Raw genomic sequence first — 57,671 nt, forward strand, 5'->3', positions numbered from 1 at the left:
TGATTCATCAAAAACAGGCAATTTCTGACTGCTTCTCTCAGGAGGCATCTATTTGGGAGGTCAGAGGGGCAGAAGCATCAGCCAAGGAATTTGAATCTTTGTTCAAGGAAATTCTGAAATTACTCAAATGACTCCCAAGAAACCCCGGAAAACTTTGAATGCTGCTGCTGACAAATTTATCTTTGGCGAACCAGAGCCTGAACCAGCAGATGAAAAACCGTCTTCTTCCCCACCTGCTCCAGAACCTGGAGGGCTGCTGGAAAAATTACAAAAAGAGGAATCACCCAAAGAGCGACCCATTAGAGTTAGCCTAGACCTCTCGCCAGAAATGCACCGCCGTCTTACCAATCTTGCCAATCGCACTGGCAGGAAGAAATCTGAAGTGCTGCGAATTCTACTGGCTGAGGCTTTGGCAGAAGTTGAAGGGGGAGATTGAGTTGTGCCAATTGGCATGGGATAGCGATCGCTTCAGACAAAAGAGTAGACATCGCCGCTAACTACCGCCTGCGAGGAAAGATTGGTCAGGTCAAGACAATTGGCAGCAATTGGATCGGCGTGGAATGTGAGGGGGATTGCACGAGTTCTTCGCCACTGAACTGACCCTGGTTTCTGGAGTAGAACCATCGCAGCCGAAGACAGTCAACGCAGCATTCAAGGCGATCGCTTCTTGGAGTTCCTACCAAAAGTCGAAGTGGAGCCACTACAAGAGCAAGGTTACGCGCCTCACTGGACAGGACAGCAATTAAGAATCGCGCTTAAGAAAAGGCTGGGCAATCGATGCTGCCCAGCCTACCCTCACAGCGCTTTCCCAGAGAATCTGATTGGATTCTTTCTGAAAACTCTGTAAAAAACTCTCTAATAAACCTGTAACGGGTAGAATACCTACACAATAAAGGTTTTAACCACAATGAATAAACCCACGGGCGGCAGGACGAGAAAAGAGGATTACACTACCTCTGTGATGCGGGTGCCAGACCCAGTGAAGCCGAAAGTCATTGAAGTTATCGAAAAATTTCATCAAGCCAGACAGCCAAATCAACCTGTAACAAGTAATTCCCCGTATTGGCAAATTCCAGCTTCTTTAATTCCTGAGCTGCTGGATTTTAGCGGAAACGAACCCATTTTGGTGACAGAGTGCAGCATCAGTAATGCCGACTGGTGGAACCAAGAGGGCACACAACAGTGGGAAAAATGCTGGCGCGAAAACTTAGAACGCTTTAATGACTTAGCGGATCGAGTGAATGAATGTCTGCGGCAAGTTGACAATAGTTGGACGCTGGCATTCCCTGACGACAATGAGAAAGCCGTTAAGAAGTTATGCGAATACCACTTAATCTATCTAGATCAACCGACTACGGCTGCCACACCCCTAGAAGCTGTGCAATGGGCATTGACATCTAATTATTTTGGCTCTGGGTTGAAGGAAAAGATTGTCGATGCTTTTAGACAAAAGCAATGGGGAATTTTAAAAGCTTTAGAGGTGGGGGTTCACCCGCCGATTAACCGACGAGAATATTGGCTGAGAAACTACGCTGAACAACTGGGCAAACCTAACGTGAATTACTGGCAGTGGCGGCAGAACCCAGAATCACGAGAAATTGCCAACGAACTGACTGGGCTTCTAGAACTGCCAGAACCCTCAGCAGATACGCGGCGAGTGCTTGAGTGTTTGGCAGAAGGGAAAGATCCGTTCTACGATCCCAAGCCGAATGGAGGGGAAATATATATCGGCTTTAATACATTTCTGAGCAAAGGCGCACTTAGCAGCTACGACCCCAAAATGAAGCAGCGTTGTCGTGACGCCTTTAGAAATTGGCATCAAACAGTTCTTGCCCAGTTGGGACAGGATACTTTAGAAGGAATTTACCGAGTCTGCTATGGCTGCGACTGGATTCTGATTGAATCCATCTTGGCTCCACCGCTTGTAGGGGCATGGTGGGACGTTTTACAGGTATCGCCTAGTGCCACTCTAGAAGAAGTCAAAAGCGCGTACCGGGCAGCTGCCAAGGTTTGGCATACGGATGTCAACAGCAGTCCCATCGCCAAAGCTCGGATAACAGCAGTGAATAAAGCCTACGAAGAGGCGAAAGCAAGTTTTACCGATTACAAGTATCGAGTCTAGCGATCGCCATCCTAAGACGAAGATTGCTGTTTTCAGTAACAACATCATTATCATTGCGGTTAATCTTACTGAAAACTAAGCGTTTCTCAATGTGTAGAGGAGAAGTCTTCAGTGGAAAATAGAACAATTGAAAACATTGAAAACCTGGAAGAAAAACTGCGGCACGCCATGCTCACCAGTGATGTTTCCGCACTGGATGAACTCATTGCCGATGATCTTGTATTCACAATGCATACAGGTCTGGTGGTCAACAAGCAATTCGATCTGGAGGCGCACCGCTCTGGAATGTTTAGGTTCACTTCGTTGGATGTTAGCGATCGCCAAATCCATCCTTATGGCGATTGCATTGTAGTCACCCTCAAAGTGAAAGCTGCTGGAACCCACAGCGGTCAAGCTTTCTCAGAAACCTATCGCTTTACTCGCGTCTGGGTACAGCGACAGAACCGTTGGCAAATTGTAGCAGGTCATGTTTGCCAAGTGATTCCAGGAGCGAAAGCGTAAAAAGATAGCTACTTGACTGAGTAGTTTGTCTCAACAAAAGAACTCTCTAAATGGGACAATTAATTAGGCACTTTTCCAATGCTGGATTGAGCATTCTAGTCGCTGATTTTTTAGGGGTTTAGATGGGACAGCTAAAGCCGTATCGAGTAGCGATTTATTGTCGCGTTTCGACGGATGAGCAAAGTTGCGATCGCCCAATCGAGTCATATTGGATTTCACGCGAAACTCAGCACTATCATGCCCAGTATTTTTGATGACAAACACAGCCCTGCAAGCATGGCTTGATCATGACGATCCTGAACTCGTTGATGCCATTAAATTAGAGATTCGCGAACATGTTGCAAAACTTCATGCTCGTGCAATTCAATTTTATGGTTATGCGATATTACCTGGTGAATTTGAGGCAATTCATAGCCTTATTGTTGCCTTTAATCGAGAATCAGATATCGCTCCAGAGAATGTCACTAACGCCTATTATCGATATTCTGTTGATGAATGGTCTAACTACGAACATGGTGAGTTTCCAAAAAGCAATGCCATCATAAATTTACGCAACTCTCAGTTTCAAGAACTGCATGGCAATGACGACCCTGACAATTATGAAATGGATAGTTGGGAAGTCGCGCACGCTATCAAGTTACTTAATGCAATTCTGAGAGCGATGACGGAATTGCGTCATGACGGTCTAATTGGAGGTGATAAATCATTTGCCATCATCTGGATTGCCGATTCCGATAACAGCATAATGTCTCAGTCTGCTAAAGCACTGAACACTGATGCTGTTTATAAAATGTTTGTAGAGGAATTCGGTGACTAAGATGGCGTAATTTTTGAAAGATGCATAAAACGTGCGTTGCAACAGAATGAGTACAGCTTTTGGTGATGAGTTCGGTATTATTTGCATCTGCTGAATGCAATCGTTGAACTACTATGTATGCAACAGTCGTGCTATTGCAATGAAGAATCAAGCAGGCTTGAACATTTCAACCCTTGAGTTTTACAGCATAATCAGGCGTTTAGAGTATTAACTGCCTCAGAAATGGTCAAAGATAAGATAGTCGGTGCTGGTGAGCATTCAATCAAGGGAGCTGCTACACGATATAGCTCCCAAAGTTTTCAGCCTTAGCAATCAAAATTTCTCCAACGCTATACAAAGACGCATCGGGATACAAAGACGCATCGGATAAGATAACCAGTTGCAATCACACTATTCAAGGTTGGCGGATATAAGTCCCAATTGGAACTTGAAAACAGCGATCGCTACTTATTCCAACAAATCCAGAGCCTGTGTTAACCGCTTTTGGATTTCTTTTAATTTTGTTCGCGCTTGGGTCAACTGATTGCGCCGCTCAAACCCCAATCGAGCCTCAATATTTCGCGGGTCATCATCGTGGCTGAGGTCTTTAAAAAGGTTCGTTCTCACAGACAATGATTTTCAGTCCTAGCAGGTGCTGACTTATCATCCTCCATTAAAATCTCAAATTCTACTTGGCTAAGACATTTGAGATACATCTGTTCTAAATCGTTCAATACTTTACTCGCCTCAGTACCAAACTTGTAATATTCAGTTAAGCTGCCCAATCGATAGTTAAACGGCTGGTAGCGATGCTTGAAATATAGTTCAATGTTGCCCCTGTGTTTCCAAGTACCTAGTACCTTAAGTTCAACGTTTTTGTAGTGGCAGCGCAAATCCCGCCTAATTTCTACCATTCGTTCTTCAAGCGGTCGCTTGGTCACACCGATTTTATATAGAGTTTCACTATCAATTATTACTTCTAAATAGTACAAGCGATGCTCTAAAATCCTTCTGAGCTGAGTTCGGTAAAGCCATAAATCAATTACTCGTTCTTTCAGGTCCAGGGATTTTAGAACCTTAGCAAGTTCAACCTGCCGTTCTATATCAGCTAATTTTTTAAGGAGAAGCGGCTCTTGAATCTGACTGAATTCCTTTAAAGGCAGCGCTCCAACTGGAATCTGACCGAGCTGTGTAAACTCGTAGCCGGGAGGATTTTGATAAGGATTCTTCTGCAATAAATTTGCTTTAATTAATGGCTTGAGTTCGGCAGAGAAAGGAATACTCCAGCCATTCTGACCGCATGACTTCCACAGGGTTTTGAGCAGTTGCAGTGCCTGACCTGATAGCTCAATATTGAAGTTGTCATACAGAGGAAGGGTAGGAAACTCTCGCTTAACCGTCACGGAGCGACAGGTTTACCCGGTATGAGCGAAATGATGTTCCTTAATTTGACCCTTCTTCGCGACTAATTTGACTCCACAATAGGGGCAAACTAAATCACTTTTTCCGCTAGAGACATCAACAATATTAACCAATTTATTATCAGCGCTGACCCCAAACTTTAGCAGCCACACATAAGTCATATCGCGAATCACTAAGTATTTATAAACTTCGACGGCAGATGAAATCAGGACGGTTCCTTGGATGAGCGCGATCGCCTCCCAGTTTCTGGGAACACTAGAACTGTCCCAGATGAGAAGGTGTGATGAACAAACTTGCAACTGCCGCTGCCCTAATCCTGGTCTTAACGGGAATCCCCGCCGCTGCCCAAACCACAGCAACAGTTGTCAGCACTGGCGATGGTGATACACTCCGAGTAAAAAGCCAGGGAAAGGTGGTCACAATCCGGATGGCTTGTATTGACGCGCCAGAAACAGGACAGCGCCCTTGGGGTCAACAATCGGCTGCAAAACTCAAGCAACTTCTTCCCGCTGGCAAGGCCGTGCAGATTCGGGCAATTGAGCAAGATCGCTACGGACGAACTGTCGCTGAACTCTACCTGGGAAAACAGTCAGTAAACCTGCAAATGGTTAAGCAGGGGCAAGCTGTTGTGTATCGCCAGTACCTCAGCGGCTGTGCATCCACAAAAAATCAGTACCTTCAAGCTGAAGCCCAAGCTAAGCAGAAGAAGTTGGGATTCTGGAATCAAAGTAAACCAGTCATGCCGTGGGATTTTCGTCGAGTCGGGCAATCAGCAAGTAATCAACCATTCTCCAGCGCCAAGCCCAAGCCAGCTCCATCTGCCCAACAAAACTGTAGCTCCGCTTATCCAGGCGTATGTATTCCCCCTGGTCCACCGGATCTGAATTGCCCAGATATCTCCTATCGGAATTTCAAGGTTCTGCCGCCCGATCCGCACGGCTTCGACCGCGACAGTGACGGGGTTGGATGCGAAAAAAGGTAACAGTGCAGTGAGGAGCGATCGCTCAGTTAAGCAGGGAAGACTAAAAAAATAACCCACTTTAGCGTCAGTAAGGAGGTTTACCACGAAACGCCCTTGGATAGAAATTGCTGAATATGCTGCCCTTGTCGGCTCTGCGCTAGGAACCGTCGCGGCGGCAGTCTTGCAGCAGGCGGTCTATGCAACCGCTCCCCTGACGGTTGCTCTCTCACTCAACGCAATCAATCGCTACCGATTTCAACAACAGACGCAGCAATACACCAGAGGCGCGATCGCTGACGTGCATCACATTGTTCAATCCCTGCATCACCAACTCCATACGCTACCCCCAGCCGAAACAGTAGACCTCAACCCCATCAGCCAGTCACTCGCACATCTGACGCATCAGTTTGATAACCGACCAGAGCCGGAGCAGATTCAAGATTTGCGGGAGGAGGTCGCCTCTCTCCCTCGTGCCTTAGAACTGGAGAAAGCGATCGCTACCCAGGTTGAGGAATCTGCCCTCGCTCTTGCGCTTGATATTAACCGACAGCTTGCAGTCGTCAAACCTTATGAGTATCGGCTGGCGATTGACCGCCCTGGCAGCCGCGCTGTGTTGATGGAAGCCCTGGCTCTTGCGAGTGAGCGGCTAATTTTAGTTTGTCCGTGGCCCAACAGTTATGGTGTTGATTCGGAGGTGATTCAGAAGCTTGAGGACCTAATGAAGCGCAAGGTTCACGTCGCCATCGGCTGGGGACACCTAAAGGATATCGATAAGACCAGTTCTAGTTCTGGTTCAATCCGCCATCGGCTCAAATCCTATTCGTTTCTCTATAGCGGACTAAGCGAACTGGAAACTTTAGAGCAGAAATATCCAGACCGATTCAAGCTAAAGCTACTAGGGACGCATGAGAAGTTTATCGTGTGCGATCGCTCGTGGACGATGCTAGGAAGTCACAACTTTTTGACCTCTGGCACCAAAAGCACAGAGCGAGAGGTGGGCTTAAGAACAAATGACCCGCGTATCATTACAGATTTGATTAAGCGGTTTGACACGGCCAAGGATATGGAGAAGCAGTAGTCTGCCTGGTTCTAGGGGAAACTTGAGAAAATTACCTGCGAGACTATGCCGAAGATCCCAGAGTGCGATCGCTGTCTCAACTTCCGGCCCTCCTGACGGGTGAAGCTAGAATTCGGCGCTCCGAATTCTAAAGAGCGATCACTGTCTTGATCTCCAACTCCTTGCTGAATCGGAGGAATTGTGGACACCAGAGGGAATGAGGTTTGTTAAGGGGGGAAATATAGCCTATCTGTCATTAGAGGCAAAGTAGTGCCTAAATTTCCACCTCATGTGCCTTGTGGCATTTTTCCCTTCAACTGATTAACACTACACCCGTAGGACAAAGCGCTCAGTTAATGTTTTTGCTTTTTTCACCTTTGTTATGAGATTGTCCGCAGTAGGGACAGAAGCGACGCTGGAGAGACATAATCGGTTCATTAGACCTCTTGCAGAATTAAGATGATGCGGCTAATTTGAGTTCGTAATTACACCACATTTATTAATTGCCTCATGACACATAGATTAAAAAATGGGTGATGAGACATGTTAGAACTGGCTTTGAGGCGGATTGTGTCAAGTCGAGAAATCTGTCTTGTAAACGGTCATTTAAAAGACAAATGAACGATTGAGTTTCTAGCGGGACTTAGACAAAAACCGATCAAAAAATGGCTTCAAACCTAGATAGAGAAAGATTTTTAGCTCGAACGAGCATAAATCCAGTATTCACAAGGGTTTCAGGCATTTTTTGGTCGTTGACCTCTTTTCCTTGCTCAGAAAGGTTTTCAGCTCCTAAAGGGACTAGAAAATGTCTAAGTCCCGCTAGTGCAATTGCTGAAAGATTAAGATGCGAGGCGGTTTGTCATTTGCCTGTCTTCCGAAATGCTTTAGCTAGTCTACGAAAACTTTCAGAAATTTTTATATAACAATAATTCCAAGAGTTGAATATTACTTCGTTGTAACGAAAGCTACCTTTACTTCAATAAGTAGCCGCTATATTCGTTCTGCATCAATGAATAACCTGCTTATACGCAGTCGGAAGTCATTGTATACAACTGTGAACGCCATCCTCCGCTTTCAGATTAATTTTTGTAACACATATATTACAATTGAAGCAAGATCATTAGTTAACTTGTATAAACGTGATTTGACTCCAAATTTCTTAATTTTTGTTGCCACTTGCAACTACAAACCGTGAGCAGGAGCATTTTCGTTAGCTTTAGTTAATTTTACTGATTTTTTCCAATAGTCAACAGAGTAAGATTTAAAGAGCTAGTTTTCGATGATTTAACAATCACTACTGATAGCCCCCTAAGAATTTCGCAAGTTTTTCTTCTCCTTTATGAAAAACAATCATTTGAATCATGACTTCTAAACGGTAGATATGCATATGAACAAATCGTATTTGACTAAATGTATAGAATGTGGTGTATCTGTCAGTTCTGTTGCCTATGAATGTCCCCAGTGTGGGACAAAAAAACCTCATGGTATTCCTTGCAAAATATGTAAAAAACCAGCGCAATTATCAAAAGCTATTAAGCGTATTAAAATAAACTCTGTTTTTTACGAACCGTTGAATAGACCAGAAGAATTAGTAAAATCTGAAGAAATCTATTTTTTCCATCAAAATTGTCTAAATTTAGTACATGAGGTCTTGGCTTACTGTAGCCTTTGTGGGTATACAATAACACAGACATGTTCGTCTTGCCCAAAATGTGGAGAGTGGTGGCAAAATGATAAATGTGCTTATTGCCATGAACCTATACTAAAGGGATTTGCGTTCATAGAAAGTACAGGAGCCAAATATCATAATGTCTATGCAGAAGGAGCAAAATATCATAATGTATGTGCAGAAATTCTCAAGCCGGAGTGGGAAAAAGAAAAAATAAATAGACAAAAAGAACAAGAAAAGTTACGTCAACAAGATGAGATAAAAGCTCGTGAAGAACAAGAAAAACGCCGTCAACAGTTAAAATTAGATCGAGAAATATCAAACCAGTTAGAACAACGCAGAAGAGAACAAGAAGAAGAAAGAAAAAGAAAAGAGGACTTAAATAAGTTTATTTTATTATGTATTGTATTAATAATATTTTTTGTAGGAATCTATTTAAGAAATCAGTCTAGTTCAGTAACATATAGTTTTTTGGGTGGAATTCATATGTCTTTTTGGTATAGTTATTACCTTACAAAGTATTCAATACGGTCTGGTGGTGGCTTAAGCATATTAATCATGATATTTCTAAGTTTTCCAGCAAGTTTTCTTGCTGCATGTTTTTCAGGACCAATATTAATCGGTATATATTGTTTAATATACATTGGAACACCTATAGAAAACCTTGTAAGACCAGAATATATTAGCTCTTGGCTCAATAACGGTTGTTTAATTGGCTTAGTTGTTGGTAGTATATACTCAGTAATAACAAAAGCCTATAATGATTAATAAATCATAAAATAAATTTTAAAAACTGTTTAGAAAAACAGCGTTTCAGATGCTATTGCCAATCACCTTTTCTTAGGAGATTATTATGAGTAAATGGACAGATGATACGAAGGAGCTTTTTAACTCTATTTAGTAAGCTTTCTATTTCTTTCAATATTTGATTAATTCTATTTTTTGTATAAAAAGAAAGAAGCTAAAATTTAATTAGCTTCTGAAAACTAAATAATATAAAAGCGAGAAATCAATTTAACATTAAAGATGGGAGTTTTTTACGAATGTCTTCAATAACAGAATCTGCAACACTTGATTGAAAACGAACCCCACCACTTTTCATTTGATAACCTGCTTGATTAGTTCCTCTATCATACCAATAATGAATATGATTACCGTCGGGATCAGACTCACTAGAAAATGCTACTAAAAATCCTATAACTAAACCAGAGTGATTATCAACATTAAATTTTACTTTATACCCCGGTACTTCAGAGTAAGTATTCCAAGTTCTTGGCCATATACGATCATTGTTTTGACGAGGCATTGTTGTAAATTTCTATAAGAACAGTATTTGATCCTTCAAAAAAATACCTTAAAGTATTTTTTCTGTGTTTCCTTTTACCTATTTTAATCTAGAATACAAAAAAAGTAGACAGGAAGAAAATAAATATTTACAAATCCAACTAGATAAATGTATATAAGTTAGAAGCTACTTTTTTCGCGATAAAGAATATTAGAACCATTAAATAATCTAGAAACTTATTTATAGATTCAATAAATCCCTTGCATAAATAGTGAAACGAAGTACCAGGAATGCATTCATCAATAGCTCAATAGAAAGGGCTAGATAAACAGGTGCTTGAAAAAAGAAGTATTTTTCTACATCGTTCTGGGTGACTTGCTCAACTGGCGATTGCATTTTTAGCAGATGTATTAGAAGTCCTGCTCTATCAATCCAGAGCTGAAGTTGACTGAGATTCCTGTGACCCGACACTTCCTGAACAATTCTTAAGGGAATTAGAGTGTTGCTCATTTGGGTCAGGGCTGAATGCCGGAAGCTGTGAGTCGAGATGCCTTCTAGTCCGACTCGTTTGCAGGCTTTTCTGAGTGCCTTAAGCTGAGTCGGGTTGAAAAGGAGAACCGAAGCGACCGGGAAACAAATAGGGTTGACCTACTGCTGGGTGGTAGTTGGTGATAAGTATTTTCCAGCGAAATTATTGCTGAATGGTTGAGCCTTGAAATCCTTCGTTTTAGCTGTGAGCAAGTATATGAAGAGCTTTATTCTCATTTCCTGCATAAATTAGGGCAAGATTCTTTCCCTTCTGCGGCTAATGTATTAGATGCTTTTGTAAACTATGAAGCAGCAAAATCTTCGGCTGGGATATTGCTCTCGACTAATGACTTTAATAAGTTAAATCCGTTTTTAAGTAAACAGTGGGAAGAGATTTGTAATAAGCTTGACATAAAAGAAAAATTAAGCTAATTTCTTTTTAATCTTTACTTGAGTTTAATTAATGTCAATTATTGTTTGGGAGGCCGAAAATACTTCCGATGATAATGAAAGCAACTTTGACAAGATTAGTTATTGGTGGGAGCAGTTGAAAGATCAAGTAGTAATACACCGTACTTCTTCCGGTAGTCGTAATGGTGGATTTTTTGAGAGAGAGGCTTCTTTAACTATTCATAATCCAAGATTAGCTAATAAAATACTTAGTTTTAATGGTTGCAATATGCCCGTTAAAAAGCTTGAGTTAACTTTACAGGAAAGAAGCTTAGAAGTTCATACTGCTGACAGCTCAACAATTCAAGTTTTTGAATTAGGCATGTTCGCTTACTTTTAAGAAGTGCTTTAGCCTTTGCTCGTTATAGCCTGTTGTATAGAGCTGTCATGCGACTTGTCGCGCTGTCGCACAATCTTGTCATGTGACCTGTCGCGTGAGGCTGTCATGCTTGTCGCGCCGTACATGACAGCCTTCGCGACCGCTAGTTAGCCAGGAACGCGACAGAGGAGTGAGCCTTGTCTTCTTCGTCAATCTGCCCATATCCCATGTCTGCCAGTAGCCCTAAATATTGATGAATTTATTCGCTACTTTTTTCTTTCAAACAGGCAAAGTTTTTATGTTCTAAAATGACTTGCCATCACCAGACCTAGATCCCTCATGTGCTGAAGAATCCAATTCTTCCTCTAATCCGGAATAAGTATATTTCCCGCAGTGCGATCGCCCTGGTGTCCGATCCAGCTCTACATCGTCATATCCAGGTTTTACTACCAGGAAAGGCGATCGCTCACTTCAGCGGGCAAGACTAAATCAGAGAGCGTCGATCTTCAGCACATTAGGTTTACAGGCGGAATTAAGCTGCTGTGCCGAGAACAGTTCAAGCTGATTGGGTTGTAGGGCATCTGTTGAGGATATCAAACAGATGACAGGGGTGAGGACAGCGCTGGATAGGTTTATCAGTGAGGTTTGGGCTAAAGTTTTTAGGCGGTTGGTGTTGGTTATGAGATAAATGCCAACCCGTTAGCGAGGAGAGGGGACAGAGACACGAGCAATTGGAGTGTGTTCAACACCTTACGGCATCTCTCGGTATAGTGACTAAGTTGGCAACAATTTCGGTGCGCCGAAATCTCGTGTTTAACCCCTTACGGCATCTCTGGCTGAGTCACCGGCTTGCTTGCACTTCCTACAAGGTTCAACGCCTTACAGCATCAGTGGAGGATAAATGACAACTTCAGGAAAGCTTGAAATCACCATAAAAATCAGCGAATTTCCAGCCGATGTAAAAACCGTTGAGAATGGCTGGAAGTCATTTGAAATTGACTGTGATGGGCAGCTTGTCAGCGTTACTGTTAAACCGAAGGTCTTTAAGAAGCTAGAACAGGCACAAGCCGAGTACCCCATGTGGGTGGCGGCGATCGCTGGAAAGATGGGAGAAACGAGTGAAAACGGCTTTGTGCTAGTAGAGTCAAATATACAAGTTTTTGAGAAAAAGCCAAAGGAGCCAAAAGAGGCACCAATCGTGGAGTAAGGCGCGATCGCGCTTCCTCAGCAAGAGTGATCGCGTTTGTCACCGCGAGGGCGATCGCTCATGGACTGCCCAGAAGTCCAACTTTTTGCCTTCAGATACCACAAGCACAGAGCCAGAGGTGGGCTTAAGGACTAATCACCCGCGTATCATTACAGATTTGATTAAACGGTTTGACACCGCCAAGGATCTGGAGAAGCAGTAATTTGCCAAATTCTGGGGGATTCGCTAGAGCGCGATCGCTGCCAGCTAAATCTTTACAATCCTTCGATAGGGTGTACCGTGCATCCCGCAGGACCAGATAGCGATCGCTGTCTCGACTTCCGACCCTCCTGCCTAGTGAAGCTAGAATTCGGAGCGCCGAATTCTAGCTTCACTGGTTATCTGGACTTTCAACCCTCTGTTGAACCTCCTGAAATGTCGGTACAAAAGGGAATGAGGTTTGTTAATGAGGATCTGGTACTGGATCAACCAACTTATGACGGCAGACCAGTGCCCACGCCTCGGCAACGATTCACACCAGAGGCAAAGCTAGAGCTGCTGGATTATCACCCCATGTTTACAGGCAGATGTCCCTCCTGTGAGATGCCCTTTGAGAGGAAGACCCCACCCTTAGTGCATTGGGATTGCTCTCAGTGCGAGTGGGTAGATGATCGTGTGTGAGCGATCGCGCGCTTCGATCAACAACAATACCAGCACAACGGTTTAAGTGCAGTGTACTCAATATGCCTTGCTGGTATAAGAGCCTGCCACAATCGTGCGCTCGTTCACAAATGGTAGTCTAACCCTCTCCTGCCAAACTGGGGTGAAAGCTTGATTTTTCGTAGGTTGTAACCGGATAAATTCATCAAATTTTCCCAAAGTGCCACAAAAGGGCATCTGTCAGCTTCTGAGAATTTAAAGTTCTCAATCCTTTCTCAATCTGGCGCTCCAGATTGAGATTTCCTGAAATTAGTTCTTTGGAAAATTTTAGAGTTGTCAAACCCCTTGCCGCACGCGATCGCGCAAAACTCCTTTATTACGACTCTATTACGACCTCTCGCTCTCTTCGCGGCTAATCCGGTATGGGTTCTTTCTTGAATAATTTATTGCTCAAACGAGAGCGAAGCGCAAGCGCGACGACCAGTCGTTTGCTCTCGTTGATGCTGAAGACCAACTTGCCGCCACCCGTTGTGGTATCTATGCTTTTAGTCAGGCTAACAAATCCGGTGCCAGAGGTCTTAAAGTCTTCGATCAACGTTAGCAAATACTTAAGGCTTCTACCCTGCCGGTCAAGTCGCCACACAACGGGGCTATCTCTGTTACAGAGAGGTTCAAGACACTTATCTACTTCCTTGATACCATTCTCTGTACAAATTGTTACTGACGTGCGCGTTACCTTTCTAACCGTCTCCAAATTCTAATCTTTCCTTCTAAGATTAATAAACCTCGTTCTGGATGCAGAACTATAAAATTTGGATGCTGTTGTTTACGTCCAATCGGAACGTCGTACCACAAAAGGGTGTTTGACTCTAACTTATGAATTAACCTGTTGGCAAGCCGTCTTTCTCGAAGAGTCGTGCTTCACCGACAACTATTGTTGGGTGGAATTAAAGTAGCCATTTAACCCTCATTGCAAATGCGTTGCCGTTGACGCTCAGAATGTGTGTATTTTCGGAAGTTGTGGCTAGGAGATACTTCATGGGTAAAATGGTACGCCTCCTAAATCTCTTTCTTATAATTCCCAATTTGGTTGGATTTATAACGCTAAAGATACCTAGCGACTTCTTTAGCAGATATATAGGTTTACTTCTCAGAACGGTGTTGCTAGTAATGGTAAACCTGACTATCTAGCTGACTTCCTCAACGGTCGTAATGACGGTAAGATTTCCTATGTTTTCTCTAAAGAAGTAGAGGGTTGAATGTCAGCACTCACTTGAAATTCTTCAAGAGCTACGCTTCGAGCAAACTCTTCAATCAGTGTTGAAATGCTGCATCGCTCAGCTTTAGCTTTAGCTTCAAGCTTAGCTTTCCCGGTTGGAGTAATCGTCAGATTTAACCTTTCTTTTATCTCATCGTAAATTAATCCTTTACCCCGCTGACACTGCTTTCCTTTGTGGCTTGGTTTTCTCCGATGTTCTGCTCTAACTTTACTCTTACTAGCCTTTACCATCTGGTACTCCTGTTTATCCGCATGAACCAATTTCCTGAATTTATTTTCTAATACGAGGGCGGAAGGGCGTTCTATAAGAATACCTTAAAAGCTTCTATTTGTTCTATTGCTTGCTATACATAATTTTTGTTTATACGCATAAATTAGGAAATTATGGCGTTCTATAACTATAGAAGGGCTTTATAGAAGACATAGTAGCAAAATTGAAGTTTAATAACTTCAGTTTTGCGATGTCTTGTTGTTAAATTATTGGTTTTAATTAAGACAATTAATTTACAAATGTCTTTAGGCAGTTGCTCGAAACCGTTGCCATGCAAGGTTTTTGAATAAATATAGGTATTCAAACTATTAGTAAAACCACGTTAAATTAGACAACTTTAAGTAGAAAAGTAATGTAGCGCAACATCAATTCGGACAATCCATTATTCCGCAAACACGGGGTGCCGTATATGCTATTGACTCTTTTTTGTTCTATAATGAGCAGGGGATAAGGGAGAGTGTTTATTAGCAAACCTGATGATTACAGATTTTTTTGTTAATACGCATGAACCAAAATAGCTAAAACGATGAAAAATATGAACAGCAAAACACCAATTTTTGGTATTCCGGCGAATGTATTGGAGGTAGTTGATGCATATAAACATCATAACAACGCCAATGATTTTTCCTTCGTTCAGAGTGCCTTGTTTCGCTTTACGATCCCAGGGCTTTCTGGGGTACTACCCCAAGGAAAACGGCTCACGGTAGATGAGATTTCAACCATTCGTCAATTTCTCGCGACTCTGCCTCTTTCAAAACTCTCTGAGTTTCGGGAGGCGCAGGAAAAAACCTTTAAACTTCTCCAAACCCCAGCGGACAAACAGTCTCAGCCAAGAAGCTACCTGAACAAGTTGTTGAATTGGGTTGATGAGCAAAACTGGCTAGTTACTGGGTCACTAAATGAAAGCAGTGAAACACAAGGCTACAGGTTTTACTTAAAAGGTAAAGGGGTGATGCAGCGAAAAAAATTAACTAATCGACCAGCCAATACTCTAGATAAGTTTGCTTTGAGCTTTGATGTAGAAGATTACTTCCCCGAATCTAGTGAGGAAGAGGAGAGCATTAAGCAAGAACTTGCCAGAATAGCTGGAGAAATACAAGTCTTTGAAGATTGGATGAAAGTGCGTGGCTACAAGGAATCTAGCCGAAAAATCCGCCGCGAACACGCCAAAAGATTTTTAGGGTGGCTATACCAGGCTAAACAAATTCCTTTGAAAAATTTATCTTTAAGCTCGCTAATTCCAGTAATTCGATTGAAGTATCTCGTGGGTGAGTTCGATAGTTATGAAAAGTTTATCTATGCCAAAGGATTGGCAATAGAAAAAGTTAAAGAAGTCGCTACAGAAACTGTAGAAAAGTTGGAAGACTTCTTTAAATGGTTAAATAATCCGCCAAGCCCTGGTACAAAGGCAATGTATGTTGAGGGAGTAATATCCCTAGCGAAATTCCTTTATCGCGATGAGACAGAGGAGGATTATCATAGGGAGTGCATGGATGTTCCTGTTGTCAGACGATTGAGAGTTTTCTGCAATAACCTGGAGAAGGAAAAACGTAGCTCCCGTCCGTCGGTACCTTATCACGAGAAAGCTATTACCTGGGAACAAACTTTATTAGCTTTAGAAAAACTCAGGATAGAAGCCAATCTTACCCATATTGACTCGAAGTTAAAAAGCGGAGTTATTCAACTAAAAAAGCGCCCTATGCAGGCTAGAGCTAACTCCTTGATGCGATTCCTGATTTTTGCTTTCTTTGTACTGGTTCCTCCGGATCGAGGCCGAACATTCCGCGAACTCCGAATAGGCGAAACCTTTAAACACGGGAGTTTCCACGGGGATCTTTTTATTCCAAAAGACCGGATGCTTAATCCTTTGGAAGCCCGCTATTACATTCATCTTCTACCCGACGATTACAAAACTGGCGATGCGTATGGGGAGTGGATTGGCGAGGTTCCCAATACTCAATTTCCCGATGGTTCGTACTTTTACGATTATTTGAATCGGTGGCTTTACGATGAAATCGTAAGCGTCCATCGACGCCATCAAATTACTTACCAAGGGATGAGAAGCGTTCTCAAGCCAAAAGATCATAATTATCTTTTCTTTGGCCCTATCAATAAGGAGCCACTGGATGACGCTTCAGATATGACTTCAAAAGTTAGGTATCCAATGGAACGCCTAACGGGAGTCCCGTTGGCTCCACACACTTTAAGGAAAATATTCCGTACCTTTATTAAGGATAAGCAGGCAACTCATGCAGAGGAGGAGTCAATCGCATTCTGGATGAAGCATGACCTACGAACGGCTAACAAAGATTACACTTTTCAAACCTGCCGTAACAAGTTGAACCCAGGCATTCAGCTAGCTAATCGTCTGAATGCAGAACTCCTTCAACAAATCGCCGACCATCTAGAAAACTAGGGTCGCGATCGCTGTGGTTCGCTTCGTCACTTCTTCCATCTAAGACAGTCTTAGTATTTCTCAGAAGGTGCCAGTTAGGATTCAGGAAAACCTTTGCGGCTTCACCCCATTAACTGGCACCTTTCCAGATGCACTAGGCACCAAAGTAAAAATTTGGTAGTTGTCTCCAACCCCCCCTTTTTCGATGCTTTACCCACGCAGTTAATAAATTTTCCACCAGATGGCTAACATCCTTCGCCCGACACTGCCGTTTGATCTTCCGCTCATTGAGCAGTTCGGCTTGCACATCCAAAAGTAAATCCAGCGAGATGTAAGCGGATATTTGACTAATTTATTGCATCTCTACTCCCTTACCATGACAGATTCATCCACGACCTCGGCACGATGGACACTGAATCTGCGATCTTCACAGCCGAAAGCTACAACCTAGCACTCGAACAGCTGCTTATAGAAGCAGGCGAAGACTCAGACCTGTACTGGTCTTTGTAATGATGCCACTCAGTGGTGATTGAGTGGCTGGACATCTAACCAACCCAAGCAAAACCAACGCGATCGCTAACACTCGAACGCGACGATGAGTGAATAAATTTTTGAAAGTTTTTGTACAGTGACTTTTATTTGACGTGGAGACGTATTAGTGTCGTTTAAGAGGCAAAGCTAAACATGGCTTGCTTTTTCAGCTCAATCTAGCTTGGTAATGCTGATAGTCAAATACTAGATAATTGAGCAAACGTTAATCCTGCTATAGGGCTTGATATTAGCAGCGGACAAATTTTGGTCGTTAGTGAAGCACTAAAGGTAACTGTCCCATTTTGGGTGACTGCCTAATTGAACAGTAGAAGACTGAAATGCCGCAAAGTCGCTCTTGGCAATTTAGGCTGTCCCATTAATGGCTCAAAATGGGACAGTTTGAGGCAACAAGTATCTAAACTATCTGCTCAGTAGAACCTTTACCTACCAGGCTTTTCAGCCTTAACGACCATTTTTTGTCTGTTTGCTAAAACCAAGCCTAATAGCTTAGAAGCTAATTCGGCATTTTTTGGCTTGATTTCTTCTGGTATCAGTAATTTTTAATTATTTAAAAACTTTTTAAGTTAAGTTTATTTAGAGTAAACTTTTATCTATTTCAATGTGAAAAAAGAAGTTTCAGTAATTTCCTGGATTTCATTCAAATTTTGTAATGTTAGGGTTTGAGAGATTCAAAGAGTTACAAACAGATGAAAGTAGCTGGGATATTAGGTCTAGCAATTGGTAGCTGGTCTGTTTTGTTTAGTCAACCAGTCAAGGCCGAGATGTTGACGTTGGGTACTGCTTCTGGTGGACAAACGGTGAGACTCGACACAACATCGATTCCACGCAGCAGACAATCAGTGAGTTCGGGATCGATATTTGTGTATTACCTTGGCAACAGACGAATTGCGGCTGAAGCAAACTGTAGCACAGGGACTTGGGCGGCAGACGGCACGGATCATCGGCCCCAGTCCAAAGCAACTCGCAATATGCTTAGTATTGTATGTTCTGGAAGATATGCAGAACCCATAGAAGATATGGGTAACGTCCTAGTCTTTGATCCGCCCTCTAAAGTCCGGTCTTCACCCGGAGGTTCTGTCAAATGTACTCTCAGTGAAATGGTTGTAATTTCTGTGTATGTTGAACCTGACAATGGTTGGTACTCTACCGATGCTTGTGACGGTGGATGGATTCACTCTAGCCAAATCCGTCCTTTTGATTAACTTAAAGTAATATTTGAGATCGCCTGCGGAACTGAACGCAAAAATTTTACCTTTCTCCCTTGACTTTCCGAAGCCAAGGGAATTTTTTTAAGAGCGCGTCGCTGGATCTAGCAGCGCAGACAGTGGGACGACATGTGCTTTCCGTGAAGCTATATTTCTATACTGACTCTTTGCGATCGCGCTCTAGAGTGCGATCGCCTCCTGCTTCTTGATCAGGCGAGTTGCACTGCAATAGCAATCTCAGCCTCGACCGTAGCCTAGACGCGATCGCCTCCTGCTTCTGGTTCTTGATCAGGCGAGTTGCTTTGCAATAGCGACCTCAGCCTCGACCGAAACCTAGGCGCGATCGCCTCCTGCTTCTGGTTCTTAATCAGGTGAGTTGCACTGCAATAGCAACCTCAAGCCCGACCGTAGCCTAGGCGCGATCGCCTCCTGTTCCTGCTTCTTGATCGGGTGAGTTGCACAGCATCTTAAATATGCGGCTCCCTTAAAGCAGTTGGCAACCAATTCGGAGCGCCGAATTCTTGAGCGATTGCACGGCATTTTAAACGTGCAGCTTCAATGAAGCCGTTCAGGGATATTACGAAAAGCTTACTCCGGTGGTGTTACAACACACCTTCAAGGGGTAAGTGTGTCTTCATCTTTGTCGGGCAAGGACGGCCAATATATATACGGGAAGAATGGAGTGGGTGTGAATCACACTCATATCGTTGAAGCTTGCGATCTGTAGTGGGAAGACCAGAAGAGAGGATTCTGAACAAGACAGTGGAAGTCATCTGGAAAAAACATCCATAAAATCTTTGTCTTCGCGGGGTTGAGTCCCCTGTACAGAGCAGCAGGGAAAAACTTTAGTTAGCTTCAAACAGCCCCAACTCGTTGATGTTGCAGGTTTGCGCCTGTGGGCAGAGCTCCCACAGTGTCATCGCTTAAGAGCTAGTTCACCGCTTCGCGCTTGTAGGAGCTAAACCAGGGAATAAAAATGGTCGGTCTTGCAGTCAGTCTCAACCGAATAAATAAAGCGCTGTAGTATCAACATCGAAATCTACAAGAAGCTCGGAAAATTGCTTCTAGTTTGGGAGGCAGCAGTCCCCAAGTAATTAGCCACTTTATCAACTTCTTTTTCAAATTGGTAAAGCCTGCCTTGAAAAAGGAGTTGTGGATATAGCAATGGTTCGGCGCGGGATAATCGAGCGAGCCAGCAAGCTCTTCTCATTTTTAAAGAAGAGTCGCAGCCAAACTTCACAGTGTAAAAGCCAGTAACCGCCGCTCCTGTAGCTCCCGACTTCGCCGAGAAAGTGGCCCCTGCTCCCCCTGAACCAGTAGCAGCGGTAAATACTTGGGGATACATCAAACCCGACTACGACGCGGATATATGGGAAAACGACTAGCCACCCGCTGACATAGGCTGACAGCAACTGACATTGGAAGACATTGGGTGTCATTGGAAGACATTGGGTGTACAGCAACTGACATTGGATGACATTGGGTGTCATTGGAAAACTATCAATTATCTGCATTTACCAGGAGTTCGATCGTGAGAAAGCAAAAAGTATGGCACGGTGAGTGGGTCGGAGCTGATATCAACCTTGTTAGTCAGCGCCCCAATCGATTCCAACGTATGGTTTCCGAGGCTAATCGCTGTTGGGGACTCTGCCGCCAGCGATTGCTTCCTCAACTCTCGAATCCCTGGCGACAGATTCTGCAATTTCCAATACACCGCCATTCCTGGTCGCTTGCTGCTCCAATTTCCAATTTCCAATTTCCAATACCCAATACCCAATACCCAATTTCCAATTTCCAATTTCCAATACCCAATACCCAATTTCCAATTTCCAATTTCCAATACCCAATCCCAATACCTAAAAACCTCGTTCGCATCCAAGGATGGATTATGTCTGGATGTCTGGATTTCTTAAATTTCTCGGTTTTCTAGCTATCGACGGCACTTTGGCTAGTGCGAACCGACTCTCTCGGCACAACGCGCGATCACCCTGGCTACGATCTCTCCCACGGTCAATGAGTGCGAACCGACAGATCGTCGCAACGCTATCGACCTCAGTGAAACAGCACCCGAAGATGCTGAAGGTTCCCTGGAAGTCGAGCTGGATGAGGAGACACAACCTACGCTCTCACCGTCAGCCTCACCTTCCCCCAACCCGGATCACAGAGATGAATCCGGCTTGGGGGAAGTCGGAGGCTCGTTTGGCTTTACCGCGTTCGCGCTCGCTCCTACTTCTTGATCAGGCGAGTTGCTTTGCAATAGCAACCTCAACCTCGACCGCAACCAAGACGCGATCGCCTCCTGCTCTTGCTTTTTGATCAGGCGAGTTGCACAGCATCTTAAATATGCGGCTACCTTGAAGCAGTTGGCAACGAATTCGGTACACCGAATTCTTAATTCCGTTGCACCGGATCTTCAACGTGTGGTTCTATTGAAGCCATTCAAGGAGATTACGAAATGCTTACTCCGGTGGGGTTACAACACACCTTCAAGGGGGAAGTGTGCCTGAGTACGCTGTCTGCGGGTTTGATATCGCGGCAGCTAAGCCTCAAATATATCCGCCGAAATTCACACAAGCTTTGTGCCACCAAATCTACTGATAATTTGCTTGATTCAAATTCAGATGATGGCACCGCCGACGGTAGCGATCGCGGCTTACTAGGAGTCGGCGACCATGTGCCAATCAAATCTGCTGACAATTTGCTTGATTCAGATGATGGGGTAAAGATACTTTAGAGGCAATCGTCAATTCATGCCAGACGCCATTTCAGGCAGCGATCGCCTTCCCGCGATCGCTGAGTGCGCCCCTAGATTTGCTGCCATTGAATTCAACTCGGTTCGGGTGAGCCGCTCATCAAATTTCCTCATGTACATGGATGTGGGTCATGTGATTGGCTTGAGTTCCCAGTTAGCGATCGCGCTCTCGACTCCTTCGAGTTGGCTGTGTGTTGACCCGGGTATGGTCACGCTGTATCGGATGCCTTCATACATCACTGACTGCCCCACAACAAAAAGCGATTCAGGCTGCTGGTACGGTGTTCTTTTATTGATCCGCAGGGCTTCAGCTTGCCAGTTTCGCTGTGGCTGTGGTTTTGGAATGGGCACGAGCGCTTTCTGGGAAACTTCCGGCTGACGCTCCTGGGGTGGTTCCCCGTCGGAATTCTTCAGCCGCAGAATCCGCTGTCTGTCTTCTGGAGGCAGCCCTAACCATGTAGCCGACTTGATTCGGTTCACCTCTTGTTGCGAAAATTGCCCCTCATAAGCCGTCGCCAAAATCTCAAACACCGCAGCGATCGCCTCACCATCCTCACAATCCGAAAGCATCTGTTGTGCGTCAGTTATTTGCCTAGTGATTACATCCTCTATTGACGGGTTGGGCGCGATTGCATCCTCTATTGACGGATTGGGCGCGATTACATCCTCTATTGACGGGTTGGGCGAGATCGCTTCCTGTTCTTCGGTGAGTGTGACGGATGTGACGGGTGTGACGGATGCTGTGATGGATGCTGGGATTAGCTGGAATCCATCTCCTGCCTTGGTTTGTGGTACTTCTTGTGATGGATAAAAGGCTAGTTTCAACTCCTCAACAAAATCTAAATCTTGATCTTGCCCAAAGCCACTTTCATTTTTAATCAGTAAAGCTTTTTGCGAGGTTTCAAATAATCCATCACATCCATCACATTCATCACCAGCAAGGGTTTGAGCCATCACACTATCCATCACATTTTGGGTTTTATCCATCACAGATGGATCGCTTCCTTTTGGAGAAGTTGGGTGATGTGGCGGTGGGGGCGGCGGCGGCGGATCGCTATCTGGCGGATCTGTTGGGTCTAAACCTGTGATGAGTAACGGATCTGTATCGTTGCCTGTCCGAATCTTCAGCCCTGTAAAGTGTGAGCCATATCGATCTTTGCCTCGCGACACTCCCTGTAACTTCAGCTGCGACCCGCACAGATCGTCAAGCAAAGAGACAAACCGCCTGACCGCGACTGGCTTACTGCCGGTAGCGGTGCTGTACTCGCAGTAGCTTGCGTAAAGCCAGGTATTCACGAACGAATAGGTGTTCTGACTCTCAGATGCCTTATCTCGCTTGGCGATACCGACCTGAGTCCGTTCTCCCAGCCGGTGAATCAGACAGTGATCCGCCCAGTCGGCGATTGGGTTGGTTTCGCAGAGGGTCTCCGCTTTCATCTGAGTCAGGCTTGGTACGTGTTGGGCAGTACGCTTCACCAGATTGGTGACGGCCTCGTCAGACATCGCCAATGCCCAGTTGAGCAGTCCCGGAAGATAACCAACAAACTCCCCTAGAAGTTGCTCGCCACGCATCTCAATCAAGTTGCGCTGCTGCTCAGAAGCAATTTGATTTTTAAGTGGCACGGTGAGCCGTCGTCGTTCTAAGCCGGAAGTGTAATCAGCAGACTGGACAACTTCATTCGCCGCCACAACCACCATTGTCGTCGGAGTGAAGCCGCCCGTACTTTGTTGGAACTTCGCTTCATAGGGCAGCGAATCTCCCCCAGTAATTGCCTTCAGGACAGATACGTTTCCGGCGTATCGCTCGGAATCGGTGATGACGACCAGCCGCTTCCCACGGATACTAGCCGTCTCAAAGCGGTTGCCCTCTAGTCTTTGCAATGTCGTGGTGTGAGTGTTTCGCAGCCCCACCAGCGCCATTGCTAATCGGATATAAGTTGATTTTCCGGTTCCTCCCGGTCCCACCAATTCCAGATACCGCTGGAGGTCTGACCGACCTTTGACGATCGCGTTGAGATAACCCCGTAAAAGTTCGACTAAGGCGCGATCGCCGCCGACTGTCGCGAGCAACCATTCCTGAATCGGGCCACAGGTAGCCACGATGTTGTATTCGTAGGGCAGGCACCAAGTTAGCCGATGCGCCGGGGCATGAGGGAGCAGCTCCATTGTTTCCAGGTTCAATACCCCATTCTGGCAAGGTAACAACCCCGCCGCCTCATTCCACTCGCTAACGGCTAGGTGAGCCTTGAGGAGCCGGACAATTCCGCTAATGAAATCCGCCTTGTAACCGTGTTGTTCGGAGCGGCCAGAGCAGACCTCTGCGATGACAGCTTGCCAAACGAATTCGTCTGCCTGCTGGCTCCAAATTCCATCTTGCGTAGCCCCGTAGCGATACCAGCGCTTAATTTCCGTGTGCCAAGCGAGTTGAGCACGGTATTTCTCTGCCAAGAGAGCGGCTACACTGCCCTGATCGCCGCCTGGTACCTTGTCTTCTTTTCCTTGGGAGCGAGAGCGATCGCGCTTACCACTGAATTGCCGCTCTAATTTTTGGAGCCATTCTTTGTAAGGGATGCTCTCATTTACCTTCCGTTGAAATTCCTCTTGCCCGTGCGCCACGATGTAATCGTCCAATCCTTTGCCATCTGCTTCATCCCACAGGGTGACATATAACAAGCACCCTTGGCGCTTTAGCACGGTTGCTAATCGCTTCAGGGCATCTGCGACTTCGGGTTTGCGTACTAAGTCCGCATCGAATCCGAGATACACCGGACGCCCTGGAACTGCAAACTTTGCCAGAGTGGGAACTAACCGGCCTTTGGATAATCCCATCTCTACACCCACCAAAGCGAGCGCCGCTAGTCCCATACTTAATGCTGCCCCACTTTTTTTCCCCCCCTCAGTCACCAAGATGGGGATACTGGGGTCGTCTAATACCGCAGCCCAATAGTGAGGATCGGGATGGGCAAGGCAGAGTGCGTCGTAGGGTACTTCTTTCGGGGTCAGGTACTTTGCGGGTTTATCCTGATCTGGAAATGAGATAGGAGTGTCGGGCTTGAACTGCCCAAATTTAGAGCGTTCCCCAGTTCGAGGATTGATTCCCGATGCCCACCATCCGGGCGTATGTCGGTATGCTTTCCATCCCAAGCGTCGGGCGATTTCTTGGGAGTCGTCCAGAGATTCGATTGCTAGGTTGGTGATTTCCTCGGATACGCCACTGCCAATTATCCATTCTTCCTGATGCCTTGCCCTGCATACCTTTACTGTGACTGGTAAGGCTTCTAAAGAATCTACACTCACCGGATCAAGATTGGGCAACAATGATGCCGAGGAAGAATCTTTTACAAAAACTACTGATGCGAATTGTCTGGTGTCTGACATAGAATGATATCAACGTTACCCGATCCATATCTGTCGGGTAGATTGCTCCGTAGTCCACGCATCGGGTCTAAGTTCCTAGGCCGAGAGCCGGTCGCAGTGGGTTGACAAAAAAATGGAACGCCAGCGGTTTTAAGCCGCTGGCGTTCTGCTTTGGAAACTGAGTGAATCTAGTGCATCTAGATATTTTTCTAAGGCAGTGCCTAAGGCAGTGCGAGTCATTTCTGATTTAGACACATTCAAACCGTTAGCTGCGTTTTGCAGGCGATTAAATTGCCAAACATCCAAACGTTGGGTAAATCGAATGGGTTGTTCTTGCGCCACCTTGTTCGCCTCCAGTCTGATTGTCAAACCTGAGCTAATTATAGGAAACTGTGTGGCGCATTCGTTGCAGTTGTTGGTTTTGGGGTGTCGATGTCACTAGCGCGACCGCTCTTCTCCCAAGAAGCGAAGCGAATTCAGTTCAATCTACTCCTGGGAGGAACTGGCGCTAAGAAAAGCTGTGATTCAATCAGAGGTAGCACTGCAAGCTTTTAGATTGTGTCGCCAAAAGGCTGAATGGTCAGGCGAGAAAACTGAACACCTCATCCTTTGTTGGTCGTGTCTACTCCATGTGTGGCAAAGTCCCTAGCATTACCCTTAGCGGCGGTTTTCAGCACTTAGCGCGATCGCTTCTGTTGTCGTCTCTGTTTCAAATCCTCCGCCAGTCGAATATCCACCCGTTCCCCTTCCTCTCAAGCAACGCCATCCGGTTTAACTAGACGTTGTGCGAGTTTTTGGAGTTCTAGATCACAAGCGAGATCGCTTTCTGGCAAGGTCCGTATCAGAGTCCGTTTCTTTTATTGACCATTCCGATCCACCTTGAGCGATCGCTCAAGGTGAGTAAAGCTGCTGTGCAAAGTGCGGCGGCACGCTATAACCCAGAAGCGAGCCTGCCACATCGATTGATTCGGGTAAGTAATACCAGTTAGGGAAACCTTGAAGCCGCGCTGCTGCTTCCACCGTTAATCTCTTAACCATGCCATTTGAACACCACAAATCAATAAACCGGCTGCGAACATTTTGCCTCTGGTCTGTAAAGATGGCTCTCTTAATCGTCCAGATTGGCTCCGTGGGTTCCCTCAGTTTTGGTAAAGCGTTCCTAAACCCAATGCGCTCAATCAGCAGAGCTGGAACCTCTGGACAAATCGCTAGCTTCTCCTCAAGTACCTTCTGTTGATTTGGGAGAAGTTGAGATGAGGGCAGCGATGGGATTAAATCTTTAACAAACTCATACCAGCCCACCCGGCCTTGCTTGGGCGGTAGCCCAGGCGCTTTTCCTCTTGCGGCTTTGACAATTAATCGCTTTCGAGACTGAGGAACCCCATAATCTGCCGCATCCAGCACCGCGGCGGTTATCTCATATCCCAACGCTACAAGCTCATCCTGAATAATCTGCCATGATTTGGATTGTCTATATCCTGATACGTTCTCCAGCGTGAAACATTTGGGCTGCAATACCCGTATCGCAGTGGCTACAGCAGTCGCCGCTTCCAAATCCACTGGTTGCTCCGTACCCTTTCCCAGCGCCTTACTAAAGTTTGAGCAGACCGGAGAAGCGTGCAAATAATCCGGCTGGGGGAATCCGGGAAAACTACCATCAGCGAGTTCTTGAACCGTTTGTTGAACGACCTTCGTGCCATAGGGTTTGAAGTTCAGCGATAACGAGGCAGCAAGTGCAGCAGAGAGTTCGGTTCGACTGGGGTCGCATTCCACACTCAAGACAGGTCTAACGCCAGCCATGACCATTCCAGCTTCTACACCACCGCCTCCGGCAAACAGTACAACAGCCGTTGGAGCATCATTCGGTAGGGTGGGAGCATGACCTAAATATTTGAGTACCTTTTGGCGTTTTTGGCCGGCAGCGGTTTTATAAGTTTCGACTAGGTAACGGTAAGGTTGACCTTTAATAATTTTAGTTCGGATAAACATGAACGGAGTGCCTAACTATAGGGCTATGTTAGGCATTCTACTCATCAGTTGGGTTCGGGTCAATCAACTGGAGTGCCTAACTCTAGGATTATATTAGGCACTCTATACGACGGATGCCGATTCAACTGAAACATCGTTCCAGCTCTTCGGTGGGATCTGAAGGTCGTGAAACTAGAATTCGGTTCACCGGACTGAAATATGCAACGCCTGAGAAGCGAAACCTAATCAAACTACACGAGGCAACGAAGCCAGTGAAAGCGCGATCGCTCACCCGCCAACAACACTCAACTGCACCAAACTCAGCAGCCAACGACTCAACGAACGAGAAAGGAATAGACAAGCGAGACTCAGATCCGACAAAACCTCAGCAACTAGACGATGACCGAGGCCGCTGGAGCTGCCTCCAAGCGGGCGGGGAATGCCGAGCTGCAAGCAATGGCGAGTCACGAGACCGCAGGCCTTGCAGGTGTTGAATGGAGTAGCGATCACATCCTTGACGAATATGCCTGCAATCCCTAGAACTACGTGACAGCAAGACGAGCTGAAGTTATCTGTAATCTTAAAAAATATTGAAGATCAATAGAGTAAAGCATTTAATTAAGCTAAGTTGGACGCTCAATTTTTGAACTTATTGATATTGTTGCAACCGAAAGATACTTATTATTATTTGGAGAAAAATCTATTTTCCTTAAAATTTTTAGTAGGAGTAATCGACCTTTATACAAATTTATGGCGTGCGAAACTTGGAGGTTCAGTTGCCTTTGTCGGATCTAGCGCTTAGCCTTCAATACCGTAGCGACCAAAACGTTCTTTCCCGCGATTTGTATGAACGGTGTTTACAACACAGCTCAGTTTTTATGCGTGCTGTTGGATTCTTCTCGTCAAGTGTTTTTACTACTTGTCCTCAGGCATTTCACTCATTCTTCAAGTCAAATGGTCGAATGCAGGTTGTCTGCTCTCCAATCCTTAGTAGAAAAGATATCGATGCTCTCCAGCGTGGGTACCGAGACCGACCGGCTCTGGTGCGTAAGCCTCGCTTAGATATACTGCTTGGTTCTCCCAAGGAAGTGAAGAATGAGCTGGGTGAACTGCTTGCTTGGCTTGTTGCCTCTCGCCACTTTGATTTGAAGGTTGCTGTAGTTCAAGATGGCTTTGGTCAAGCAATCTACCATGAGAAACTAGGAATTTTTGAAGACAATAAGGGGCACCGTGTTGCTTTTACTGGCTCCGTTAATGAGTCTAAAGCAGCACTTCAAGACAACTTTGAAGTGGCAGATATCTTTCGTTCTTGGCAACCTGCTGATGAGCGCCGCGTTGCTCGTAAGGTTGCAGACTTTCAGGCTCTTTGGAACTCTGAAACTTCTGGCCTAACAGTATACTCTTTTCCCGAAGCTGCACGTCTCGGTTTACTCCGCCCTCGTAATTCCTCTGAATCTATCGAGTATTTAAATTCAGAAGATAGCCATCAACTTCCTCCTGTGATTGGTCAACTGCCCGGTCTGGAGGAAACACTTGGCATTCCTATTGAACTGAATTTGCGATCGCACCAAAGCAGAGCTATCCGAGAATGGTTTGAGAAGTCGGGGCGTGGAATTTTTGAAATGGCAACTGGTAGTGGTAAAACGATAACTGCTCTGGCTACTGCTGCCAAGCTTTATGAGTCCATCGGAGCGCCACTGCTAATTGTCATTGTCTGCCCTTATCTCCACCTCGTCACTCAATGGATTGAACAAGCTAGACGATTCGGACTCGATCCGCTTCCCTGTGCAGTAGCCCGATCGCGATGGCAGGAAGAGTTCTCTGTCCGCTTATACAATATGGCAGTTGGAAATCGGCTCCTTTCAAGCGTCATCACGTCAAATGCTACCTTCTCCTCTGAAGCATTTCAGAGCCTATTACGCAGATTCCCAATTCGACTGCTTTTAATTGCTGATGAGGTTCACAATCTTGGTGCAGAGCAGACAAAGGCTAGCCTGCCTCCAAACGCTGCTTACCGTTTGGGTCTTTCTGCTACCCCTGAGCGTTGGTTTGATCCAGATGGAACACAAGCACTGATTGACTATTTTGGCTCAACACTCGTTCACTACACGCTAAAGGAAGCTCTAATAGATGGGGTTCTCTGCCCGTACCGCTACTATCCGCAACTCGTTCAATTGACTGATGAGGAATTCGATGAATATTACGAACTAACTGTGAGTATTGCTCGCTTATCTGGGAAAGATAAGAACATAGAGCTATCCTCTCGGCAACTTGAGGCTTTACTGATACGACGAGCACGTTTGATTGCTACAGCGAGTGGAAAGCTACAGGCACTGGAGTTGCTCCTTACTCCCCGGCGACAAAGTACACACAACCTTGTCTATTGCGGTGATGGCACTGTTGAAGTACCCAGTGAGCAATCTGTAGAACGTCAAATTAATGCCGTTACACGTCTTCTGGGAGCAGGCTTAGGCATGACTGTTTCAAAGTACACAGCTGAGACACCATTAAGCCGTCGAGAGGTGCTACATAGTCAGTTTGCATCGGGAGAGGTTCAATGCCTCGTTGCTATTCGCTGTCTGGATGAGGGAGTTGATATTCCTGAAATACAGCGAGCCTTTATTCTTGCTAGCAGCTCAAATCCACGCCAGTTTATCCAGCGTCGCGGTCGTCTACTACGAACTTCTCCAGGTAAGCAGATAGCAGAGGTATTTGACTTTGTTGTGGAGCCACCACTAGAACTATCTATGCCTGGAACACCTTATTATCCTATTATTCGTCAGTTGGTTGGTAAGGAATTATTGCGAGTGATTGAATTTGCTAAGCTCGCAGTTAATGGACCTGAAGCCCTCCATCAGCTATTAGATTTAAGGAACCGATTAAACTTATTAGATTTAGGAATCGAGGAACATGACATCTGAAGCAGGGCAAAAGCCAATTACAGAGCAAGTACGCGCTATTATCGAAGAATTAAGCAGTGAAGAAAAACAGTTTCTCAGTAGGGTTGTAAAAGCTGAAAGAGCAAAACTTCACATGAGAAACCCAAGACACATAAATGATGATATTTGGTCGGCTATTACTGAGGTTATTAAATGATTTTTGAAGAACTTAGAGTTGAAAACTTTCGTCAGTTTTGCGGAATACAAACAGTTTATTTTGCGACTGAAAAAATCAAAAATGTCACCGTATTTCATGGATTCAATGGTGCAGGAAAAACAACACTACTCAATGCTTTTATCTGGTTATTGTATGGGGAATTTTCTCCAGATTTTGAGTGTACGGAACATCTAGAGAATGAGGTCGTTTTTTCTCAACTTCCTATCGGTGGAGAGATACCAGTTTCAATTAAAATTACATTTCAAGACCGAGGAAAGCGCTATAGTGCTGAACGACGGCTCGTAGTTGGGAAAGATGATTCAGGTAATCGTAATATTCGTTCCCCCGAAACTTTGAAATTGAAATTTATTGATGAAACAGGTGAAGTTCGAGAACAAGATAATCCACAAACTACTTTAGAGCAGCTACTACCAAAGCCACTTTACCCATTCTTTTTGTTCAACGGTGAAGGTATTGAGAGACTTGCTAGCCCAGAGGCATACAATCAAGTAGAAGAAGGAGTGAAAGTCCTTCTTGATATTGAACTTTTTGATAGAGCAATTAATCATCTTGATGGTGAAGCTGCTCGCAGACTTCGTCAAGAGATAACTAATCATTCTGGAGAGGAAGGACAACAAGCTCGTGAAGAACGCGACCAGATTGAGGCTAATAAGATAAAAGCTGAACAGGAGTTAGAGCAGCTAATTAATAATCAAAATGCTCTCCTGCAAGAGAAAGAGGTAATTGATTCAAAGCTAGCTGCGATGCCAGAGTTAGCTAAATGGCAGGCTGAGCGTGAGGCAGTAGAAAGGGAAACCAAGTCGGTTGAGCAACAGCTGAAACAGCATCGGGATGATATCGCTCGCATTCTCTCTCGTCATGGCTATCTTGTTCTGGCACCAGATGTTGTGAAGAAAGCTCAAGAAGTTCTAAAAACAGCTCATGACAATGAGGTTTTACCTATCCGCATTAAACGTCAGTTTGTGGATGAACTTCTGGAAAATCAGACTTGTATCTGTGGCAGGAACCTAAAACCTGAAGAAGAGCCATATAACTCCGTTATGGCTTGGCGTAATCGTGCTGGTTGTGCATCTGAAGAGTTAGATACTGCTGTGAAAGTGACAAGTTCAGATTTGCCACCACTACTCAACCGTCGGGAACAGGCATTGTCAGAGATTGATACTCGTCAAAAATCGCGAGACGAACTTCGGCAACGTCGGCGTCAACTAGAAGAACAAGCAGATGAACTGTCATCAAAAATAGGAAACCGCGAACACGGTGAAGACCCTGCTAAACTTGAATCTCGTCGGAGACATATCGATACAGAGTTAGGCAAACTTAAACTCAGCATTCATGAAAAAGAAAAGCAAGTGGCTGTTCTAGACGAGCAGATTCATCAGAAAGATATTGAAATCAAGAATTTAGATAAGGCTGATGCTCAGGGAAGGTTGGCTCAGCGCCGTTTTGCAGCTTTATCTAATGTAAGCTCTGCACTACAGAGAATCAGAGCATTACGGTATGAAGAACTACGAACTGACCTATCACAGCGACTGGGTGAAGTATGGAGCAATATTGCCATTAAGGACTATCAAGCAGAACTGAATGAGCAATTTCATCTCCAGCTAACAAAAGATATTGGTGGCACTATAGAGCCAGTACGTGGTGCTTCCACTGGTGAAAAACAAGTTCTCAGTTTAGCTTTTATCGGTAGTTTGGTGGATAAGGCTCGTGCCACCTATGAAGAAGCAGGTAAAAGAGGAAGAGAAGCAGCTCTCTTTCAAGGTGGACTCTATCCATTAGTGATAGACTCGGCATTCGGTAAACTTGAATCGGAATATCGCCGGGATGTAGCCAAGTGGATGCCTACACTCTCACCGCAGATAATCGTTATTGTCTCTGAGTCACAGTGGCGACGGGAAGTTGAAGAAGAACTACAGCAGCGAATTGGTCGTCAATGGGTATTAAAGTGTGTAACTCCAAAAGAGCGGTCTGAAGAAAACATCACTTTGCGTGGGCGTGAATATCCATATGTAGTTAAGTCTGATGATGGTTTTGAAAAAACAATTTTCGTTGAAGTTGAATTATGAACGAAACAAGACGTATTCGACCTCCTGCAAGGTTTGATGATCTGATTGATAAGTTAGTGTTTCAGAAAGATAACTCTTTTGAAACGAAGCAGGCATTAATGATGTTTGCTGCTGCCATTGGGTACTCTATAGTTGGGAAGCGTGAGCCTATTGAGAAGGCTGGAGAAGGAATTGACTGGGGTATTTTTGAACGAAGACAGGATACATCATTCATCTACGCCCTAGCTCTAGCCGATAAAGAGTCTATCGCAATACTTGGTCAGGAAAATCAGGATGAAGATGATCTCATCACAATCTTTGAAGAGTATGCGGCGGCTGGACTTCAGTACATCAAAGAACACTGCGTTGATGTCCCTGGAAACGCGCTTGACAACCTTTTATCCCTTTTAGCCGACGCACGTATGAGGCACTCCGATCCGCCACCTGGTTTGGAGGGTCTCACAACAGTAGAGCTTGAATTACTTGGTGGGATTTGAGGTATAATCTAAACGGTTTGTAACTGACGGGTACTGGTATTAGGCTTCGCAGACCATTAAGGGTATTTTGTGCGTTAAAAATTTTGGTTGCGAGTTAAAGCGCTTCATTTTTGAGCAATCACGTGTCTGCATTGACGATTTGCCGTCCTAGGTGCTTTTTAACTCGTGACGAAAAGAATATTCCGTTACCAGTTTTCTGAAGTCGGTTAGCTTAGGGTACGTTAACTTCGGTATCCATTGCCTAAGCCTACTGACAGGGCTTTCAGGCTATTTGCAGTTAATTTGAGTCACGATTAATGATTGCAAGCTGGTTGCAAATAATGTGAGCCAGAGCACGGTTTCAGTTGCAATTAATCTGAGCCAAATGGGCTTGGAAAGCGAGTTGGAGTGTTCTTGTTTACAAGCCACTACATATATAAGCACAGAGAGCGATCGCACCCTCACCCCCGCCGAGTATAGGGAATCTCCAACCGCTCCACAGCTTTACGCTTCGTCTCTTCTCCGCGTCGGTCATACTTCGCCGTCGTCACTGGTGATGCGTGTCCCGCGAGTTTCTGCACCGTGACAATATCAGTGCCAGCATCGAGGAGGTCTGAGCAGAACGTCCTTCTAAAATCGTGGGGCGAGAACGCCGCTACAAGAGCTTCAGTAGCGCGTTTTTGCACAATCAATAACACAGCCTGGGGAGTCATCCGCCGCAGTTCCACCCGTCCGCCTTTCCTGATAGGACACAAAAGCGGACCCGGTAATTTACCTCTGACGACAAGCCAATCTTCCACGAGAGCGATCGCTACGTTCGGCAGATACACCGTCCGGTCTTTCCCGCCCTTCCCGTCGCGCACTTCCAGCTTAGAGCTGTTGGCGTTAAAGTCTTTCAAGTCCAAGTTGACTGCCTCAGCCCGACGCAATCCAGCGCCGCGCAGAATGGCAATTAACGCTGCATCTCTGGCACCCGTGGCAGCCGGGTCATCCATACACATCTTAAAGAGCGCTGCAATCTCATCTTGAGAAAGCGCACGTCCTCTGAGTCCCTTTCTTACCCCTACGCTAGGGAAATCCACAGCTTTTGCATAATCAGCCGCATCCATCAAATCCAATCTCAGCGCTTCTTTGAGCACTCTTCTCAACGCACACAGCATCTTATTCGCTGTCGCTGGGGCGTATCGTTTCATCAGTGCCGTGCGGATAGCCGCAGTGTTTTGATACCGCAGCGCTGCCCAATTCAGTGTCATCGCATCGCACTGATTGTTCGTCAGGAGAGATGCGATCGCATCGAGTGCGTGCTGCATTGTCGGTCTGGAACCATCTGCCAGCCCATCCAAATACACCGCTGCTGGGTGTTGAGTCAGTGGCAGCGGTGCTGTTAACACCAGAGTTTTCGCGGCTAGGCGACTCATTTACTTATCAGAAGTAGAATTCTAAAAAGCTATTTTCTCACCTTCGTTACCCGAAGCGAACTAAAGAAAGGGGAGCAAGCGCAATCTTATACTATCCCCTAGAACTCAGAGACACGTTTGTTGTAAGGGAAGTGCTAATCCGTTGAAAACTCTCAAAAATCTATTCGCTCATCATCGCGTTCGAGTGTTAGCGATCGCGTTGGTCTTGCTTGGGTTGGTTGGATGTCCAGCCACTCAGTCACCACAAACACCAGTACAGCAGCCCACACCCAAAGTTAGTACACCCAGTTCTAGCTTAAAGAGCGTTCACTTGATGCTAGGAAATCCCAGCGGTGCGACAGAGAGTGTTGCTACTCCCGATAACTACCTAATGGTGAAGCCTCAATATGTACTCTCCTACAACCGAAGCAAGGGAACTGCAAACTGGGCTAGTTGGCAACTTAATAAATCTTGGCTTGGTAGTGCTGACCGACAGGATAACTTTCGCCCTGACCCTTCACTCCCTCCTGGTTGGGAACGAGTAACGCCCACTTTTTACTCTGGCTCTGGGTATGACAGGGGGCATATCGTACCTTCAGCCGACCGCACGCGGACAGTAGCGGATAACGCGGCAACCTTTTTAATGACAAACATGATGCCCCAGACACCCGATAACAACCGCAACACCTGGGGGAACCTAGAGGACTATAGCCGGGAACTGGTGAGCCAAGGCAAGGGACTTTATATCATTGCAGGAACCGCTGGCAGTCAAAAGCAGCCGCTCAAGGGTAAGGTGACGATTCCAGCAACAACTTGGAAGATTGTTGTCGTTTTAGACAGCCCTGGTGCTTTGTGGGGCGATGTGATAGCTGATACTCGCGTCATTGCTGTAAATATTCCTAACCAGGATGCAGTTGACAACGATTGGAGAACTTATAGAGTCAGTGTTGACCAACTAGAAAAGTTGACGGGTTATGACTTTCTCTCCAATGTTGACCCGCGTGTTCAAAGGGTGATTGAAAGTAAGGTGGATGACCAGTGAGCGCATTATGTTTCCACTACTTTAGTTGAAAGACCTACTAAATCACCTGTTGAATTTTGACCAACAATATAGACATTAATTTCAATTTCACCAATTCGGTAAACCTTTAGTTTACTGAGATTTTTATTAAGTGTTTCTACCAAGTTTTGGTAGTTTTTGAGCGTGGCGAGTTCTTCTTCTCCATACCAATCCTGCTCAGTCGTTGCCACCCTAAAGAAATCATCAACTGTTACAACTTCGACGGGCGTATCTTGAGGCTGTCCTGTTAGTTCCAGAATCTTTTGTGTTGTGAGATTTTCTCTTGTAAGAGATGTTTTATCTGGTGATTCCCATAAAAAAACCTCAAACGGATATTCTGACTCGCTCATACATAGCAAGCCGTCGGATGCTGATTTTAGTTGGTCAACTATTTCTGAATTGTTCATTGAATTGCCAAGTGCGATCGCTCACACACTATCATCCATCCACCCGCACTGTTTGCAGTCCCAATGCACCGGGGGCGTTTCATATTTGGGGAAAGGCATCTCGCAACTAGGACAGCGCCCCGTAAACATCGGGTGATAGTCCAATCGCTCCAGCTGTTCTTCTGGTGTCCAACGCTGCTTAGGTTGCTTCATCAGTTCGCCATTGTAATAACTGGCTCCTTCCGGCTCCCACAGTTCTTCAGGTTCGGCGTTGGGGTCTGGGGTGAAGTCTGGGCAGAAGTTATCCTCTGACCCGGTGGGGTGGTCTGCACAGACTAGATGTGGACTACGGGCATTATTGAGGCAGCGATCGCACTTTGGAATTTTCGGCATAGTCTCGCAGTTGGTTTATTTAAGTTTCCTCTAGAACTAAGAGCGATCGCATCATTAAAAATCGCTTTTAGTTAAGCGGGGATCTATCATTAGCTGGTCGAAGTTCAAAAAACTCTATTGGAACCAAATCAACTGGAACTGTTTTCGGCAGCACAGCTCCCTTCCAGCCGTAGTAGACCTGAAGTGCTGCTAATGGATGCTGATGCACTGATGAAGTGGAAAGCTCAAATTGCTACTCACCAACAACGCGCTAGAGAGAGTCAACCAGTGCAGCAGGTGACATTATTCGACCTGGCACCAGTGCATTGTGACCCAGATGCGATAGATCCACTTCGGTTGAATTTAAAGCCAATGTCGTTCCATCGGGTGCCAGTGGATGGAGTGGGCGAGGCGTGTATATACTTCGTGTTGGACACTGCTGCTGACCTCATCCTCTACATCGGTGAGACGTGCCGCTCGAATAAGCGCTGGAAAGGCGTGCATGATTGTAAGCGCTACATTGAAAAATATCAAGATTTGCATTATCGACATGGGGTAAAGACAGTAGTGAATATGGCGTTTTGGTGGGATGCGCCATCTGAAACTAAACCTCGGCAGCAGCTGGAGCAAGCGCTTATTCAAAAATGGAAATCGCCTTTCAACAAAGAAAACTGGGAACGCTGGGGGCAACCGTTTGGGTAGGTGCAATCGCACAAAGGATGGCTATGAAGATTTATCTACATCTAGTCTTCATAAACTTCTAATTTGTGTAAATTTCAGATAAATTTATCAGCCTCTAAATAATTAATTGTTAGTGGCTTTCTTTTGGCGGGAACCCTAGCCTTAGTTGCACTGCTAACAACGCCATGCTCAAATTTACACGCTTAACTCTAGTTTTAACTACAGCTTGCGCTTTCTTTCCTATCAAATCAACTTTTGCTCAATTTGTTACTTATCCGGTTACATCTAACTCAAGAATTAGTAATTTGTATTGCTACATGGAAACTCAAGCTGGTACAACCCTAGATTTAAGCAGCTTGTGCGCTACTAATAAAACAACTTCTAGTAACAATATTGCTGCTAGTGCTAGTGCTGGAAGTGCTACTAGAATCAACCCTATTGGAGGTAGTAGCGCCGGAAGCAGTGGTATTAGTGGGGGTGGAAGAGCTGCTAGCGAACGTGCAGGCGGGCGGACTGGTAACGGGAGTTCATCTGATGTAAATCCAAATAATGCGGTAGAAAGAGCTGCACAGGATGGAAAGAACGCTGTAGATAGAGTGGCACAGCAAGCACAAGAGGAAGTACGTCGAATACTTGAAGGCGGTGGTGGCAGTTCTTCTGGTGGCGGTAATTGTAATAATCCGAATGACCTTGCCGCCGATGGTAGCCGATGCGGTGGAAGAGCTGCTAGCGAACGTGCAGGGGGACGGACTGGTAATTGAAGTTCATCTGATGTAAATCTAAATAATGCGATAGAAAGAGCGATCGCTCTCGTTGCTTCTACTGCTACAGCTGCTGCCTGACCACACCCGGAACTTCCAGCATCACCGTGGTAATCGGTACCAACCGACCCACGGTGGTGTAGTGACTGTTTCCTACGGGCGTTGTAGTAGAGCGTTCGCGGAAGCGATTCATTGTGATGCCAAACCAGTCCCGCGTTTTTGGCATTGGCAACTTATACAGAAGTCGAGTGTTGACGAAGTAGTAGAACAGCCAGTCTGCCTCGGTGTATATGAAACAGCCAGGAGTTCCCTTTTCTAGATTGCTGTGGGTTTCAAAGAAGAAGTTGTTGGTTCGGTTCCAGCGATCGCCCTTGACCTCCACCAAAACTTCACCCTTGTGCGTTGTCCAGATTAGGTCAATATCTCGACTTTGGAAAGCTGGGTTATTCTCAACGTTGATGACACTGATAGTTTCTGGTTTAGAGCTTAGCCAAGCAACGATATCAGCAGCAGCAAGTTTTGCTACCTCCAGCCCATCACTCATGCTGTAGCTCATCGCTTTATCTCTGATACCAGGCAACGCATATTGAGTTACTACTGTACTTTAACTGCTGTATGCGGCATACGGCATATTCGGTGTCGCTCATGCCGAGATTGTGGATGAGTGAGTCGGTCATGGTGAGGGAGCTTTATTTATGTAAGACATCCTTTGACTGTACCCAAACTCCCCGATGCTCAGAACGGGCAATTTCTTCAGCTTGAATGATTCCCTCTCGATTTAAACAACCCGATGAATATTGGCTGTAGTGGTAAGCCAATCCAGCCATCACCATTTCTTCATTCAGAAACGTCTCCTCATTTGGGTTATTTGAATTAGCGCTAACGAATACCTCACCAATAATTCGGTTTGAGCGATCGCGTCCAGTTGGCAATACAATTATTTTTCCTTTGGCTTGGTCAATGAGCTGCTTGAGGTAATTGCGGGATTCGTCGGCTAAGGATTCCGGGACATCAATCCCACACAAGCGTACTTTCTCCTTCTTCCACCCAGCGGTGACAATCATACTCTCGCCACTTAAAACCTGCTCTACTTGCCAATTCTCAGATTGAGGTAAGGATGGGTGGCGATTCGCTGTAACCTTGACAGGATAATCAGGTGGGGCTGCATCAGCACTGTCATAATTAGGTCGCGTTTGTTGCCATTGCTGCCATTGCTGAGAAATGATAAAACCAATCATGGCGGCGATCGCCATAAAAGGTAGAGCATTAATCAGGTGTTGAGCTTTTAGCGATCGCATAGCTTTACTATATCCATCGTGCCTTCTTTCTTTAGGCATCACCTACTTTCTTCCCACAAGATTGAGGGAGTTACTGTCCTTTGCGGTTGCGCTCCACAAACCGAGTTTCGGCACTATTCCACCACAATTGTCTTGCAGATGTCTCCCCTTGATAACAAGCTGGCTCACTTTCCCTTAGTTTTGCATAAGCCGCTCTTCTTCCAAAAATGCTGCCCCCGAAAGCTACATCATAAGGACATGGGCAGTTGGGATTTGCTGAAGTGCTGCTAACTTTGTTCATAGCGTCCAAGAAATAAGTTATTACTATTTTTCTGCATTCAGGTAAAATTATATAGAGAAAAACTACTTAACGGGACTTAAACAGATATCAAGCCCAAATAAAGCCCAAAGCAGCTTTATACGCGAAGAATACATCGCGATTGTGGTTCAGCCACTCCACAAAACGGAAAGACATCGCTGTGCGAAACGCCTATAATGCCTCAGTAAAGGTGTTTAAAGGTTTGTTAGTCCACCGCCTTCTTAATCCTCCAGTTTTGGTGTGCCATAAAATAAATGTATATGCACAAAACACAAGAATAAAATGTCTTAGGAGGCTTCTAAAATCTCCGACTTGATATTCAGATAGCCCTAACCATCCTTTGGCCTCCCGATAGAAAACCTCTACCCAATTCCTTTGAGCATAGGTAGTTACTATCCACTCGGCTGTGGCTTTGGTTGAGTCAACATTAGTAATAAAATAGTCAACATCACTAGCTTCATTGAAGGTCGAGGCATTCATAACGATAGCAATAGTTCGAGTTCCTTCAAGCTGTGATAGTTCAACGGCAACCGTTGCCACCCAAATATTTTTGGGTTTATCTAAATTGAGTTGGATAGCGGTAAAAGCTTCAACAGGCAATGACTGGGCTAATTTATCTAAGCGAAATTCTTGTCGTTGATTGTCTGATGTTTCAATAATAACTTTGCGGTTTTTTGCAAGTCCTCCTAAATACTTGAGTTTCTTTTTTTCCAATTCCAGCAGAAACGTTGTGTTATTGCCATAACCTGCATCAATAACTACGATACCCGGTCGATATCCTCTTTCCAGGCTGCGTTCAATTAACCCTAAGGCTAACTCTGGCTTTTTCTGGAATTTAATGTCTTTTTTCCCTGACGGTAAAGAACTGGCGTGCTGATATAACTCTAAATCTAACGGTAGGCTTTTTTTGCCATCATACAGATGAGTTGTTACCACTACTATCCCGTTATCGGTCTTCCCGATTTCTCCTATGTACTGCCGTCCTACTCCGGCTGTGAAATTCCCACTTTTTCTATGTCCTGAGTCATCCACAATTAACGTGAATCCTCTACTGATTCGGGTTTGACTGCACTGATTCATCACCACCAGGCGGCGCTCATTAACCTCTTGGACTGACCAGGGTGCTTCTGTCAAGAAATGGTGTAATCGGTGGTAATTCACTCCTACTGCGTTATCCGCCATTTGAGACAGGTTTTTTCTTTCACTTTCTCCTAATAATCCCCCGATATAGTGCCTAAACTCCCTTTTTTGCGCTTGATGTGTCCAAATATCATCAAAGCGTTTACACCATCTATCAAAGCATGGGGGCATCGCAGCGGGAGTTGTCTCCTTCATGACTCAAGCTTTAACGTAAAGAAACTTTCATGACTGGATTATAGCTTTATTATCTCTTGATTTTCGTTTGATTCCCGTTAATTTACTTGTTGTTTATCTGAGACAACAGGTACAATTACGCTGAACAATTTACCCTTCATCACGCTAAACATTGCCACTATCAGAAATTACTCCAGAATCGCAAAATAAAAGACGGCGGATCTGTAAGAGTAGATTCAAAGCTAATCCTTAAAAAAGGAGAACAACTCAAAGCCTGGTATATGTCGGACTTTTTCAAGAGATAGATTCGTGTGGAAATTGACCTTTTGACATGAAAGAACCGAACCTGGCGCATTTTGGTTGCGCTAGATTCGGGTCAGTTAATGATAGCGTGTGATTGATTGCTCACGGCCACGCTAGGAATGCTAATCCTAGTGTGTAAGCAATTACTTTGCCTTATAAGTATCTCTGTTCAGCGGTTTACTTCTAGCTTCACACCCAATTCCATCTTGGTCTCTGTCAAAACCCTGTGGATCAGGGGCTTTAACAGTAAGATTTTTCAAGGGAATGTCTGGACAATTTAGCGAGTTCCCAATCCCTTTGGGAATGCAAATGTTTTTGTCAGGATAAGCCGGGTCACAATTAGCAGCTTTTGGCTTACTCGGATTAACTACATAGCGATTCTGCTGAGCTTGTGCTACTTGAGAACTGTTAGTCACACCAAATACTAACAGTACGAAAAGTTTAGACACGTTTTTCTGGTTCACAGTCATCGTTATTAAATTGGAACTATAAATATAGTGTTCCCGTGCCAAGTCTCTTTTTGCTAATTAACTCAAAATAACGGGACTGAAACAAATTTCAAGTCCTAAAAAGGCTTAAAAACTTTCTGGACGAGGGAAAGAGGTCGATGAGCTAAAACGCCTAAAACCCTTGTGAATACTAGATTTATGCATATTTAACCTGAAAATATTTCTCTGTCTAAGTTTGAAGCCATTTTTGCCTTATTTTTTTGTATAAGTTCCACTAATTATTAAGTTCATGTTTACCACCCCCGCTCCTTACTCCACAGGAAGCAGCAAAAAGCCCCTAGCGCATCACTAGGGGCTTTTTAATTGGTCATAGGTCATGAGCTATTTAGAGCGTTCGCAGTTGAACAGCTTCTATTGCAACTGTTACAGCGCCATCGCTGAGAGCTGCTGCTATCCATGTCTGTACCCCAAATTGCGTCATGGCAATTGCGTTCAACTAAAGATTATCGGCTGCTGGTTGCAGATAATATTGTTCGCGGACACTTTTTAATATTTTGGTCTTAGAACCATTTTGTTTTAATTCTTCCGCCACCTGCCAAAGCTCTCGCTCGTGCTTGAGGTTGACTACCCGACGAATTTCCTTCACCTCGTCACGAGAAATACCCAGCTTATCCGCCATCCGATTATGCAATTGCAATTCTGACCATTCGATTTTGTCATCAGCGATCGCCATCTCCCAAGCTGTACACAATAGTAGGCGATGCTTCAATCGCTCGTTATTGCTTTGACTACAAGTCTTTTTCCGATGTTCATCATCAAAAAGAATACTTGTCCGCATAATTTCGTCAAAAGTTTGACGTTCTTTTATAGCTTTCCAAATCAGCTCTCGCTCTTCCTTTCTAATACCGGAAGTAGTCATTAACCTCTCAACAGTATCTTGCTCCTGGTCGGCTAATTCACCATCTATCCAAGCCATTGGTAAAGCAGCAATGAAAATTTCTGATAAAAACTTACTCATCTTGGCGGCTTCTTCTTTATTTTTCCTGTCCTTCAAGCCGCTGTAAATTCCGACAGTTGCTAATACTCCTAGTCCAACAGGTGCAGCAAGCGTCAGTAATGAATAAGTTGACGCACTGACAACAACACCCGTTGATACCCCAAACAAGCCTTGGACACTTGTCCAAATACTAGCTTGTACAAATACTGATGAGGCAACGGTTGAAGTCCCGACACCCGCTAATGTCCCAACAGTAGCACCTGTACCAAAAGAAAGCGCCTCTTTTGTCCAAGCCGTGTCTTTATTTTGATTTAAAAAATCTAGGTTTAAACCTTGATACTCATTTACTGAAGCTTGACCCAAATATACATTTAAACCCTCCAGTTCGTGATTGAGATAATTCTGAAAAGATTTATCCTGGAAGTTAACTCCTTTGTTACTACCCTCTTCATAGATTTTCTGAGTGGACTCATTAATAGTCGTTGCAACTTTTTGCCATGACTTACCAAAAATATTTTTCAAACTGTTAATGTCAGTTTCTATGTCATCCAGCCCAGCAAAACCTTTTTTTCTCAGTTGCTGAAGGTAATAACCTTTATTCATAGTAAAAATACTATCTAATATGGCCAGGGCAACTACAAGAGCTATAGCACCTGCAATTGGACTGGTAACAGCACCAATTAAAGGGACACCCGTCCAAGGTATTAGGGAATAAGCCATAAAAGACAAAATACTGCCAATTAGCAAGAGTCCTCCAGTAATAATTTTGCGTTCTTTGGCAGATGAATCAATATCAGAATACAAAACTTTTATGAGGAGAATATACGAAGGAATTTTAGGAATACGAGTTAATGTAAATTTAATAACAGCAGCTAATACGGGAACCAAAAGAGCAAAAATAATGGTGATAACGGGCAAAACAGCTTGAAGTATGAAGGGAAGAATAATTGGCATGACAAGTTATTGCAGATAATTTATGAAAGTAAGTTTGAGCCTATTTGCAACTAATCTGATTCATCTGTCTGATCTTTCCATTTTTTTACTAGCATTGTGGTTAATATCGATTTTAACCTGTAGCTAAAATTGTAATTACTAGGATTCATCCTAGTAATCTTAAAGCTGCTACTTTTTTGACGATTTCATCCATTGGTGATTCACCTCAGTTCTTGTTTTGAAAACACGTACTCTGGGAAATACTGACCCAACACATCGATACCGTGCTCGCCCATCTGTCTTAATACCTCTTCAATGTGCTTATGCACTATCGGCAGAGGCTTTGTCCGCTTATTTTCCCAACGGTTCACCGATTGGAATGAAACCCCCAGCTTTTCTGCAAACTGCGCTTGAGTCAACCCCAATCGAAATCTGGTTTCGCGTACCAATGCAGCGATTTCTAGCGGATGGGACACGGGCATGGCAGGATGTCTCCCAAGCTTTCTCAATCGAGCCTAAGCGATGAGACGCTGTATCGCACATGGTACATTTACTGAGTTTTCATTCAGCGTGCTGTTAATCAAGCTTTGAGAGGACGCCTAATGAGGTAGATTGCACTCCAGTTTGTCCCAGTTGTCACCCATTCATTGAAAAGCCTCTGCTGTTTTTGAGCAAGGGCTTAGTTATCATCGCCGACCCATTCTTTGCAGATAACTCTCTAATTACGCCTCCTGGCAAGGACATCTGGCTCAATTTCCTCTCGGAGTCTTTGACCTGAAACTCAGATCGTAGAAACTAAGAGGCTTGTAAGGGCATACCATTTCGGCGCTCCGAAACGTTTTTTCCAGAAGCATCTGTAGATGACATCTGTTGATGTTGCAAGGGCATACCATTTCGGCGCTCCGAAACGTTTTTTCTAGAAGCATCTGTAGATGACATCTGTTGATGTTGCAAGGGCATACCATTTCGGCGCTCCGAAACGTTTACTTTTGCTAGAACTCAATTCCTAAAGACTAAGACGGTTGCAAAGCTAATAATCTGTAGCAATTCAGCAGTCTGTATAGGTTTCGTAGTCAATATTTTTAGGAGATTGGTTGCTATGGGGAACTCGCACCAGTAGGGATACCCCAATGCTAGGAGGAAGGTATCACAGTAGCGATCGCGTGTTTTATCTCAAGTAAAATCTCTTCTAATTCTGGCCTTCGCTTGATTTAATCCTTCACTATGAATCCAACCCACATAACCGCCGTAAATCATTCGATCATTGCTATCGGCTAAGAAAACGTGGTCAACCCCTGCTAAGTTCTTCCACGTTCTCACTGCTGTCCCGTCCCTCAGCCGCATAATTGGATTAGCGCTTTTGAAATCCCTATGGTGTGCGGGAGTAATTCCAGGGACACTTTGTAAGATAGCGATCGCTTGTTTAGTAATCTCTGTAATGTAAGCATCTGCTACCGTTGCACAACCACACCCATCTGTTATGGTGCTTTTGAGTCTATCCTTGATGTCACCGTCAAAAAGGGATAAAGAATTAATCTCTTCGAGAAGCTTTCCATGTGGCTCCTGAAGTCGTCTAGTGCAATAAACCGCTGTTAAAAAATCTTCAAGTCCTACCTTTGCTAAGGCATCGGTAATCAATCCGGTGAGTCCTAAGACTGCAATCCCACCCAACATTCCTGCCGGACCACCTAAGAAAGCTAAAGCAGCTGTAATGGCCGCGGCACCTGTTAAACCTGTAGCTGCCATCGTCATCACCAGGATGACTCCCGGTAATCCTAAAGCTGCTACTTTTTTGACGACTTCATCCATTGGTGATTTACCTCAATTCCTTGCTCAAAAGGCAGTTACTTTGGGAAATACTGACTCAACAAGTCAATACCGCGATCGCCCATCTCCCGCAGTTGCGCCTCAAGCTGCTTCAACACTATCGGCAGAGGACGCGATCGCCCATTTTCCCAACGGTTCACCGATTGAAACCACACCCCCAGCTTTTGTGCAAACTGCAATTGAGCCAGCCCCAAATGATATCTAGTTTCGCGTACCAATGCAGCGATTTCTAGGGGATTTACTGAGTTTTCATTCAGTGTGCTTTTTAATTCAGTGTGTTTTTTATCAGTTAGGGAAAGCAGGAAGCTGCCACTCACCAGCTTTCTGACAAACAGAAGTCAGCACCCAAACACCTGAAAATTTGTTTTCAGGTTTTCGTATCAATTTGTAGATTTTCGCTAGACAGAATCTACTCAAATGCGGTACATCATGGGCATTACCGGGGAATGCCCATGAAAATAGATCGGCACGGTCAAGCGAAGATTTTATCTGTGGCAGAAATTCAGTCGCTGTTCAATTCGGGTTTGCAAACCGAACGAGATCGCGCCTTATTCGGCATCTGCCTCTACACCGGCTGTCGCATCCGGGAAGCCTGTACCCTGAAGACATCTGATGTCTACGATCGCAAAGGTATCGTGCGACCCGATCTAATTATTCGCAAAGGAAACACCAAAGGCAAGCTAGCAACTCGCTGCATCCCCGTCATCGAAGAATTGCGATCGCTATTAGTTGACTACTACCCCACACCCCGAACAAAGTTCTTATTCCCCGGTCGCCACGGTCAAGGACACCTCAACCCAGACTCCGCCGCCAGAATTTTAAGAGACGCTTGCCTGCACCTAGGGATAGAGGGAGTCAGCACTCACAGCTTTCGACGCACCGCCTTGACCCAGATGAGCGATGCAGGCATTCCGCTGCGAGTCATTCAAGAAGTGTCCGGGCACCGGAACTTAGAAGAATTGCAAAAATACTTGGAAGTACGCCCAGAACAAGTCAGAGGAGCCGTATCCGCCTTATCAATGCTCTCCTACGCCGGGAAATACCAGTATGACGATGTAGAAACGGGTCGGACACCAGTGCGATCGCCGGTCGAGAAATGTACCTATTCCGGATTGGAAGAAAGATTAGATCAAGCAGCACATGAGGAATCTAGGTCTCCTGATGGCAAGTTATTTTAGCTCGATCCGTTAGATGCGTCGGTATTGTCATTTGTTACGATGTTGAAGAACCTGACCGGGGCTAACAAACGAAATTCCCTGTCCCGATGATGTGCTAATCATTACTGCTTCGATCACTGGCTTAGATACTGTCTTCTGTGCAACCCACTCTACAATAAAATTTGCACCTGACCCGCCACTGGTATCATCTGCTGCTACAAAGAAGCTAGTAGAAGCAAGTGGGTTCAGAGCTACTGGACGCTCAATATCTTGCCGGAGTAGTTGACCATTGGTATCGTAGTAGCGCACGGAAGTGATAATAATTGAATTTGTCAAATCCGTATTACGAACACTGAGCGTAGCTGATAAATCTATTACGTGTTCTTGGTTATTGTAATGATAGATATGTGAGTAGATGGGCACGTATACAGTTTGTCCCATCACAATGTTTGCCTTATCCAGAGTAACTGTTTGCAGTGGAGCCTCGCGTTTTTGAACAGGTGATTGATCGGACAGGCTGGTTTGGGCTGAACAGGAGGTAAGACCAATCCCCACAGTTACCCAATAAACCCACAGATGCCGTTTCAGCTTCATTAATATTCATCCCATTACACTGTATCCAGCACTTATGTTTCAAGCATAGTTAGAACCTCCTGGAAACTCAAACAGAGGTTAAACCTCTTAATCCTTGAGGGGAGTGCGCTATGGGAGAAAGGGCGATGGGATGGATTGGCGTGCAACAAGCCTCATTGGACAGCAATACTGTAGGTAGTCAGACAGCAGGAAACATTCCTGAAATGGTTATTATCTTAATTGTCCTGCTCATGATTGCAACGGTTGTTGCACAAGTGACTCAGCAGTTGCGAATTCCGTATGTGACGGGTTTAGTTGTCGAATAACGGGACTTTCCCGACAATAAGGAAAATCCTGTCTCAACTCCAATCGAGGGTTCTGGTTTTATTGATCGGGATTCCTGAACCGCTGCTAAAAATGCGATTGCCAATCGGGATGTCGAATAACAGATTATTGGTCGTCTTAACAAAATGTTGTCGTTGGGCACTTCTATCACTACCAAACTTTTAATCTATTTGGATGAAAAAAAGCGGAAGTCAAAACAATTTATAGTTTACAAAGGGATTCCTACCAAAATGTTAATTGACCCAAAGCCATTATCGTAAAAAATTTGAAAGGTTTTTGGATTAACGACACTAATTCATTAACAGCGACAAATAATTTATTATCTGATAAAAGGGCAAGAGCGTATGTTGCTAGTTCTAGATGAAGGCGAATCACCGGTCTTGCCACCAAAAAATAGCGTGTAAACTGATGTAATAAACCACTTTCCTCAGTACCGATTTCAAACACCGGGACTTTTGAAAATCGATAATTCTCATGAACATTTTTTACTTAAATAAGTAAGTTATCCATTACTGCACCCAAAGCTACTAAAGAGTTTCGTTGAGCTTCCGTAACTCCAGTAATACCTGTAATATTCATACCTTCATACAGTCTAGGTGACTGCAACATCTTGAGGCATTCACCAGTTTTAGGATTCCAAATCCTAGTTGACGAATAATAACTGCCACTTGCGAGTAAGCTGCTATCAGTATTGAAACTAACTGACCAGATCCAATCGGTATGCCCAAGCAAAATACTTATTAAATCACCTGTCTTTATATTCCATATTCTTACAGTATTATCATCACCTCCACTGGCAAGCATAGCCCCATCAGGACTAAATTCAACAGATCTAACTCGACCCTTGTGACCCTCAAATATCTTAACTAGTTGATAATTATGAGTATTCCATAACCTTACAGCCATATCGCCACTAGCAGTAGCAAAAAATTTACCATCAGGGCTGAATTTAACGGACCAGACCCAATCTGTATGCTCCTGTATAGTATGAAGACATTCCCCTGAGTTAATGTTCCACAATCTTACAGTTTTATCGCTGCTTGCACTTGCTATAATCGAGCCTTCCGGGTTAAAAGCTATACACCAAATGCGATCGCTGTGCCTTTGTAGAGTTTTTAGGCACTCACCTCTGCTTATATCCCATAACTTTATACAACCATCACCACTAGCACTAGCTAAAATCTGACCTTTAGAATCAAACTCAACTGCTCCCACCCAATTCCTATGTCCCTCTAATATGCATAAGCATTCGCCTGTGTCAGTGTTCCATATTCTAATGTGTTGGTCGTCACTACCGCTAGCAATGATACTTTTATCGATAGGATTGAAACTCAAACAAGTTACACAGTCTTGATGTCCTTCTAAAGATTTTAGAAGCCTCCAAGTATTGGCATCCCAAATCTGAATCGTTCTGTCTTCACTACTAGTAGCTAATACGTTATTGATTGAACTAAATTTAACATACCTAACTCTGTTCAGGTAACCGCGTATAGTTCTATAACTATTGCCGCTACTAATTTCCCACATTCGAATTGTTTGATCATCTCCTCCACTAATTAGAATTGTTCCAGACTTGTTATAAATCAGATCTCTTATACGACTAGAATGACCTGCTAGAGTTTGAGTACAACGGCCTGTCTCGACATCCAATAGACGGATCAAACAGTCGTCTCCTCCAACCGCGAGAACTTTACCATCAGGACTAAAAGCCAATGTTCTCAATCGATAAGAATGCTCTTTAAACTCTTTTACACATTCACCAGAGAGAGGATTCCATATTCTGACCACACCATGATCTCCGACACTGACTAGAGAGTTATTGTCTGGACTATAGATAATTGCCATAACCCAGCCAGAGGGATTTTTCATTAAGGTCAAACACTGCCCATTGTCAACTCTCCATAGCCTTATGCTTTGATCCTCACTTCCACTTGCTAAAAATCTTCCACAAGAACTGAAGGTAAGAGATGTTATTGAACCAGTATGCCCCTCTAAAAGGTTAAGCTCCTTTTCTGTAAAAATGTCCCATATTCGAATGGTTTTATCGCCACCGGCGCTAGCAAGTTGAAGACCATTAGGGCTAAAGGCTATTGAGCCTATCCAGTTTGTATGGACAAATAGAGGCTTTGGTAATTGATTACTCGAAATATCCCAAAGCTTAAGCGTTTGGTCATCTCCTCCACTCGCTATTAGAGCTTGATTTGGATGAAATACAACTGAACGAACCCAGCCTGTATGGCATTTATGAGCCATAATCTGATTTCCATCAACTATATTCCATAATCGGACTTCCCCGTTTGAAGTAGCTGCTGCAAGCACTTGTCCATCCGAACTTAGATCAAGAGAGAGAATACTTCCAAAAGTATCAGCAAAAATAGAACTTTTTAAGTCAGAATGTGAAAAATTTACGTTCTGCAAATTAGTGTTCTGCAAGTCCGTTTCCCAAAGGGTCATGCTAGAAAAATCAAATTCGCTTAACTCAAAACTGAGGTGTGCCAGGAGCGTAATAATATTTCCGCCTGCATATCCCGATACATTGATAGGCTGTCCTTTCAAAGTCTCTAGTATGTATACCAACAACTCCTTCGTTCTCTCTCGTCCCAGAAAAGACACTAATCTTTCAGCTAAAGAACCAAGAATTATATCTTTCTGAAGTTTTTTTATATAATCTTTAGAAGTTGCTTTGACGATAGAATGTTTATAGAACAGTTCTATTTTTCCAGCTTCAATTTCACTGAAAACTTCTTCAATAAATTTATTTGTAACAAACTCTAAAATGAGGCTTTGCAGATAAAATCCATCCGGACTTTTTTCTATTAAAAATCGTCTTAGTAATGACTTGATTGTTTCGCCTAATTTACGACTTAGTGTTAAGGATATAGTGGCATGTTTCAGATCAGCAAATGAAGTATAATCACGTCCAATAGCAAGCCAGTAAATGACTTCTTTTTCTAGCTTTGATAAACGATTAAATTGTTTGCTTATCAATCCTTCTATATCATCAAATATTCTATTAGCCTGCTGATTAAACGCATCAACCCTATTGTCAAATAATTCTTCTATAGTGATAACCGCTAATTGTAAAGCTAAAGGATTTCCTTGATAAGTTTCGACCAATGTTTTCCATTGTTCGTCCAAGGAAAAGGATTTTCCCCTACCCTGGATAATCTCTAGCATTTCTTCACTTTGAAAACCGTGCAAATCGAGGGATCTAGTTGGTGAAGTATCCCCCTCTAAAAAAGTGATTTCTCTTGGCTTCTCTCGGCTTGTTAATAGCAAACAGCTAAGATGCTGCTCTGCTGACAGGCGATGAAAAAGCTCTCCATAAACTTCGCAACCTTTAAAATATTTTCCAACATATTCACCATCACAAAAAATTGTTTCAATATTATCAAACACTAACAAACATCTAAATTTTCTTAAATAATTGATTAAAAGTGAAACCTTATCTACCGAGTTTTCGAGCGAAACGTTATACTCTTGTTTCGCGATAAATCGAATTATATCTGCAAGTAATAGTTCAGGTTGGGGAGAATTTTTGAACGAACGCCAAATTATGTATTCAAAATCATTTTGAATATGTTCAATCAACTTGGATGCCAGCGTAGTTTTGCCAATTCCACCAGTTCCCAAAATAGCTATTAATCGGCATCTATCAGTTAAAATCCACTTTTTTAAAACCTTTATCTCCTCTTTTCGTCCTTTGAAGTTAGAAATGTCCAGCAATTCTTCAAAAGAGTAACGGGCCTTATGTTGAGAAGGATCTAATGAGGGCAAATCTTGATATTCCAGCCCTTCTAAATTTTCTGTAATCAAATCAGATCGAAACTGAGTAAATAGGTCTATTAACCTCTGGCGCATTGATAAGCGGTCACCTTCAAAGTCGCTTTGAATACCAAATAATTCATAAATTCTTTCAATGTGCTTTCTAACTGTACCTGGATGAATTTTCAAAACCTGAGCAGCTTCAAAAGATGTATGGTCTGTCAAGACCAACTTTAATACTTCCTCTCGGCGAGGAGCACGCTTTAGTTTCGCGAGTGCTTGTTCAAACTGCTGACGATTCATACTTTCCCCAAAATAGCTGAGCTTTGATCTGTGCGTACACTGCGTACACCTTCTAAAGGAATTATGCCCAGAAGTGTCCATTGTGGTGCGTACACTTTTTTATCTACAGTGTTTTCAAAGCTGAGTGAGCGGACTTACCACTAATTCTTCTGGTGCAATGAAAGAAAAAGTAGCTTATGCTACTTGATTCCTTTATAGTAGCCAGAGAATTATATGGTTTCCTATAAGCAAACCTTATAGGAAAAGAAGGAGGGAGCCAGCTACTCAGTCTGCAAAGCTGAGCAACCTGCAAGGAGATGCAATATGAGCGCTAACAAGATCGGTGAGGTGACGACACCTACTAACGCAACTTTCTACGTTTATTGGGATAAGAGTGCTGGTCGAGTACAAGTTGGGAGTGAATATGCTGGTCAAGCGTCAACAGAGTCTGAGGCCATGATAAAAGCCAATTATTACGCTACTACAAGGCAAATCATGAAGTGATGGAATCTGGCAGTGCGGAGCTTCATATATTCAACCCATGTTGGATTATTGCCCAAATGTCTTTTGGCTATCTTTTTCTACAACAAACAAATAGGGTCAGAACCCCTATTTTCAAGGGTTGTTATTTGAATCCGTACTGCCCATTGAGCTAGGTAGATTTCAAAAATCTAAAATATTTAAGCTTAACTTTTCATGCTGAACGCAACAAAGAATTGTACTCAAATAGCTAATCCAAAAAGTGTATTTATAAAAGGTACTCATTCTTTTATTTCAAGCAATGCTTAGCAGTTAAAGCACAAAAGGATGAAAACTATGCGTCCCAAATTCATTTTCCTTACAGCTTTTCTACTAGCTTCTTTTTGGTTCGCGAGTAGATTTACTCAGTCATCAATCGTTAGGTCGGCACCGCAAGCACAGGTTGAGCCGACTAAAGCAGGTTCAAGCCTTGTGCAATTTGTTTTTCAGCCCAACACTCCTGAAATTGTATCAACCACTGAGGACATACTTTATTACACATCTGAAAAAGTCAGATCTCATCAATTAGTTGAGGTTAGCTTTATCTCAGATTCAGGAATTAATGTCGTTTTTTCTAAACGCCCAACACGACGTGCAATTCAAGAGCTACGTAATGTTATTGATGGTGATCAATCTACTTCTAAAATTGATCCAATTTCATCCAATGAAACTCAATTAATAGCTAGCGTTCAAAGATTTAGGGATCGTGTTCTTACCAGCAATGGTGAGCAGCCTATTCATTTCTATATTGTTACGAATGGTACTTCTGATCCTCAAATAATTGAGCGTGTTCGGGAGATATGTAGCTCGCTTTCCAAACAGAACCTACAAAATGCTCATCTTTATCTCCTAGGATTAAGTTCTAACAATCGCCTTCCTATTTCACAAGGATTTACTCCAATTAGCGATCACGTGGAATTTGCTAGCGCAGATTACAACGAATGGATTCAATTGCTTAGGAAATTTTAGGAGACATCGGAATGAGCAAGTTTTTACGTTGGTTAATTTCGTTGACTGGAAGGTTTTTCTGGGATGCTCCTTATGTTCACTGGTCTCTCGGTACATTTGATAAAGAATCTCTCTTCGCTGATTCACATACCCATCCACTTGCCAAGCTTCTAGAGTACAGTCAGCAGGAGCTATTCCAACGACTTTACTGGGTGGTGTTAGCAGCCACACATCGAGTTCGCCGTGAAGAGGAAGAGTTAGCAAAACTCCGTATTGAGCAAGAAAACTTGGCGGAGAAGGTAGGAGAACTGGAGGAAGCGATCGCCACCATTCCCGAAGTAGACTCGGATTCTGAAAGCGATTTGATTGCAATTGAGCTACCTCCTAAGCCAGTACCACCGGAATGGCATGAATGGTTAACTGTTGGACTTTCTCTCATGTTGTTTCTAGGAATTACTGAATTTCTGGGACTTGATATTCAAAGTCTTACATATGAGCAAACTCCGTTATTGATTCTTGGATTAGCAGGTGCAATCTGCATAAACTTAGGAGAATATAACGGTCTCTTTGGAATGGTCATAGGAGTACGCCGTAGCGACCCACCAAGAAGTTTTCAAGATGACCAAAAGCTTGCGAATACGATTCCATTTTGGGTACGTATTCGTACAGGAGACGCAGCTACATGGATTTCAATTGCGATCGTCTTACTGGAGACATTTTTTGCAGCACCAGGTTTAATTAGCTTATTACCTCCTAAAGCGGCAGCAAATCCAGTATGGCAGATGACAGTCTTTGCAGCAGCAGGATTAGCGGCTCTGGTCAACGTAGTAATGGCGTGGGGAGATGCTTTAAAGGAAATTCACTGGGAACAAGTTGTTGCAGAACTCAAAGAACGGCAACGTCATGAAATCAAAGCATTACAGCAAGATTCCGTTTATCAGGAACGAAGGGAATTAATTAAACAACGACAGCCCGAACGGCCAAAGGAACAACAAATGCTTCACCGAGACTTAGGAGCAACAAGAGCACGTTTGAAGCTCAAAACGGATGAGATTTTACGTCAAGAGCAGATTACTGCTGATATGAGGGAGCGCGCAAGGTGTGAATATGAACGTTGGGAATTTGCTGTGAGGCGATGGATGCAAGCAAATCCAGAAGTTGTTGAACGATTTGCGGAACTCTATCCTCAGTTGCAGAAGGACTTTTTAACCAATGGCTATCGTGTTGAAGTGAAGGGAAAGGTGGGTGATACTGCGATTTCACCACTAGATCAGTAATGATTTCGGGTTGCAGTGTATTTTTACAAAAAACTTACTCAGTAATTATACTGCATTAAAAATCACATGAACGCAACATGAACGAAGCTGATCTATGGACATATATGCACGTGGATAGCACTTAGGTTTTGCTTCGGGTTCAATTACTAATTGCCGTTTAGGAAATGATTCATAGAGAAGCAAGGGCACAATCGTATTGTCAAGCTTCCATAACATAGGTGTTTATTTCTGCACCATTTTGGGAACTCTTATTTTAGCTGGTTCACATTCCAGTCCAAGCAACGACAATTCAGGTACAAAGGTATGACAGCCACAATCCCCTCCTCTGACTTTATTGACTACTACCGAGTTTTAGACCTTCAATCTAGTTTGGGTATTGACGAAATCCGTAAATCACTCCTTAAGGCTTTTGCAAGTACTAAAGCTCGCGTCAATGCTGCAACTGGGAAAAAGCTTGAAGATATCAACTTGCGACTTGATTGGATTACCCAGGCCAGAAAAATTCTTTTGGATCCTGACGCTCGTGCTAAGTATGACCAGGAATTAGCTGAGTGGAAGAGAACAGCTACTCCAGAGCAGCAAGCTACAGCAGTTGCAATACCAACATTAGAGGAGCTATGGCAGTTAATTGACTCAGGACGTTTTTTAGATGCAATTCAGGCTGGTAAACGCCTAATTGAAAATTCTCCTGAAAACGAGCGAGCATGGGAAGTCTATGGACGTGCAAACTACTATTGGAATGACTTTCAAACAGCGATCTATGCAGCTAGTCAAGCAGTCCGCTGCAATCCTCAGAAAGCCGAGTATTATGCCGATGCGGGCCAGTACTTAGCTGCCGCCGAGCAATGGGGTGATGCTGTACTCCAAATCAATCGAGCTATTCAGCTTGAACCTAATAATTCAGGCTACAAATTGACTCTTGCTGATATTTATATCCAACATTCAATTTGGGGAGATGCTGAGGCAGTATTGCGAGGAGTTTTAAGCCAAGAACCCTCAAATCAAACAGCTCGTTCTTTTATGGCAATTGTTGTCAGTTCTCAAGCAGAGGAGAGGTTTCCAGAAATTACTGCACTTCTAGAAGCGAACAAAAAGAGGGAAGCTCGGAAGATCCTGAAAGAGGTTCAGCAAAAGTTTGAAGAAGCCCAGAAATTTGCTGAGAATGATCCAGAGCTGAGAGATTTGTTGAACTCTGAATCTATTTTGGTAAGACGGGTACTAGGTGTCAACTTCTACCGCCGCATCTTAGGTGTAGTAATTGACTGTATTTTAGTCCTACCCGCTATGCTATTGATGCTTATTGATAATGGAAATAACCCAGTTGCCATGACTTTTGGGATACTACTTATGGTAGGCATTTGGGGTTATTCTTGGGTTTGGTTAGCATTCAAAAATTGTGGGCAGGATCTAACAAAACGTCTTTTAGGTATGCAAATTGTTAGCGACAGTGATACTTTACCCAGTTTAGGGCAGCTTGTTGGACGAGCAATTGCGAAGCCTCTAGCAATTGGACTAGGTGGGCTATTTCCATTTTTAGTCCTAATGTTTTCCATGTTCAGTGCCATTTCACAAGACAGCAGTGCAGCTGGCGCAATTGGTATGGCTATTGGCTTCACAATAGGTATAGTTGTTATGTTCTTCAAGCTTGGCTTTGATCTATTTTTTGTGACCAGTAAAGACTTATTGCCCAACTTTTTTGGACTTTTGCTATTTATGCATGAGCATCTAACGAAGACAACGGTAATCAATTCCACCCAAGATGATTTGATGAATTTTAGCGAATATCACTGGTATTAGTATATCTTGTTTGAGCAACGAGTATTTATTCGGTCAAAGACTCTATGGCAAGCCTAATCTATCGAGTTACTCATTTACCTGATTTAGAAAAGACTGAATACCATGCTCGGTATGGAGCTGATCCTGCATCTCGACTTTTTGAGATGCAGGACAATTTTTTACATACGCTCCACACTATTGCCAAACAATATCCACTGGTATGTAGCTTAATCTATAGTTTTGATCCTAATGAGCCTAATCAAGACAGTAGACTACAGATATTTGTTCGAGTCAACTTTCTGGTGGAGTTGAACTCAGAGTATTTAGATAAGGTAAGAAATGTTTTTAGAGGCTCATTTTGGCAAGACTTTTATGCACTTGAAGAAGTTTTTGAGGCTAATAGCCTCGATACAATGAACTTTAGCTGGGTCAAACATATTAGCTTTGCTGTAAAGAAAGAGGAAAAGGTTTTACCAACTGTTCGTCGTGACAAAAGTCCTTCCCACTACTACCTAGTACAGCCTTTCAATCCGAAAGACAATGTTGACAGGGTTAGCTTGTGTTCAAAAATAGAAGCCTATAAGAGCAGGGTTTTCATAGAAGTCACCATTCAGCCGACTACACTTTCTTCAATAGAACAATCGGCTCTTGAGAATTTGCTAAGAGTTCTTAGCGACCAAGCTTCTTATGAAGTTGAGACATCACCTCTTACGGGTAAAGTTAAAGAACAACCAATTGACCCAGTTGCGGAAAGAACGCTACGTCTGTTTGAAGATTTAAGGGAAGCAATCCAAAGTCAACAACTTTATGAAACGTCAATTAAAGTCTTAGCAGAAGATCAATTTATTTCTAGCCTTTTGCTAAATGAGTTTTGGGTGGAATCTAGCGACACCCCTTTGTATCGAGAGATCGGATTTGGGTGCGGGGAAAGCCTCTTTGATGAAGCACTAAAATCTGTACAAGACGGAAGGCTATTTCCTAAAGCTATTTGGGCAGAGTACTGGGAAAGTCTTCCAGAAAATAGCCCCCTTCTAAAACTACAGAGACTACATCGATTAATGACTGTCGAGGAGGTGAGTGCTTGCTTTCGGGTCGTAGTACCTGATCCTGTTGTAGTTTTCAATGGCATTGCAAAGGAGACTGATCTGAGAGCTAGTAATGAGAAGGCTAATATTCTGCTTGGTTGGCAGTCTGGTAAATCCGAGAACAAGGCATTAGTTCCTCTAAACAACCTAAATAAACACGTTTTTATATGTGGTGTCCCTGGTTCTGGTAAGACAACTGCTGTACTAAATATCCTCTTTCAATTGTGGACAGAGCATAATATTCCATTTCTGGTAATTGAGCCAGCAAAGACAGAATACCGTTCTATGCTTAAGTGCACCTATAGTGAATCGGCTTTGCATAAGGATAAAGATTCAACAACGCAGTCTTATATAGAGGCTCGTAATGTTCCTGCTGCGATCGATAAAATCCAAGCAGATCTTCAAATCTTTAGCTTGGGTAATGAACGGGTCTGTCCTTTCAGATTCAACCCCTTTGCTTTCTATGGAAAAACAACACTAGATGAACATATATCAACGCTTGAAGCTTGCTTCAAAGGAGCAATGCCACTTTTTGGACCTCTGCCAGCTCTGCTAGCAGAAGCAATCGAGCAAGTCTACGCCACTTTTGGTTGGCAACCGCAAGATACATCCGATTATGGACTCAGCCAAAATCGAGAGTTTCCGAATATGCAGGATCTCTATGAGGCTGTTACCGCTATTTTAGAAACTAAGCAGTATTCCTCGGATATCATGGGCGATATCAAAACTGCTCTTGAGGTCAGAATTGGTGGTTTACTTCGACGTAGTGTTGGCAGCATGCTGAACACTCGTCAATCAGTGCCAGATATTGCTCAGTTGCTGCAACAGCCAGTTATCCTAGAAATGGATTCTCTTAATGAGGAGCAGGCAAATTTGATGACAATGTTCATTCTGGCAACTCTAAGGGAATATACTCGCGTAACTCGTAAATCTGGAAGTTCTCTAAAACATATTGTCGTGATTGAGGAAGCGCATAATATTGTTGGTACAGATGCCAACCATCAGGGAGAAGAAGGTGCTTCCAATCCCAAGGCAGAAGCGACAAAATATATTGTGCGGATGCTGGCTGAGATGCGAGCTTTAGGGCAAGGAATTATAATTGCCGATCAACTTCCTAGTGCCGTATCTCCAGAAGTAGTTAAAAACACTAATGTTAAGTTAGCCCATAGAACTGTCTCCGGCGATGATCGAGAAATTCTTCAGCAGTCTATGCTACTCACTAGTACACAATCTGAAGAGTTAGCACGAGCTAACCCTGGAGATGCTTATCTCTTCATGGAAGGGACTTATAAGCCAGTAAGAATTAAAGAGCCTAATACCAAGTTGATTTATGGGATTGAGGAGCCTCCTTCGAACGAGGAACTAGTTGAGTGTATAGAGCACAAAGCCTTTTATCAAAATTCACTTGCCACAAAACACTCCCTGTTTCAGCAAAAATTTGAACAAAAACACAGAATTGTTAAAGCACAGTTCGATTTACTAATCGAGAGTTTCT

The 57,671-nt window shown here is 44.0% G+C and carries 53 protein-coding genes and 2 pseudogenes (1 of these 55 running past the window's edge); 30 read left to right on the forward strand and 25 right to left on the reverse strand.

The genetic code is table 11. The features are described from left to right. Window positions 1–127: 127 nt before the first annotated feature. From NC996_RS12195 to NC996_RS12210, 4 genes are all read left to right on the forward strand, one after another. A complete protein-coding gene (locus tag NC996_RS12195) occupies window positions 128–436 on the forward strand; it encodes a ribbon-helix-helix domain-containing protein (RefSeq protein WP_190690425.1) in 309 nt (102 codons plus the stop codon). Next, window positions 433–600, forward strand: a complete 168-nt coding sequence (locus NC996_RS12200) for a hypothetical protein (protein ID WP_339380560.1) — start codon at window positions 433–435, stop codon at window positions 598–600. Before NC996_RS12195 ends, NC996_RS12200 begins: the two co-directional genes overlap by 4 nt. Before the next feature lie 307 nt (window positions 601–907). Then, window positions 908–2,122, forward strand: coding sequence for a J domain-containing protein (locus NC996_RS12205; protein ID WP_190690431.1), 1,215 nt, complete (start codon window positions 908–910; stop codon window positions 2,120–2,122). A gap of 111 nt (window positions 2,123–2,233) precedes the next feature. Beyond that, the gene (locus NC996_RS12210) at window positions 2,234–2,623 is read left to right on the forward strand and encodes a nuclear transport factor 2 family protein (protein WP_190690435.1); all 390 of its coding nucleotides are present in this window, start codon (window positions 2,234–2,236) and stop codon (window positions 2,621–2,623) included. 63 nt (window positions 2,624–2,686) lie between these two features. Here NC996_RS12210 and NC996_RS12215 read toward each other — a convergent pair whose 3' ends face one another. Next, on the reverse strand, window positions 2,687–2,887 hold the full coding sequence (locus NC996_RS12215; RefSeq protein WP_190690439.1) for a hypothetical protein: 201 nt from the start codon (window positions 2,885–2,887) through the stop codon (window positions 2,687–2,689). Here NC996_RS12215 and NC996_RS12220 point away from each other — a divergent pair. Beyond that, a complete protein-coding gene (locus NC996_RS12220; protein WP_190690442.1) occupies window positions 2,877–3,440 on the forward strand; it encodes a DUF4303 domain-containing protein in 564 nt (187 codons plus the stop codon). The genes NC996_RS12215 and NC996_RS12220 overlap by 11 nt on opposite strands. Window positions 3,441–3,887: 447 nt before the next feature. Here the strand turns inward: NC996_RS12220 and NC996_RS12225 are convergent, their stop codons facing one another. Genes NC996_RS12225 through NC996_RS12235 form a run of 3 tightly spaced genes read right to left on the reverse strand, consistent with a single transcriptional unit; the run spans window position 3,888 to window position 5,140 of the window. Continuing rightward, window positions 3,888–4,046 carry a hypothetical protein gene (locus NC996_RS12225; protein ID WP_190690445.1) on the reverse strand — a complete coding sequence of 53 codons (159 nt, stop codon included), beginning with the start codon at window positions 4,044–4,046 and terminating at the stop codon, window positions 3,888–3,890. Continuing rightward, a complete protein-coding gene (locus NC996_RS12230) occupies window positions 4,043–4,822 on the reverse strand; it encodes a GIY-YIG nuclease family protein (protein ID WP_242037736.1) in 780 nt (259 codons plus the stop codon). The genes NC996_RS12225 and NC996_RS12230 overlap by 4 nt, the downstream gene beginning before the upstream one ends. A gap of 12 nt (window positions 4,823–4,834) precedes the next feature. Continuing rightward, entirely contained in the window at window positions 4,835–5,140 is a 306-nt protein-coding gene (locus NC996_RS12235; protein WP_242037737.1) for a competence protein CoiA family protein, read from the reverse strand. Here NC996_RS12235 and NC996_RS12240 point away from each other — a divergent pair. From NC996_RS12240 to NC996_RS12250, 3 genes are all read left to right on the forward strand, one after another. Beyond that, window positions 5,125–5,823, forward strand: coding sequence for a thermonuclease family protein (locus tag NC996_RS12240; RefSeq protein ID WP_190690448.1), 699 nt, complete (start codon window positions 5,125–5,127; stop codon window positions 5,821–5,823). The two genes, NC996_RS12235 and NC996_RS12240, sit on opposite strands and share 16 nt — an antisense overlap. A 160-nt stretch (window positions 5,824–5,983) precedes the next feature. Continuing rightward, a complete protein-coding gene (locus NC996_RS12245) occupies window positions 5,984–6,880 on the forward strand; it encodes a phospholipase D-like domain-containing protein (protein ID WP_190690452.1) in 897 nt (298 codons plus the stop codon). A 1,366-nt stretch (window positions 6,881–8,246) separates the two neighbouring features. Continuing rightward, window positions 8,247–9,296 (forward strand): hypothetical protein, encoded by a 1,050-nt coding sequence (locus NC996_RS12250; protein WP_190690455.1) that lies wholly within the window; start codon window positions 8,247–8,249, stop codon window positions 9,294–9,296. A 241-nt stretch (window positions 9,297–9,537) separates the two neighbouring features. Here the strand turns inward: NC996_RS12250 and NC996_RS12255 are convergent, their stop codons facing one another. Together NC996_RS12255 and NC996_RS12260 are read right to left on the reverse strand one after the other, a co-directional pair. After that, window positions 9,538–9,834, reverse strand: a complete 297-nt coding sequence (locus tag NC996_RS12255; RefSeq protein ID WP_190690458.1) for a hypothetical protein — start codon at window positions 9,832–9,834, stop codon at window positions 9,538–9,540. A 219-nt stretch (window positions 9,835–10,053) separates the two neighbouring features. Beyond that, window positions 10,054–10,452 carry a tyrosine-type recombinase/integrase gene (locus NC996_RS12260; RefSeq protein ID WP_339380565.1) on the reverse strand — a complete coding sequence of 133 codons (399 nt, stop codon included), beginning with the start codon at window positions 10,450–10,452 and terminating at the stop codon, window positions 10,054–10,056. A gap of 66 nt (window positions 10,453–10,518) precedes the next feature. Here NC996_RS12260 and NC996_RS12265 point away from each other — a divergent pair, with 66 nt between their 5' ends. The 5 genes from NC996_RS12265 (at window position 10,519) to NC996_RS12285 (ending at window position 12,977) form a co-directional block, all read left to right on the forward strand. Beyond that, complete coding sequence (locus NC996_RS12265) at window positions 10,519–10,773, forward strand: hypothetical protein (RefSeq protein WP_190690460.1); 255 nt, start codon at window positions 10,519–10,521, stop codon at window positions 10,771–10,773. 31 nt (window positions 10,774–10,804) lie between these two features. After that, complete coding sequence (locus NC996_RS12270; RefSeq protein WP_190690464.1) at window positions 10,805–11,131, forward strand: hypothetical protein; 327 nt, start codon at window positions 10,805–10,807, stop codon at window positions 11,129–11,131. A 320-nt stretch (window positions 11,132–11,451) separates the two neighbouring features. Next, window positions 11,452–11,598, forward strand: a complete 147-nt coding sequence (locus tag NC996_RS12275; RefSeq protein ID WP_190690466.1) for a hypothetical protein — start codon at window positions 11,452–11,454, stop codon at window positions 11,596–11,598. Between the two features lie 413 nt (window positions 11,599–12,011). After that, window positions 12,012–12,317: a fertility inhibition FinO-like protein gene (locus NC996_RS12280; protein ID WP_190690467.1), complete on the forward strand. Its 306-nt coding sequence runs from the start codon at window positions 12,012–12,014 to the stop codon at window positions 12,315–12,317. Between the two features lie 279 nt (window positions 12,318–12,596). Further along, window positions 12,597–12,977: a hypothetical protein gene (locus NC996_RS12285; RefSeq protein ID WP_199303390.1), complete on the forward strand. Its 381-nt coding sequence runs from the start codon at window positions 12,597–12,599 to the stop codon at window positions 12,975–12,977. A 391-nt stretch (window positions 12,978–13,368) separates the two neighbouring features. Here the strand turns inward: NC996_RS12285 and NC996_RS12290 are convergent, their stop codons facing one another. Together NC996_RS12290 and NC996_RS12295 are read right to left on the reverse strand one after the other, a co-directional pair. Beyond that, window positions 13,369–13,710, reverse strand: coding sequence for a recombinase family protein (locus tag NC996_RS12290; RefSeq protein WP_199303391.1), 342 nt, complete (start codon window positions 13,708–13,710; stop codon window positions 13,369–13,371). Window positions 13,711–14,184: 474 nt separating this feature from the next. Beyond that, entirely contained in the window at window positions 14,185–14,466 is a 282-nt protein-coding gene (locus NC996_RS12295; protein ID WP_190690469.1) for a hypothetical protein, read from the reverse strand. A 575-nt stretch (window positions 14,467–15,041) separates the two neighbouring features. Here NC996_RS12295 and NC996_RS12300 point away from each other — a divergent pair. Together NC996_RS12300 and NC996_RS12305 are read left to right on the forward strand one after the other, a co-directional pair. Then, window positions 15,042–16,922 (forward strand): hypothetical protein, encoded by a 1,881-nt coding sequence (locus tag NC996_RS12300; RefSeq protein ID WP_190690471.1) that lies wholly within the window; start codon window positions 15,042–15,044, stop codon window positions 16,920–16,922. Between the two features lie 1,217 nt (window positions 16,923–18,139). Then, on the forward strand, window positions 18,140–18,655 hold the full coding sequence (locus tag NC996_RS12305) for a hypothetical protein (protein WP_190690472.1): 516 nt from the start codon (window positions 18,140–18,142) through the stop codon (window positions 18,653–18,655). 1,507 nt (window positions 18,656–20,162) lie between these two features. On the opposite strand, the gene NC996_RS12310 is transcribed toward NC996_RS12305, so the two are convergent. Beyond that, on the reverse strand, window positions 20,163–20,477 hold the full coding sequence (locus tag NC996_RS12310; protein WP_348259994.1) for a hypothetical protein: 315 nt from the start codon (window positions 20,475–20,477) through the stop codon (window positions 20,163–20,165). Window positions 20,478–21,113: 636 nt separating this feature from the next. Between NC996_RS12310 and NC996_RS12315 the strand changes: the two genes are divergently transcribed. Next, window positions 21,114–21,392 carry a hypothetical protein gene (locus NC996_RS12315; RefSeq protein WP_190690475.1) on the forward strand — a complete coding sequence of 93 codons (279 nt, stop codon included), beginning with the start codon at window positions 21,114–21,116 and terminating at the stop codon, window positions 21,390–21,392. A gap of 9 nt (window positions 21,393–21,401) precedes the next feature. On the opposite strand, the gene NC996_RS12320 is transcribed toward NC996_RS12315, so the two are convergent. The 4 genes from NC996_RS12320 to NC996_RS12335 all read right to left on the reverse strand — a co-directional run bounded on the left by NC996_RS12320 (window position 21,402) and on the right by NC996_RS12335 (window position 26,756). Beyond that, window positions 21,402–21,530 (reverse strand): hypothetical protein, encoded by a 129-nt coding sequence (locus NC996_RS12320; protein WP_277879780.1) that lies wholly within the window; start codon window positions 21,528–21,530, stop codon window positions 21,402–21,404. A 9-nt stretch (window positions 21,531–21,539) separates the two neighbouring features. After that, complete coding sequence (locus NC996_RS12325; RefSeq protein ID WP_190690481.1) at window positions 21,540–24,788, reverse strand: phage/plasmid primase, P4 family; 3,249 nt, start codon at window positions 24,786–24,788, stop codon at window positions 21,540–21,542. Window positions 24,789–24,917: 129 nt separating this feature from the next. Then, entirely contained in the window at window positions 24,918–25,109 is a 192-nt protein-coding gene (locus NC996_RS12330) for a hypothetical protein (RefSeq protein WP_190690484.1), read from the reverse strand. Between the two features lie 549 nt (window positions 25,110–25,658). Continuing rightward, window positions 25,659–26,756 (reverse strand): DNA cytosine methyltransferase, encoded by a 1,098-nt coding sequence (locus tag NC996_RS12335; RefSeq protein ID WP_190690486.1) that lies wholly within the window; start codon window positions 26,754–26,756, stop codon window positions 25,659–25,661. A gap of 378 nt (window positions 26,757–27,134) precedes the next feature. Between NC996_RS12335 and NC996_RS12340 the strand changes: the two genes are divergently transcribed. The 5 genes from NC996_RS12340 to NC996_RS12360 all read left to right on the forward strand — a co-directional run bounded on the left by NC996_RS12340 (window position 27,135) and on the right by NC996_RS12360 (window position 32,394). Next, window positions 27,135–27,275, forward strand: coding sequence for a hypothetical protein (locus NC996_RS12340; protein ID WP_190690488.1), 141 nt, complete (start codon window positions 27,135–27,137; stop codon window positions 27,273–27,275). A 422-nt stretch (window positions 27,276–27,697) separates the two neighbouring features. Then, window positions 27,698–29,656: a DEAD/DEAH box helicase family protein gene (locus NC996_RS12345; protein WP_348259995.1), complete on the forward strand. Its 1,959-nt coding sequence runs from the start codon at window positions 27,698–27,700 to the stop codon at window positions 29,654–29,656. Then, window positions 29,646–29,831, forward strand: a complete 186-nt coding sequence (locus tag NC996_RS12350; RefSeq protein WP_190690574.1) for a hypothetical protein — start codon at window positions 29,646–29,648, stop codon at window positions 29,829–29,831. The genes NC996_RS12345 and NC996_RS12350 overlap by 11 nt, the downstream gene beginning before the upstream one ends. Then, a complete protein-coding gene (locus NC996_RS12355; RefSeq protein ID WP_190690501.1) occupies window positions 29,828–31,918 on the forward strand; it encodes an AAA family ATPase in 2,091 nt (696 codons plus the stop codon). Before NC996_RS12350 ends, NC996_RS12355 begins: the two co-directional genes overlap by 4 nt. Continuing rightward, the gene (locus NC996_RS12360) at window positions 31,915–32,394 is read left to right on the forward strand and encodes a DNA phosphorothioation-associated protein 4 (protein ID WP_190690503.1); all 480 of its coding nucleotides are present in this window, start codon (window positions 31,915–31,917) and stop codon (window positions 32,392–32,394) included. Before NC996_RS12355 ends, NC996_RS12360 begins: the two co-directional genes overlap by 4 nt. A 440-nt stretch (window positions 32,395–32,834) precedes the next feature. Here the strand turns inward: NC996_RS12360 and NC996_RS12365 are convergent, their stop codons facing one another. Then, window positions 32,835–33,791, reverse strand: coding sequence for a tyrosine-type recombinase/integrase (locus NC996_RS12365; protein ID WP_190690509.1), 957 nt, complete (start codon window positions 33,789–33,791; stop codon window positions 32,835–32,837). A gap of 142 nt (window positions 33,792–33,933) precedes the next feature. Between NC996_RS12365 and NC996_RS12370 the strand changes: the two genes are divergently transcribed. Then, window positions 33,934–34,812: a DNA/RNA non-specific endonuclease gene (locus NC996_RS12370; protein WP_242037738.1), complete on the forward strand. Its 879-nt coding sequence runs from the start codon at window positions 33,934–33,936 to the stop codon at window positions 34,810–34,812. Window positions 34,813–34,817: 5 nt separating this feature from the next. Here the strand turns inward: NC996_RS12370 and NC996_RS12375 are convergent, their stop codons facing one another. Then, window positions 34,818–35,237: a nuclease A inhibitor family protein gene (locus tag NC996_RS12375; RefSeq protein ID WP_190690511.1), complete on the reverse strand. Its 420-nt coding sequence runs from the start codon at window positions 35,235–35,237 to the stop codon at window positions 34,818–34,820. 21 nt (window positions 35,238–35,258) lie between these two features. Beyond that, window positions 35,259–35,609, reverse strand: coding sequence for a hypothetical protein (locus NC996_RS12380; RefSeq protein WP_190690513.1), 351 nt, complete (start codon window positions 35,607–35,609; stop codon window positions 35,259–35,261). A gap of 117 nt (window positions 35,610–35,726) precedes the next feature. On the opposite strand from NC996_RS12380, the gene NC996_RS12385 reads away from it, so the two are divergent. Then, the gene (locus tag NC996_RS12385) at window positions 35,727–36,290 is read left to right on the forward strand and encodes a GIY-YIG nuclease family protein (protein ID WP_190690514.1); all 564 of its coding nucleotides are present in this window, start codon (window positions 35,727–35,729) and stop codon (window positions 36,288–36,290) included. Between the two features lie 296 nt (window positions 36,291–36,586). Next, the gene (locus tag NC996_RS12390) at window positions 36,587–37,030 is read left to right on the forward strand and encodes a hypothetical protein (protein WP_190690515.1); all 444 of its coding nucleotides are present in this window, start codon (window positions 36,587–36,589) and stop codon (window positions 37,028–37,030) included. 64 nt (window positions 37,031–37,094) lie between these two features. On the opposite strand, the gene NC996_RS12395 is transcribed toward NC996_RS12390, so the two are convergent. The 7 genes and pseudogenes from NC996_RS12395 to NC996_RS12425 all read right to left on the reverse strand — a co-directional run bounded on the left by NC996_RS12395 (window position 37,095) and on the right by NC996_RS12425 (window position 44,766). Then, window positions 37,095–37,574, reverse strand: coding sequence for a hypothetical protein (locus NC996_RS12395; RefSeq protein ID WP_190690564.1), 480 nt, complete (start codon window positions 37,572–37,574; stop codon window positions 37,095–37,097). Between the two features lie 145 nt (window positions 37,575–37,719). Next, the gene (locus NC996_RS12400) at window positions 37,720–38,367 is read right to left on the reverse strand and encodes a thermonuclease family protein (protein ID WP_190690517.1); all 648 of its coding nucleotides are present in this window, start codon (window positions 38,365–38,367) and stop codon (window positions 37,720–37,722) included. Window positions 38,368–38,695: 328 nt separating this feature from the next. Continuing rightward, window positions 38,696–39,961: pseudogene (locus NC996_RS12405) on the reverse strand (IS701 family transposase). A 1,227-nt stretch (window positions 39,962–41,188) separates the two neighbouring features. Beyond that, window positions 41,189–42,643, reverse strand: coding sequence for a TerB family tellurite resistance protein (locus NC996_RS12410; RefSeq protein ID WP_190690519.1), 1,455 nt, complete (start codon window positions 42,641–42,643; stop codon window positions 41,189–41,191). Between the two features lie 200 nt (window positions 42,644–42,843). Further along, on the reverse strand, window positions 42,844–43,104 hold the full coding sequence (locus NC996_RS12415; RefSeq protein WP_190690520.1) for a helix-turn-helix transcriptional regulator: 261 nt from the start codon (window positions 43,102–43,104) through the stop codon (window positions 42,844–42,846). Window positions 43,105–43,795: 691 nt separating this feature from the next. Then, a complete protein-coding gene (locus tag NC996_RS12420; protein ID WP_190690521.1) occupies window positions 43,796–44,431 on the reverse strand; it encodes a hypothetical protein in 636 nt (211 codons plus the stop codon). A gap of 35 nt (window positions 44,432–44,466) precedes the next feature. Then, window positions 44,467–44,766, reverse strand: coding sequence for a helix-turn-helix transcriptional regulator (locus NC996_RS12425; RefSeq protein ID WP_339380564.1), 300 nt, complete (start codon window positions 44,764–44,766; stop codon window positions 44,467–44,469). A 135-nt stretch (window positions 44,767–44,901) separates the two neighbouring features. Between NC996_RS12425 and NC996_RS12430 the strand changes: the two genes are divergently transcribed. Continuing rightward, window positions 44,902–45,627, forward strand: coding sequence for a site-specific integrase (locus NC996_RS12430; protein ID WP_190690523.1), 726 nt, complete (start codon window positions 44,902–44,904; stop codon window positions 45,625–45,627). A 27-nt stretch (window positions 45,628–45,654) separates the two neighbouring features. Here the strand turns inward: NC996_RS12430 and NC996_RS12435 are convergent, their stop codons facing one another. Continuing rightward, a complete protein-coding gene (locus NC996_RS12435) occupies window positions 45,655–46,200 on the reverse strand; it encodes a DUF3124 domain-containing protein (RefSeq protein ID WP_190690524.1) in 546 nt (181 codons plus the stop codon). 125 nt (window positions 46,201–46,325) lie between these two features. Here NC996_RS12435 and NC996_RS12440 point away from each other — a divergent pair. Further along, a pseudogene (locus tag NC996_RS12440) lies at window positions 46,326–46,499 on the forward strand (sodium:proton antiporter); the annotation flags it as partial. A 514-nt stretch (window positions 46,500–47,013) separates the two neighbouring features. On the opposite strand, the gene NC996_RS12445 reads toward NC996_RS12440, so the two are convergent. Next, entirely contained in the window at window positions 47,014–50,592 is a 3,579-nt protein-coding gene (locus tag NC996_RS12445) for an NB-ARC domain-containing protein (protein ID WP_190690526.1), read from the reverse strand. 786 nt (window positions 50,593–51,378) lie between these two features. Between NC996_RS12445 and NC996_RS12450 the strand changes: the two genes are divergently transcribed. From NC996_RS12450 to NC996_RS12465, 4 genes are all read left to right on the forward strand, one after another. Beyond that, a complete protein-coding gene (locus NC996_RS12450) occupies window positions 51,379–52,059 on the forward strand; it encodes a hypothetical protein (RefSeq protein WP_190690527.1) in 681 nt (226 codons plus the stop codon). Between the two features lie 11 nt (window positions 52,060–52,070). Continuing rightward, window positions 52,071–53,315, forward strand: a complete 1,245-nt coding sequence (locus NC996_RS12455; RefSeq protein ID WP_190690528.1) for a hypothetical protein — start codon at window positions 52,071–52,073, stop codon at window positions 53,313–53,315. A 303-nt stretch (window positions 53,316–53,618) separates the two neighbouring features. Further along, the gene (locus tag NC996_RS12460; protein WP_190690529.1) at window positions 53,619–55,112 is read left to right on the forward strand and encodes a tetratricopeptide repeat protein; all 1,494 of its coding nucleotides are present in this window, start codon (window positions 53,619–53,621) and stop codon (window positions 55,110–55,112) included. Between the two features lie 44 nt (window positions 55,113–55,156). Next, a protein-coding gene (locus NC996_RS12465) for a DUF87 domain-containing protein (protein ID WP_190690543.1) crosses the window boundary here: on the forward strand, window positions 55,157–57,671 show its 5' portion. It continues 629 nt past the right edge of the window; the window shows 2,515 of its 3,144 coding nt (coding positions 1–2,515); the start codon lies at window positions 55,157–55,159; its stop codon lies beyond the right edge, outside the window.

The sequence above is a fragment of the Trichocoleus sp. ST-U2 genome, assembly GCF_039961875.1.
Taxonomy (GTDB): domain Bacteria; phylum Cyanobacteriota; class Cyanobacteriia; order Cyanobacteriales; family FACHB-T130; genus FACHB-T130.

Bases quoted from the DNA above. Each gene is read 5' to 3' on its own strand.
- NC996_RS12195 (WP_190690425.1), top strand. From the start codon at position 128: ATGACTCCCAAGAAACCCCGGAAAACTTTGAATGCTGCTGCTGACAAA.
- NC996_RS12205 (WP_190690431.1), top strand. From the start codon at position 908: ATGAATAAACCCACGGGCGGCAGGACGAGAAAAGAGGATTACACTACC.
- NC996_RS12220 (WP_190690442.1), top strand. From the start codon at position 2,877: ATGACAAACACAGCCCTGCAAGCATGGCTTGATCATGACGATCCTGAA.
- NC996_RS12240 (WP_190690448.1), top strand. From the start codon at position 5,125: ATGAACAAACTTGCAACTGCCGCTGCCCTAATCCTGGTCTTAACGGGA.
- NC996_RS12250 (WP_190690455.1), top strand. From the start codon at position 8,247: ATGAACAAATCGTATTTGACTAAATGTATAGAATGTGGTGTATCTGTC.
- NC996_RS12255 (WP_190690458.1), bottom strand. From the start codon at position 9,834: ATGCCTCGTCAAAACAATGATCGTATATGGCCAAGAACTTGGAATACT.
- NC996_RS12270 (WP_190690464.1), top strand. From the start codon at position 10,805: ATGTCAATTATTGTTTGGGAGGCCGAAAATACTTCCGATGATAATGAA.
- NC996_RS12280 (WP_190690467.1), top strand. From the start codon at position 12,012: ATGACAACTTCAGGAAAGCTTGAAATCACCATAAAAATCAGCGAATTT.
- NC996_RS12295 (WP_190690469.1), bottom strand. From the start codon at position 14,466: ATGGTAAAGGCTAGTAAGAGTAAAGTTAGAGCAGAACATCGGAGAAAA.
- NC996_RS12300 (WP_190690471.1), top strand. From the start codon at position 15,042: ATGAACAGCAAAACACCAATTTTTGGTATTCCGGCGAATGTATTGGAG.
- NC996_RS12305 (WP_190690472.1), top strand. From the start codon at position 18,140: ATGAAAGTAGCTGGGATATTAGGTCTAGCAATTGGTAGCTGGTCTGTT.
- NC996_RS12315 (WP_190690475.1), top strand. From the start codon at position 21,114: ATGCTTACTCCGGTGGGGTTACAACACACCTTCAAGGGGGAAGTGTGC.
- NC996_RS12320 (WP_277879780.1), bottom strand. From the start codon at position 21,530: ATGTACATGAGGAAATTTGATGAGCGGCTCACCCGAACCGAGTTGAAT.
- NC996_RS12325 (WP_190690481.1), bottom strand. From the start codon at position 24,788: ATGTCAGACACCAGACAATTCGCATCAGTAGTTTTTGTAAAAGATTCT.
- NC996_RS12335 (WP_190690486.1), bottom strand. From the start codon at position 26,756: ATGTTTATCCGAACTAAAATTATTAAAGGTCAACCTTACCGTTACCTA.
- NC996_RS12340 (WP_190690488.1), top strand. From the start codon at position 27,135: ATGACCGAGGCCGCTGGAGCTGCCTCCAAGCGGGCGGGGAATGCCGAG.
- NC996_RS12345 (WP_348259995.1), top strand. From the start codon at position 27,698: ATGCAGGTTGTCTGCTCTCCAATCCTTAGTAGAAAAGATATCGATGCT.
- NC996_RS12350 (WP_190690574.1), top strand. From the start codon at position 29,646: ATGACATCTGAAGCAGGGCAAAAGCCAATTACAGAGCAAGTACGCGCT.
- NC996_RS12355 (WP_190690501.1), top strand. From the start codon at position 29,828: ATGATTTTTGAAGAACTTAGAGTTGAAAACTTTCGTCAGTTTTGCGGA.
- NC996_RS12360 (WP_190690503.1), top strand. From the start codon at position 31,915: ATGAACGAAACAAGACGTATTCGACCTCCTGCAAGGTTTGATGATCTG.
- NC996_RS12365 (WP_190690509.1), bottom strand. From the start codon at position 33,791: ATGAGTCGCCTAGCCGCGAAAACTCTGGTGTTAACAGCACCGCTGCCA.
- NC996_RS12375 (WP_190690511.1), bottom strand. From the start codon at position 35,237: ATGAACAATTCAGAAATAGTTGACCAACTAAAATCAGCATCCGACGGC.
- NC996_RS12380 (WP_190690513.1), bottom strand. From the start codon at position 35,609: ATGCCGAAAATTCCAAAGTGCGATCGCTGCCTCAATAATGCCCGTAGT.
- NC996_RS12390 (WP_190690515.1), top strand. From the start codon at position 36,587: ATGGAAACTCAAGCTGGTACAACCCTAGATTTAAGCAGCTTGTGCGCT.
- NC996_RS12395 (WP_190690564.1), bottom strand. From the start codon at position 37,574: ATGAGTGATGGGCTGGAGGTAGCAAAACTTGCTGCTGCTGATATCGTT.
- NC996_RS12400 (WP_190690517.1), bottom strand. From the start codon at position 38,367: ATGCCTAAAGAAAGAAGGCACGATGGATATAGTAAAGCTATGCGATCG.
- NC996_RS12410 (WP_190690519.1), bottom strand. From the start codon at position 42,643: ATGCCAATTATTCTTCCCTTCATACTTCAAGCTGTTTTGCCCGTTATC.
- NC996_RS12415 (WP_190690520.1), bottom strand. From the start codon at position 43,104: ATGCCCGTGTCCCATCCGCTAGAAATCGCTGCATTGGTACGCGAAACC.
- NC996_RS12420 (WP_190690521.1), bottom strand. From the start codon at position 44,431: ATGGATGAAGTCGTCAAAAAAGTAGCAGCTTTAGGATTACCGGGAGTC.
- NC996_RS12430 (WP_190690523.1), top strand. From the start codon at position 44,902: ATGAAAATAGATCGGCACGGTCAAGCGAAGATTTTATCTGTGGCAGAA.
- NC996_RS12435 (WP_190690524.1), bottom strand. From the start codon at position 46,200: ATGAAGCTGAAACGGCATCTGTGGGTTTATTGGGTAACTGTGGGGATT.
- NC996_RS12445 (WP_190690526.1), bottom strand. From the start codon at position 50,592: ATGAATCGTCAGCAGTTTGAACAAGCACTCGCGAAACTAAAGCGTGCT.
- NC996_RS12450 (WP_190690527.1), top strand. From the start codon at position 51,379: ATGAAAACTATGCGTCCCAAATTCATTTTCCTTACAGCTTTTCTACTA.
- NC996_RS12455 (WP_190690528.1), top strand. From the start codon at position 52,071: ATGAGCAAGTTTTTACGTTGGTTAATTTCGTTGACTGGAAGGTTTTTC.
- NC996_RS12460 (WP_190690529.1), top strand. From the start codon at position 53,619: ATGACAGCCACAATCCCCTCCTCTGACTTTATTGACTACTACCGAGTT.